Raw genomic sequence first — 57,671 nt, 5'->3', positions numbered from 1 at the left:
GTCTCACGTTGCCGTTACCGAGTGATCCGTTCTATCGTTCGCTGGTCGCCGCGTTCTGGCTCGAACTGATCGCGCCGTTCGTCGCGCATGCCGATTTCGAACTCGCCATTTTCATGGGCACCATCGCGCAACGGGAACGCCTCGTGATCGGCTTCAATGGCGCATCGGCGAAAACGCTGCACAGTGTCGTCGATCCGCAGGCGTACGCACAGCACAACATCGACATCGACGATCCCGAATGGATCGACGAACACGCACAAAACGACCATGGCATCAGCAAGCTCGTCAGTTACCTCGATCAACCGCAACTCTCGCTGCGTGTCAGCATCGACACGTTTCGCGAAGCGTTTGCAGGAGCCTGAGACCATGACGACGCGAATCAGGCGCAACGTGATCGCGGCGGCACTGCTCGCCGTAACGTCAAGCGGTGCAGCACTCGCCGACAATGCCGGCCCGGCGAACGTCACGCCCGTCGACAACAGCGGCGTCAAGATTCACACCACGGTTCTGCCCGCGCCCACGCCTGCCTCCGTGCCGAACGTGTCCGCGACCGCGTCCGCATCTGCAAGTCCTGTCGCGACGGGCGCCGTCAGATCCGCGCCGCCCGCGGCGAACGCGGTGCCGGGCCAGGTCGTCGTCGGCGGCAAGCTGCCCGATGAAGCCACCAAGGCAGCCGTGCTCGCGCGCTTGCGCGACACGTATGGCGCGGCGAACGTCGTCGATCAGATCGAAATCGGCGACGTCGCGACGCCGCCAAACTGGAGCGCGAACGTACAGAAGCTGATCGGGCCGGAGTTGAAGCAGATCAGCAAGGGGCAACTGAAGATCGACGGCACGTCGATCGAAGTGAAAGGCGAAGTGCGCAACGAGGCGCAGCGCCAGCAGCTTGCAAGCGACATGGCGAGCGCGTTGAACCCGACCTACACGATCCGCAACGCGTTGCGCGTCAGCGCCTCGGAACAGGGTCTGCTCGATCAGACGCTAGCCAATCGCACCATCGAATTCGAAACGGGCAGCGCGACATTGACGCCGCAAGGCCGCGCGATTCTCGATCAGATGTCGGCTGTGCTCACCAGGATGACGACGAAGCAGGTCGAGATCATCGGGCACACGGACGCATCCGGTAATCGCTCGACGAATGTCGCGCTGAGTCAGGCGCGTGCGGATGCCGTGAAGGGCTATCTGGTCACAAAGGGCATTTCACCGCAGCAACTGTCGACGCTCGGCGTCGGACCGGACCAGCCGATCGCCTCGAACGATACGGCCGATGGCCGCGCGCGCAATCGACGCATCGAATTCCGCGCGGGTTCGTAATGCGGCGTCTGGCCTAGTTATTCTCTTCGGGCTTCACGCCCAGCATCTCGCGGATATGCGACAGCGAGCCGTCGTCCTTGACGACGGTCGCGAGCCACTGATGCAAGGGCATATCGGCCCACTCCGCAGCCTTGTCGGCGAGATACGCGGCTGGGCTGTGCGGCTCCGTGTGACGAAAGAAGCGCGCGACCGCGCGCAATTGCGCCACCGCCTGCGCCCGGGTTTGAATGACGCCCGGCGTCGGATTCGGCAGGTTCGTGGTCGATATGGGCAACGGTAGCTCCTCCAGCGGTGCCGTCCTGAACGACGGCTCACTGCGCGCTTCGACAGCTTCGGGTTGGGCACGCGGCGCGGCCTGGCTTTGCACCGGCGTTTGCGTCGGCGGTAGCGTGTTCGCGCCTACGTCTTTTGCGAAACGCTCCGCAAGCCGATAAACCGCTTCATACGCATCCTTCGCCTGCCGGAAACTCGGCGCCGCATCGCCGGCGTGACGCTCCAGCTCGCTTTCGAGCGACAGCATCGCCGCCTCGAATGCGCGCAGACCGGCGAGCAGGACTGTATAGAAAGCGGGCTGCGTCGAGCGTTTCGACATCTCGATCTGTTCATTCGACGGCTTGCCGCGCGCGATATCGTCCGCATGGTCGGGGTCACGCCTGATCGCCTGCGCAACATGCGTGGCGACGTCCCAATCGAGCGTGCTGAACGAACTGCCGGGCGCCTGCGTGACGGGAAACGCGCGCAGCAATTCCGCCGTGCGCACCACCAGCCAGCCGATATTGCCGAGCCGGTACTCCGCATCGTCGCCATCCACGAGAGGATGCACGCTGCTCCAGTAGCGTTCGCACAAGCCCGCGAGCAGCGCATAGCCTTGCGTGAGACCGGCCACGCCTTCTTCGATCGCAAGCGCTTCCGTCAGCCATGCGGCAAGTCGCAGATCCTTCGTCCGGGTCAGAAGCAACGTCGTGCATTGCTCGATGACGAACGACCAGTCGGCCTCCTTGATCTCGGTGACCCATTCGCCCTGATCCAGCGACGCATCGTCGAAACGGCGCGCATGCTGGATCGCATCGAATTCCGACGAGAACAGTAAGTCGTCGCCGCATGGCGACGCGTCGCTGATCGGTTCAAGCAACGTGGTGAAATTGGTCGGCATGTTTCTGGTGAACCTCAGGCAACGGTATATTCGAACTCGCCCGCTTGCGTCGCGCGCGCGCCGATGCGCTTGACAGGCACGCCATCGGCGATGCGTTCGAGCACATGCTGCGCGATGTCGGGCAGCAATGTGCCGTTAAGAATGTGATCGACATTGCGTGCGCCCGAATCCACTTCGGTGCAGCGTGCGAGCACGGCTTCGACGAGCGACTCGTCCCATTCGAAGGCCGCCTTGTGATTGGTTTCGATTCGGTGCCGGATGCGTTCGAGCTTCAATTCGATGATCTCGACCAACACGTCGTCGGCAATCGGGTAGTACGGCACGACCTTCATGCGGCCAAGAAAGGCTGGCTTGAACGCCTTGTACAACTGCGGGCGCAACATTTCGGCAAGTGATCCGGCATCGGGCATGTCCTCGTCGTTCTTGTTCAGGCACGCCTGCATCACCGCAGATGAACCGACATTCGAAGTCAGGATGATCAGCGTATTGCGAAAATCGATCTCGCGCCCTTCGGCGTCGTCCATCGTGCCTTTATCGAATACCTGGAAGAACATCTCCAGCACGTCCGGGTGCGCTTTTTCAACTTCATCGAGCAACAAGACGGAATAGGGATTGCGCCGCACTGCTTCCGTCAGCACGCCGCCTTCGCCGTAACCCACGTAGCCCGGCGGAGAACCCTTCAGCCCGGAAACGCTGTGGGCCTCCTGGTACTCGCTCATATTGATCGTGATCATCTTGCGCTCGCCGCCATACAGAACGTCGGCCAGCGCGAGCGCCGTCTCCGTCTTGCCGACACCCGATGGCCCGACGAACATGAATACGCCGCGCGGCTTGTTGGGATCTTCGAGATTGGCGCTTGCCGTGCGCACGCGTTGCGCAATCGCTTCGAGTGCATGATCCTGGCCGATCACGCGCGCGCTCAACAACGGCTGCAGATTCAGCACCGTGCGCAACTCATCCTTCACCATGCGGCCAAGCGGAATGCCCGTCCATGAAGCGACGATCTCAGCGACGACATGCGCGTCTACCTGCAACGGCACCATCGGTGCGGTCTTCTGCACGTCTGCCAGTTCGGCGACGCGACGTTCCAGCGTTTCGCGCGCGCTGGCGAGTTCGTCTTCGTGACAATTGCCGTCGCGCGCCGCGTCGATCCTTTCCCGCAACGCGACGATTTCACCGACGATCATGCGCTCCTTCTCATACCGCGCCCGATCGTGCGCAAGCCGTTCGACGTCGATCGCGCGCTGCTCGCGCAATGCCGCGAGGCGCTCATCGTGCGATGCGCCGCTCGCCGTCTCGCGCTCCAATGCCGCGATTTCGGCGTCGATGCGTTCCAGACGCTTGCTGGTATCGTCGATTGCGGCGGGCGTCGCACTTTGTGCAAGCGCGACCTTCGCGCAGGCCGTGTCGAGCACGCTGATCGCCTTGTCCGGCAACTGACGTCCGCTGATATAGCGATGTGACAGACGCACGGCTTCCGTGATCGCGTTGTCGAGAATGCGGACGTTGAAGTGCTTTTCCATCAACGAAGCCATGCCGCGCAACATCGCAGCGGCAAGCGTTTCATTCGGCTCTTCGATCTTCACGACCTGAAAGCGTCGCGCAAGGGCCGCATCCTTCTCGAAGTACTTTTTGTACTCACTCCATGTCGTCGCGGCAATCGTGCGCAATTCGCCGCGCGCCAATGCCGGCTTCAGCAGATTCGCCGCATCGTTCTGTCCAGCCGCGCCGCCAGCGCCGATCATGGTATGCGCTTCATCAATAAAGAGAATGATGGGATGCGCGCTTTTCTTCACCTCGTCGATCACGCTTTTCAAGCGGTTCTCGAACTCGCCCTTGACGCTCGCGCCAGCTTGCAGCAACCCCATGTCGAGCACGTGCAGCGCGACGCCGCGTAGCGGCGGTGGCACGTCGTCGGCGGCGATGCGCAGTGCGAGCCCTTCGACCACGGCCGTTTTACCAACGCCCGCTTCGCCCGTCATGATCGGATTGTTCTGGCGGCGGCGCATCAGGATGTCGATGGCCTGACGAATCTCGGCTTCGCGGCCGATCACAGGGTCGATATGGCCATCGCGCGCGCGTTGCGTGAGGTTCGTCGTATAGGTATCGAGCGCTGGTGTCTTCGACGCGGCATTCGGGCGCGCAGAGTCTTCTGTCGAAGCCGCCGGTTCCGCAGTCGCCGACCCGATTTCGCTTTCACGCGAACCTTGCGTCAATTCAACGAAACTGTGCTTCAATTCCGTCACGCGTACTTTCGCAAACAGCGGCGACATGCGCTGCGCGAATTGCGCGAGATCCGGCGCACTCAACAAGGCAAGCAACAGATGCCCTGAACGAATGCGCGCGATCTGCGAATCCAGCGACGCAATCAGCCACGCCTGCTCGAAGAGCGCAATCAGATGCACCGAGAAAACGGGCGTGCGTGTATTGCCCGTCTTCAGGCGTCCCAGTTCGCGTTCGAGATCGGCGCGCAATGCATGGATATCGATGTCGCTCGCGCGCACGACGAGTGGCACGTCTGTCGCGGCTTCATCGAGCAATGCGCCGAACAGGTGTTCGAGATCGACCTCATAGTGGCCGCGCGCCAGGCAGCGGCTCGCCGCTTGCTCCGCTGCCTCGCGGCACGTCGGGTTGAGTTTGGCGATCAGGGTCTTCAATGGCGTGCTCATGGCGTACTGTCCGATGTGTCGTGCGTGTCGTTGTTTTGGTTTGCCGTCAGTGGATCACGTGCAGTTCGTAACGTGCGTCTGCCCTGTCTTCGACGACTTCGTTCGTGCAGAGGAACGCGTCCCAGCCCAGCCGCGACCCTTTGCCGAGAATGCTGGGCCCGACGTCCTCATGACGCAGCTTCAGCTTCACTTCGTATTCGAGCGTGATGCCCGCCAGCAGCGTCAGCATCCGTTCGAGTGCGACCGCCCGTTCCGCGCCGGGCAGGAAGGCCTCGTAGTCCGCCTTCTTCAACGGGCCGATGACGAGCCGCACGCGCATGTCGCGCTGCCAGACGCGCGTGCCCGCCAGCGCCGTCGCGCCGAGCGTCGCGTTGACACTGCCCAGCACCGTCAGCTGGTCGCGCGGCACGTCATACCATTTGCCAACGAACTGATCGACCTGCACGGGCACGTTGAAGTACTCCGCGAGATTGCGCTGCAAGTACGCCGCCGATACAGGCCGATGACGCGCAGCCAGCGCGTAGCCCGCAATCGCTTCGTCGAACAGTGCGCCCTTGCCCGCTTGCAGGCTCGCGCGCGTATCCGCATCGCCCACACCCGCCAGCGACAACAACAGCGGCAAGTACCGCTCGTCGCGGTCGAGCTCGTAGTGAAACGGCAGACGGTACTTTTTCCACGCCGCGTAGAAGAGTGCCGTCGCGCGATTCGAGAACACGTCGAAGAATTCGCGCGCGGCGCGGTCTCGCGTCATCTGCTCGCGATCGAGCAACTGCTCCGTGTAGTTGAGCGGCAACGCGCCCTGCCCGCCGAGCAGGCCGAAGAACGCGGGCGTCAGATCGACCTTGCCGATCGCATCGTTCACGAGCGCAGCCGTGCGCTGCGCCTTGTCCTTGAGCGCATTGCCATCTTCGTCGTACGACATGGCGGCCTGGATCTCGCTCGGCGGAAACGCGAGCGACAGCGTGGTGCGAAACGTCATGCGCTGCGCGACGACATCGCCCGCACGCTGGGACGTTTGCTGCCCGAACCACTTTTCCAGCAAACGCACCGCCTGAAAGAACTCGAAGCGGTGCGGCTCGTCGAGCAGTTGTTCGACTACGCCAGGATCGATTCGCCGCTGCGCGGTTTGCATCGCAAGATCTCCTCGCCCGTGCGCTTCGACACGACGACCAGTTGCACAAAGCTGTTCAGATGCACGTACAGCCCAAAGAAGCGATCGATCACGCCGACAAACGAAGCGAGACTCGCGCCGACGAAGTGCTCCTCGTCGACAGTCAAACGCACTTCGATTCCGCGCACGAAGGTCGCAAACGGATTGCCGGGCAACCACTGCACGGCCGCGCGCTGATCGATTCCTGTCAAGCCGTCGACATGACGCGCCGACACCGCCGTTCGCCGCAGATCGTAGAGCGCGAGCATTTCCTTGAGCGCCGCCAGCCCGCTGCCCGCGAGCGATACATGATTGAGCGCGAGATGCGAAATCAGACGCCAATGCGCGGAGCGCCCACGCTCGAAGCGCACGCTAGGCGTGGGTCTGCGCAACAGCGTGAGCGTGCTCGCCAGCGAGCCGCCTTCGAGAAACAGATCGCCCCCTTCGAGACCCGCCGCGAGTTGCGCGGGCAGATCGCGATTCGTGCACGTCAGGTCGACGCTGAGCGTGTCCGTTTGCGGCGCCGACGGCTCGAAGTCGATATCGACGATGGAGATTTCCGTCTCGTAGCCGGGGCTCTTTTGCGCGACCCAATCGTTGCGGCGCGCAAACCAGTAGTGGCCCGCGCGCGTCGCCTCGCCGTGATGCAGCGAATAGAACGGGCGAAATTCCGTCACCGATTCGCCATGCGCCTGCTGACGCACGAGGCGGACGGAGTCGATCGAATAGACTTCATACGCGAACGCCCGGCGAGCTTCCGCCACCACAGGGTATGAAACCGCCTGATGACTGATGCGGATCGGCTCGCCATGCTGTTTGAACAGATTGACGACGGGCGTGCAGAACAGGCGCAGATTTTGTGCGGACAACGCGTCCAGCAGGCGCGCGATATTCGAATCGCTGCGCACGTCTTTCAGCACGACGTGCAGCGTGATGCGATGGCAACGGCCACTGGCGCGCAACATGGCGGCCAGATCGAAATCGGCGAAACTGAATTTATCGGGAAACGCGAAATACTCGGTCAGCAGACGATAAGCCGGATGCGACTTCGCGGGATAGTCGATCAGTGCATCCTGTTCGTCGAAGCCGGCCTGTTCGACGGGCATGGCGCGCAGCGCTTTCCATACGCCATTGCGCTCGGGCTCGACGTACGCGGCCAGTGCATGCATGAAAAGGCAATCGGAAAGCGCGGCGACAAACGATTGTTCACCATGCAAATGGGCCCGCAATGTACTCAGCTTCAGCGCACCGAGATCGAGTTGCGGCGCGGTCGATTCAAGCGTGATCGAGAGCATGCCCGTCGCGCTCGCAGGGAGGACCGTCGCGCTCGGCGCCATCGCCACCGACGTGTACTTCGCTTCTGAAATACGAATGGGCGCGAGCACGACCTCGTACGCGGTCCGGAAACGGCATTGCACGCCGCGTATCGGGCGCGATTTGACTTCCGTGCCTCGCTCGATGGTCGCGGGCTGCGTCAGATTCCCAATGCCGCTCGACAAGCCGAATTGCGCGACCGAACAGGAAGGAAAAGGCCGCAAATAATGCGGATAAAGCACTTCGAAAAGTGCTTCTGTGAATTCCGGGTAGTCGTCTTCGAGCTTCTTGTTGATGCGCGCGCCCAATAGCGCGAACGACTCGATCATCCGTTCGACGTGCGGGTCTTCGCAATGCTCGCCCGACATCGCGAGCCGCGCGGCGATCTTCGGATAGCGCTCGGCGAAATCTCGCGAATAGCGCCGCAAAAACGACAACTCGCGCTCGTAATACGGCAGCAGTTCTTCCATGACTCCTTCCCCGAGCGAGATCGTTCCGCTTCGGCCTGCTCGCAGGCTCGCGGTATCACAGCTTCGCGCGTGCGCGCGTCACCGAGTATTGCAAGGTCGACGGATGCAGCATCGCGTCGAAACTCACCGGCTCTTCCGCCGGATGCACGACCAGCAAAGCCTGGATCGCAAAGTACAGCGCATTGGTCGACTGCTCATTCAATTCGAGCGTCACGGCGACCTGTTGCAGGCGCGGTTCGTGCCGGCCAATCGCCTGCTGGATCGACTTGCAGATGAACATGCGGTCGTAATGGCTTGCCAGACTCAAACCGGAAAAATCGTTCAGCCCATAAGTGAGCACCGAACGCTGGCACTCTGGCAGCGCGGCGAGGTCGGCTTCCGTCAGCGCGATACGCGTGTTGAGGATCGCTTCGACGTCGCGCGCGACATTCGACTTCAGTTCTTCCAGCGACAACTGCCGCATCGCGGCGGGTGCCGGAAGATGCGGCTCGTCGTCGAACAGCTTGTCGAAGAAACTGGGTTCGAATCGCTTCATAAGTTTGCTTCGAGCAACCTCAACGAAACTGCGGCAATGGGTCCGCATGCACAGCGGCACGCGGACCCGCTGTCATCAGACTGCGTACGTCTTGTCGTTCTTCGTCAGGCTCCATGCGCCTTGCGCATTGCCGCCCTGATTGCCGCCGATCTTCTGCTGCGTGTACTTCCATTGCACGGCGGCGTACTTCAGCGAGAACGCCTCAGTGGGCAGACCTTCGCCGACCACGCTCGGCGTAATGCTCGAAATGATCACGTACTTCAGCTTCACTTCGAGATACTTGATGCGGTTGCCCTCGCCGTCCGAGCGCATGAAGTCGATCGTCACTTCGTCAAACGTCGTGCCGCCCGAAGCATGCTGATAGAGCAGCGGACTCACGACGTCGATGTCTTTCGTGAACGCCATGTCGGCGTGCTCGCAGCGCTCCGACGTGTGACCGCCCGCCGTCGATGCCGTCGCCGAACGCGGTTGCGTGATCGCATGCGTCCAGGAATCGATTTCGATCCAGCCCTGATGGTCCTTGTCGGCAGATTCGCCCTTGATTGCAGGATTGCCGAACTTTAAGTAGATATCCTTCATAATTGTGCGACTCCCCAAAGAGGTGGTTTTTACAGTCACCCGGGCGGCCTACCCGGGCGTACTGACTCCGTTTATCAATTTGCCGGTTTCGGCAGGTCCGCCACGAGGCGCAAGGAAATAGAGAGCTCATCCAGCTGGAAGTGCGGACGCAGGAATGCGACCGAACGATACGAGCCGGGTTTGCCCGGAATTTCCGAGACTTGAATCGACGCCTCGCGCAGCGGGAACTGCGCCTTCTGTTCCTGGGTCGCGTTATCGTCGAGCAGCACGTATTGCGAGATCCAGCGGTTCAGAAACACTTCGACGTTCTGCGCCGATGCAAAGCTCCCGATCTTGTCGCGCATCATCGCCTTCAGGTAGTGCGCGACGCGCGAAACCGAGAAGATGTACTGCAATTGCGCGGACAGCACGGAATTCGCATTCGCGCTGTCGGTGTTGTACTTTTTCGGTTTCTGCACGGACTGCGCGGCGAAGAACGCGGCGTAGTCGGAGTTCTTGCAATGAACGAGCGGAATGAAGCCGAGATCGCTCAGTTCTTTTTCGCGGCGGTCGGTGATCGCGATTTCCGTCGGGCACTTCAGCGCGATTTCGCCGTCGTCGGTCTTGAAGGTATGCGTGGGCAGATCTTCGACGAGACCGCCGCCTTCCACGCCGCGAATGGCCGCGCACCAGCCGAAGTCGTCGAATGCGGCCGTCAGGCGCGCAGCAAACGCCCACGCGGCGTTGCACCACAGGTACTTGCTGTGATCGGTGCCGTCCACGTCTTCGACAAAATTGAAGCCTTCCGCCGTCGCGCCGTCTTTAGGATTGAACGGCAGACGGCCCAGAAAGCGCGGCAACGTCAGACCGACATAGCGCGAGTCTTCGGCGTCGCGGAACGACTTCCACTTCGCGTATTCGACGGTATCGAACACCTTGCCGAGATCGCGCGGCTTGCCGAGATCGGCGAAAGATTCGAGACCCAGCAGTTCCGGCGACGACGACGTGATGAACGGCGCGTGCGCGGCCGCCGCAACGTGCGACATCTGCTCGATGAAGTACATGTCTTCCGGCTGACGCGTGATTTCGAAGTCGCCGATCAGCGTGCCGAAGGGCGAACCGCCGAAGGTACCGAACTCTTCTTCATAGACCTTCTTGAAGAGCGCGCTCTGGTCGAATTCGATGGCCGTCTTGAAGTCGCGCACGAGGTCGCGCTTCGGCGCGTGCAGCGCCTTGATCCTGATCGTCGAGCCTGTGTTGCTTTCCTTGCACAGATAGTCGAGTCCGCGCCATGTGCTTTCCATGCGCTGAAATTCGGGCGCGTGCATCACGGCGCTCAACTGGTCGGAAATGAGACGGTCGAGTTCGGCGACGCGCGCATCGATTGTCGCGGACAGGTTGTCCGACACGATCACCGTGCCGTCCAGCACCTGATTCACGAGTTCGCCGATCAGATCCTTCGCGCGCGCGTGTTCCGATTCGGACTTCGCTACTTTGCTCTTCTCGACGATTTCGTCGAGAAGCGACACGCCGGCGCTTGCCTGCGCATTGGAATAGTGAGCTGCAGCCGCTTGCTGATTCATGTTACCCCCGGTGCCTGGTGACGCTACTTGTTCTCGTCAGTACGCGATTCGCCGTCCGCGCCATCGCCTTCGGCGCGTGGCGTCGTACCCGCGAGCGCCTGCAATTGCTGCGTGTTCTTCAGCACTTCGCCAAGCAGATCTTCGAGCTTGTCGTTGCCGGCCAGCTTGTTGCGCAGATCCGCGAGTTTCGAACGCGCTTCGAGCAGGCGGCGTAGCGGCTCGATTTGCGCGACCACTTCGTCGGGATTGAAGTCGGCCATGGACCGGAACCGCACATCGACACCGAACGTCCCGCCCGCATCGCTCAGGCGGTTTTCCACCTGGAAGGCCGCGCGCGGCTCGATGGCTTTCATCACGTCGTCGAAATTGTCGCGGTCGATACTGACGAACTTGCGATCCCGCAGCTTCGGCTGTTCGACTTCCGACTGTCCGGCGAGATCGGCCACCACACCGACCACGAACGGCAATTCCTTCACTTCGATCGCATCGCCGCGCTCGACCTCATAGGTCAGTTGAACGCGCGGCGGCCGCACTTTCTGCAAGCGCTTTTGAATACTTTCTTTCTTTGCCATCGACGGCTCCCGGGTGCGTGTGGTTCAGACCAGCCTGATATCAGCGCAGCGCGCTAAAAGGATCGGACGCGCCGCCGCTTTGCGCCGCTTTCGCGGGCGCAGCGGGTGCGGCAGGCGTGGCGGCAGGTGCCTGCGCGGGCGCGTTGGCAGCGGGTGCCGCGGCGCTGCTGTCCGCGGAATCGCTTGCCTTTGGCGCCTGTTTTGCCACATGACGCACGACACGCTTCTTCTTCGCAGGCTGCTTGTCGGTCGCCTCCGGCGGGAACAGCGTGGCTTCGCCGAGCGTGTCGCGCAATTGCTTCGCAAGCGCTTGTGCATCGGACTTCGCGTCGCCCGCAAGCGCCGCGTCCTGACGCAATTCACCAAGCGACTGCGTCGCGACGCGCAAGCCCGCGACGGCCAGCACGCTCTTCGCCTGACGGTCGGTCTGGTCGCGCTGCAATGCTTCCTGCGCGGCGACGATGGCCTGCCCGTAATGCCCCTGCGTGAACTGGATCTGCGCAATGCGCGACCACGGCTCTTCACGCGTCGGATCGGTTTTTGACAATTGCTGATAAAGCGCGATGGCGCGATCCTGATCGCCATTCTTCGCTACGGTATCTGCGTCGCTGAGCGCCTTGTTAAATGCTTCAGGCGTGGACGGAGTGGAATTTCCCTGTGTGGCGCATCCGGCAATCATGCCGCATACCAGCACTGCCCCAGAAAGACTGGTAAAGAGCCGATTTTTCATCGTTGTTTCACCGCCGTTGCGAATTTTATAATCAGGAAGAAAACGATTTTGCTTTGCACTAAGTGCGCGCGTATAGTACAGGCCAATTTTTATTAATTCAACTTTCATCTACAGAAGAAGAATCCGGAAAACGTGTCAATTGGATGTCTTCGACATATCCGGTAAATTAGGGCCGTCGGCAATTCATTCCGCATCGTTTGGCGGCAATAATTTCCTGGATCGCCATGCTTTGCATTTTCATTCCGCTTCTTGCAATCTGACATGCGCAGGGTGAAAACGAAGCACTCATCCGCCGTTTTAATTGACAATTCACAGGGGTAACCGGCTCGAAAGCCGGTCTATAAAGAATGAATACGCGCGCTATCCGGGTTGCATCGCTAATTGCATTGAGTCTGGCTGGAAGCTCGCTGCTGGCGGGTTGCGCGGCGGGGGTCAGCGTGCTTGGCGCAGCTGCCTCCTCGGCCCTGCAGGCTGCGGGAATCGGCAAGCCGGACGTGCCCGACTCGCAAAAGCCGCCACGCAATATCGGCTTGACCTTATATGCCGCGCCCAATCTGAACGCAGCGAATGACAAGCGTCCGCTCGCACTCGTCGTGCGCCTCTATGCGCTGAAAGACCCCACTTCTTTTCAACAGGCGCCTTTCGATACGTTTACTGATCCAGCCAAAGAGAAAAGTACTTTGGGTGGCGATCTGCTTGGCGTGCGCGAGGTGACGCTCATTCCCGGCCAGCGCTATAACGTCACTGAGAAGGTATCGCGCGAAGCGCAGGCATTCGGTATCGTTGCCCTATTCCGCGATCCCGCCATGCAACGCTGGAAGTTCGCGTTCGATCCGGGAAAGTCGGAGAAATCCGGCATAATGATCGGGCTGCATAACTGCGCAATGACGGTGACAAACGGCACTGTGATTCCGCCTGATCAGGGATTGCCCCTGCAGTCATTGAATTTGCTGTCGTCGGTCAGTTGTGGCTAAAGATGACGTTTAAAAGTCATTTAACAATTAACAATGTCGCGTGATAAAAGCCCGAATCGCCACTTAATCGGTCATTGTCATTCGCGCTTACAGATGTGATTTGCATAAACACAGGTTCGCGATGAGTTATTCCGCAAAGGTGCTCTGGGGGGAAGGTCTTTTTCTGAGGCCGCAGCATTTCCAGCGACAGGACGCGTACCACGAGGCACGCCTGTTCGAATCGATTCAGGCCATCCAGCCGTACAACTGGGGGGTGCGTTCGGTGCGCTTCGACCGCGATGCGCTCGGCAGCAACGTGCTGCGCGCGAGCGAACTGTCGCTCGTGTTTCCGGATGGCGCGCTCTACGCCGCGCCACAGGCCGACGAATTGCCGCCGCCCGTCGCGCTCGACACGCTGCCCGACGGCATCAACGAGTTCACGTTTTATCTCGCGCTGCATCCCGTGCGCGAAACGGGGCAGAACCATGCGAGCGATGAAGACGGCTTCGTGTCGCGCTATGTCAGCAGGCAGAGTGTCGTGCCCGACCATTTTACCGACGCCGCCGAAGCCGACATCACGTTCCTGAAAACCAGTGTGAAGCTGATCGCGCACAGCGAGCCGCGTGATCAGTTGTTGTCCGTGCCGCTCGTGCGCGTGCGCCGCACGGCGACTTCCGGTTTCGAACTCGATGAATCGTTCGTACCGCCCTGCCTTGCAATCGATGCATCGCCGCTTCTGCATCAAAAGCTGCGTCAGCTGATCGATGCGTTGCAGGCGAAGGTGAATGCGCTGTACGGTTTTCATCGCGAGCCGACCAAGAACATCATCGAGTTCCGCTCGGGCGACATTGCGTCGTTCTGGCTGCTGCATACGGCGAGTGCCGCGTTTGCCGCGCTTGCGCATCTTTATCAGCATTCCGCGCTGCATCCGGAGCGGCTGTTTCAGGAACTGCTACGGCTTGCGGGTCAACTGATGACGTTTTCCAAAGGCTACGCGCTCGCGGATCTGCCCGCCTATCGTCATGACGATCCTGGTCCGGGGTTCGCGCGCCTTGACGGCATGTTGCGCGAACTGCTGGAAACGGTGATCTCGACACGCTACTTCGCCATCGCGCTCGAAGAAGTTCGTCCGTCGTTCCATGCGGGGCGCCTCGACTCGGGCAAGATCGACGACAAGACGCAGTTCTTTCTCGCCGTGTCGGCGGATTTGCCCGCCGTCGAACTCGTCGACGCCGTGCCTGCGCGCTTCAAGGTCGGCGCCCCCGACGACGTCGACAAGCTGGTGCTTTCCGCGATGCCCGGCGTGCGGCTCGCCTACACGCCGCAAGTGCCGCCCGCGATTCCCGTGCGGCCGGGCGCATGTTACTTCTCGCTGGAAGCGCGCGGCGCGCTTTATGAGCGCATGTTGCAGGCCCGTTCGACGATGATCTATGCGCCGTCGGGACTCAACGATCTCAAACTCGAACTGATCGCGGTCACACCATGAGCTACGCCCCTTCCCTGTTCGACACCGACACGCAGCCGTCCGCAATGCCGCCGTCGGCCTTGCAGCCGAGCTATCAGGTTCGCTCGCTGCTCGATCTGCTGTACGACGGTTTTTTCATGCTGTTTCTGTTGAAGAACGGCCGCGAGCCGGGCAATGCTGCCGAGTTCATGAATCGCATCCAGCAGTTTCTGGGTGATTTCGAGCGCGGCGCGAAGAAGCTCGACGTTGCCGCGGAAGATGCTTATACGGCGAAGTTCGCGTTTTGCGCCGCCGTCGATGAGATGGTGCTGTCGTCGCCGTTTGCGATCCGCACCGAGTGGGAGCGACGTCCGTTGCAGCTTGCGTTGTTCGGCGAGCAGCTTGCCGGGGAGAAGTTTTTTCAGCATCTGGAGGAGTGTCGTGCGCAGGGGGCGGCGCGTTTGCAATCGCTCGAGGTCTTTCATATGTGTTTGCTACTGGGCTTTCAGGGCAAGTATTTGCTCGAAGGGCCGGAAAAGCTTGCGTATCTGACTGCGCGTCTTGGCGATGAGATCGCGCATATGAAGGGCAAACGCGCGCCGTTTGCGCCGCACTGGGCGTTGCCGGATCAGATCGCGCATCGGCTTAAGCGGGAAGTCCCGCTTTGGACCATTGGCGCGGTGTTTGCGTTTGTCGGGCTGGTGGCGTTTCTTGGGCTCAATGCGTATTTGAAGGATGCGACGTTGCGCTCGCTTGCGCCTTACTCGCAAATTGTCAGGCTTGGGCCGCAGTCGGCGAATTTGACTATTTCTCTGCCTTGATCTAGCGGGGCCGTGTGGCGATTTTCCGCGATACGCGGATTGTCTTGGTATTGAGTTTGGCTTTCTGGCAGTGCCGGTTTGGGGTTCTGGTATTTGTGCTGGCAGCCGCGGTTTGCTTTTGCTGGCATCCGCGATTCGTTAGCGTGCTTCAGGCGTCGCCGGTGTGCGTTTGCCTTTGCGCTGGCATCCGCGATGCGATAGCTCGCTTCACGCGTCGCCCCTGTGCGGGGCGGCACCTACTTTTCTTTGCCGCCGCAAAGAAAAGTAGGCAAAAGAAAGCGGCTCACACCGCCAGCACTAATTCTTGCCTGAGGGCCCCCAAAGGTTCTTACACTTCACACGGCAATCACATCATTCCTGCTCGTTGCCAGCGCTCTTGCTGGGCGCCTCACCGGGTTCACGCCCTCGCGTCACGGCACGCCTCGCCAGGCAGTCCACGGCCGCCCAGGTGGCAAACTGTGTGTAGGCCGTAGTGCCTCGCACGCCTCACTCCGGACCGATAGCACATGCGTTCCACCCTGTAAGAGCGCTACCCTATACGACGCGACAACCTACACACAGTTTGCCACCTGGGCGGCATATACCATTCGCCGCCGCTTGACCGGGTACGGGTATTTGAAGCGGGTGAGGCGTTCATTCGAAGCGTTGGCGACGGGCACTGGCCAAGGGCACCGCTGTATGAAGCGTGGGGACGTTGGGGGCCCGTGGGTAAACGTCAAGAATTGGCGGTGTGAGCCGCTTTCTTTTGCCTACTTTTCTTTGCGGCGGCAAAGAAAAGTAGGTGCCGCCCCGCACAGGGGCGACGCCTGAAGCACGCTAACGCGACGCGGATGCCAGCGCAGCAAAAGCAAAGGCAAAGGCAAAAGCAAAAGCAAAAGCAAAAGCAATCACACTCCCCCACCCACAGTCTTAACACTCTTCCACTGCCCCTGCTGCACCTCGAAGAGCGTATATGGCGGCTTAATCAGATCCCCATAAGGATCAAAAGTAATCTTCCCAGTAACACCCGTCAACGAAACCTTAGCCAAACTCTCAACGATCTTCGCGCGATCGAGCGAATTAGCATCATGAATCGCCTTCAACATAGCGAGCGCAGCATCATATGCAAAGGGCGCATACAGCTCGACATCCTGATTGAATCGCGCCTTATACCGCTTGCCGAAGTCCTGCGCCGCAGGCAACTTATCCAGCGCGGGTCCCGGTTCAAGATCCTGGGTGCGCTCACCCGAAGTACCCGCAATCTGCAGAAACGCATTACTCTTCAACGCGCCCGCACCAAACAGCTGTGCCTGCATCCCCAGCGAACGCATCTGCTTCACCAGCATCGCACCCTGCTCGTCCAACCCACCAAAGAAAATCACATCGACATTCTTGCTCTTCAGCGAAGTGAGAATCGCGCGAAAATCAACGGCCTTGTCGTTAGTGAATTCGCGTGACACGATGTTGCCGTTCGCTTCCTTCACGCCTTTCTCGAATGCATCGGCAAGACCTTGCCCGAACGCCGTGCGGTCGTCGATGATGCCAATGCGCTTCGCCTTCATCTGCTCGACGACGAAATGCCCCGCCACCACGCCGCCGATGCCGTCATGCCCCATCGTGCGGAACACGTTCTTGTAGCCCTGCTTGGTCAATTGCGGATTGGTCGAACCCGGCGTGATCATCGCGACATTCGCGTTGTGATACACAGTCGAAGCCGGAATGCTGCACCCCGAGTTGTAGTGGCCAATCACACCCACCACGCCTTCATCGACCAGCTTTTGCGCAACCTGAATCGCGACGCGCGGATCAGCCTGGTCATCCTGCACGTCGAGCACGAACTTGACCGGCTTGCCAGCAACGGTCGGATGCTTCGCGTTTTCTTCATCGAGCGCAAGTTGCGCGCCGTATTGCAGATCCTTGCCGACCCGCGCGACGGGTCCCGTCAACGGCCCGACAAAACCTATCTTGACGATTTCCGGGTCCGCAGCGAATGCGAATGAAGCATGCGCCGCCAGAGCGCAAACCCCTAACCTCATCAGCCATGTACGTCGATTCATGATGCGCTCCTGTCATTAGAAAATGTCGCGCTCTTTGCCTGTCGACTGACCCGATGCGCGACGCCTCGAAGTCGTCCTTGAAACATGCGTATGCGTCGCCTCAGAACCGTGTCGGCGCGTAGCGCGACAGATCGAGCGGCGGTGCGCGCCGCGCAACCAGATCCGCCACGATGCGCCCGCTCACGCCCGCCAACGTCAGCCCGAGATGCTGATGCCCGAATGCGTAAATCACCCGCTCACTGTCGCTCGAACGGCCCAGCACAGGCACGCCGTCGGGCAGCGTGGGCCGAAAGCCGAGCCACGTACTGTCGGGTTGCGTCAGCCCCGGCAATGCGCGCTTCGAAGAAAACGTCAGCAGGTCCAGCAACGAACGATTGCGCACGTCGCTGAAGCCGCCCAGTTCGACCGTCCCCGCAACACGCACGCCGTCGTCCATCGGCGTCATGTAGAAGCCGCGCTCGGCCCAACCGACCGGCCGCGAAATCAGGTGCGTGGCGCCCCGATAGCGCACGTGATAGCCGCGCTCAGTATCGAGCGGCACGCGGTCGCCGCATTGCGCCGCGAACTTCGCGGAGCGCGCGCCCGTCGCGACGACGACATGATCGAAGCGGCGTGGCGTGCCGTCGTCGGTCGTCAACGTGACGCCGTCTGCCGCCGGAGCAATGGCGCTCACGCTCTTGCGTTCGAGTTCCAGGCCACGCGCCGCAAGCAGTTCATGCAGCGACAGCAGAAAGCCTTGCGGATCGGAGAAATGCCAGCTGTCGCGGAAGAGCACGCCCCGCTCGAAGATCGGTGCAAGCGCGGGCTCCAGCTCGCGCACCTCGGCGGCGGACAGCACGTCGAACGACACGCCGAGTTGCTTGCGCAGATTCAGCGAAGCGCGCGATGCATCGAACGACGCACCGCTCGAATACAGATAGAGGCACTCGCGCGGTCTCACGTATTTCGCAAGCTCCCGCTCTTCCAGCAACGGCGCATAGCCGTCCTGCGCCTGCGCGAGCAATGCCGCGAGCGCGCCGGCACTCGCCTCATACCGCTTGCGCGTCGAGCTGATCATGAAGCGCGCGAGCCACGGCAACACGTGCGGCAGATAACTCCAGCGCAAACGGAACGGACTCTCGCTCGACAGCAGGAAACGCGGCAGATCGCGGAACACGGAAGGATTGTTCACAGGAATGCAGCCATACGGCGCGAACGTGCCCGCGTTGCCGAACGACGCGCCCTGCGCGACGCCGGACGGATCGAACAGCGTGACGCGGTGCCCGTCGCGCATCAGCCAGCCGGCGCTCGCAAGCCCGATGAAACCCGCGCCGACAATGCCGATCTCTGCCATCAACGCTCTCCCGACAATGCGCATACATCGGCCGCGGCAAGAATACCCGTGCGCGTGCCGTCATCCGCGTTGCGCCGCTTCGCCGCCGGCAGCCATGCCGCCGAGGCGAACGCGAGACTCGCGATGCTCGCCATCAATCGCGGCCGAAGTTCGGCGTCCACGCCCATCGAGACCAGCAAGCCGACGATCGCCGCCACAACCGCATACGAGAGCCATGGGAAGACCCACATGGGCAGTGAGGGCTGCTCGCCGTTGCGGTGCAGGCTTCGGCAGACGAACAACATCACGGCGCCCGACGCGTTGACGAGGAACAGGAACACGCCCTGCGGCGACACGATGGCGGCAATGACCGCCACATAGCCGACCACGCTGCTCAACTGCCGCTGACGCAATGCCAAGCGGGAACGGGGCGTCGCGCTCTCCTGCGTGTCGCGCGAGGCGCGGGCGTTTGTCCTGCTCTCTGCCATGCAAAAGCTCCTTTCGGCTCGATCCTGCAATTCGGAAACCACACAAAATATGATTCAAAGAATCACACAACAATTTTTTGTGTGCAATTAAAAACCTCATTGTGTGGTCCAGGACTTTCCCTGGCCCTTCCGGGCGTAGTCCTTGCCGGGCTTGAAAACCGTGGCATACCCGCGTATCTGGTATAAAATCCGGCGAACTGGCACAAACAGGCAGACAAAGCCTGTTTTGTATGGAGACAGGGCGAGACGATGGCTTCCAGCATAGGCAAGGCAGCACGCAGCAACGGCGCCGCAACCGGGGCAGACCAGACAAACGGTGATGCCGTCCAGACAAAACGCGCGACCTATATCGAGGTATCGGCGTCGATCGAGGACGAGATTCGCGGCGGGGTCTATCCGCCCGGCAGCCGTCTGCCGCCGCAGCGTCAACTCGCCACCGAGCTCGGCATCAATGTGTCGACGGTGTCGCGCGCGTACAAGGAATTGCAACTGCGCGGCCTCGTGATCGGCAGCAAGCGGCGCGGCTCGCTCGTGACGGGCGGCGCCATGCCGCGTGTCGAAACCGCGAGCGCGCCGAATGCCGCGCCGGGCGGCGCGATCGATCTGACCGTCAACCGGCCCGCGACGGGTGAGTTCCTCGCGTCTCTCGCAACGACGCTCTCCGATCTGCCGCGCGATCCGCGCTATGCGTCGCTACAGGAATACCAGCCGCCGCAGGGTCCCGACTGGGCGCGCGCAGCGGGCGCGAAGTGGATGGCGGGGCCGGGCTTCATGCCGTCGCAGGAACATCTCGTCGTCACCAGCGGCGCGCAGCATGGCCTCTATGCCGTGCTCAACAGCCTGATCGGCACGGACGGGGTGATCGTCGCCGACCGGCTCACGTATTACGGCCTGAAGGCGCTTGCGCCCGTGTTCCAGTTCGAGATAGTCAGCGTGCCGAGCGACCGCGACGGGCTGATCACGGATGAAGTCGAACGCATTTGCAGCCGCGTGCCCGTCAAGGCGATTTTCACGGTGCCGAATCTGCAGAACCCGACCGTGACGACGATGAGCCTGGAACGGCGTGTGGCGCTCGTCGATATCGCGCGGCGTTATGGCGTGGCGATCATCGAAGACGACGTGTATGGCCCGCTCGTTTCGCAGCGTCTGCCTACGCTTGCCAGTCTGTGCCCGGAGCTGACGTTTCACATCGCCGCGACCTCGAAGATACTCGCACCCGGGCTGCGCCTGGGCTATCTGCTGAGTCCGCCCGAGCGCGCCGCGCTCGCCGCCGAAGCCGTGCGTACCACAGCCTGGATGCCTGCGCCGATGTCGATGCTGATCGCGACGATCTGGATCGAGGACGGCACCGCGCGACGCATCATGGACGCGCAACTCGCGGAAATCCGCGTGCGGCACGATCTTGCGCGGCAGATTCTGCCGCAAGAGTGGCTGGAGTCCGACCCCGCGTGCATGTTCGTGTGGCTCAAGCTGCCGCCGCCGTGGCGCGCCGACGATTTCGCCGCGAATGCGAGAGCGCGCGGCGTGGTCGTGATGCCGTCGTCGGCCTTTGCGGTCGACCGCGCCGAGGTCGAGCACGGCGTGCGGATCAATCTCGCGTGCGCGTCTTCGCGCGAGCAACTGGTGAGCGCGCTGCAAACGCTGGCGCAAGCGTTGCGCGATCGCCCGCGTGCGTTGTTCGGCACGATCTGATTGCGCGCCCGCCTTGCGCTACAGTTTCGCGGCCTGTTCCGGATCGCCCGATCCCGACACAATCGCGATCAGGCCGAGCACATTGCCGATCAGGCGTCCCTGACGGTCGAGATGCGGCTCGGGTCTCAATGACTTGAGCGCGTTCATCACAAGCGCCCTGGCGATGTAACGCACCGCTTCGCTGCGCGACATCTCGCCCTTGCGCCGCAAATAGTTCGGGTTCACGACTTGCGAATAGCCGAAGCGCTTCCCCGACACGCGGCCCGATGCGATGCCCAGATGCACGCCGCGCATCTGCGCGCATCGCACGATGGGGCCGCGGCTCGCCAGCCGGCACGAAAAGTCCTTGTCTTCGAGCCAGCCATACAGCACGAGCCGCTCGTCGAAACGCAGGCCGCTCATTGCGTTCATGCGGCATGCCATGTTGCAGCCGTAGAGTGAAATGCAAGGCGTCAGCGCATGCGGCGCACTTTCCGCACTTTCCGCATCGGCTACGATGCGACTGGCATTGCCCCACGTGAGCGGACACCCTTTCGAGCCGTCCTGCACTGTATTCCCCGACACGCCGAGCACGGTGGGATTGGACTCGAACATCCGCACGCACTGTTCGATCCAGTCGCGGCATGGCGCGTAATCGTCGTCGAAGAATACGACGACGTCGATATCGGCCGGAAGCGCATCGAGCGCGCGATTTCTTTGCGCGGGCAAACCGGCGGGCCCGAAGATGCGCATCACGGGAAACGGCGTCGGGTACTTTTCACCGATGTCAGCTTCGTTCGTAGCGGAAAGAATGACGACACAAGGCCTCAAGGTTTGACGCGCGAGAAATGCGAGCGCGTTGGGTATTGCGTCGGGACGTCCTTTCGTCGCGATGACGATTGCGACACGTGCCGCGTCAAGCTCATTCATCGCGTCGACAGTGCGAAGCTCCATCACGCTCTCCATCATCTCTCCCGTTGTCGCGACATGCATGGACGGCTCGATTAAAGCTAGCACGTATGATCTGCGGCAACGGCGCATGGCGAGATGGCGCGAGAGGATTGTCCGAAATCCATGATGTGTTGTCCAAGGGCGGGATCAAACAGCAATGTGCGTGATTTTTACGTTGATAAGCATACCGAATTATTAAACGCCACCCTTAACGGCATCAATCTGGTCCTTTCTACCTGGGGAACGATATAAAAAGTACTCCCTACACATTCGCAGCATGTGCATCTTTACAGCGTGCATTCAATGGGAAGAACCTACCTGACAGTCGAAAGAGACGCAGCGCGACCGCGCATTTCTTTCCGCATCGCGCAGTGTTCGAGGCGACGGGTCAGACGAAAGGGAGCAATGCGTTTGAATGGCGCCTACAGACTGCCGTTCTCGACGACCCGGCCTTCAGCGCGCCAGCGCAACATGCCGCCCGCCAGATTCGCGACATCCTCGAAACCCGCCTGGCGAAGCATCACGGTCGCTTGCGCAGACCGGCCGCCCGCGCGGCAGACGGTCACAACTGGACGTTCCTTGTCGAGCTCCGCCGCGCGTTTCGCCAGGCTGCCGAGCGAAATCAGCTTCGCCTCGGGAATCCGCCCAAGCGGGCCGTCGAATTCGTCGGGCTCACGCACGTCGACGATCTGCACCGATTGCAGATGCTCTTCGAGCCATTGCGGATGTATTTCCCAAATCCCCGCGAACGTGTAAGTCAGCGGCGCCCATTCGGATTGCGGCGTGAGCGACGGATCGCTGGCCGCGACGCCGCATTTCAGGTTGGCAGGCACGGCGACATCGATTTGCCGCGGATGCGCAAGGCCGAGATTGGTCATGTAGACCGCGAAATCGTCTTCACAAAGCTCCCCGCCCAACCGGGGATTGAACCGCCGCTCTTCGGCCACGCTCGTCACCGTGAGGCCTCGATAATCGTGTGCCGGATACAGCAGGCAGTTTTCGGGCAGCGAGAAAAGCTGCTCGTGCACCGCGCGAAACAGCGCATGCGGATTGCCGTTCTGAAAGTCCGTGCGGCCAGTACCGCGAATCAGCAGACAATCGCCCGTGAAGGCCATCGTTTCGTCGTCGAGCACGAGACTGATGCAGCCATTCGTATGACCAGGCGTCGCGCGCACACGCAATTGCCGTGCGCCGAACGCAATCGAATCGCCATGGCTCAGATAGCGATCCGCGCCCTCCGCGCCGCTCGCCGCCGATATCGCAATCTGGCTGCCCGTGCGATTTTTCAACAGCCACGCGCCCGTCACGTGATCCGCATGAAGATGCGTGTCGATCGTATAAAGCAGGCGCAGACCGAGTTCGTCGACGAGCGCGGCATCGCGGCGCGTCTGCTCGAACACGGGGTCGATCAGCACGGCTTCGCGCGTGTCACCGTCAGCGAGCAGATAGGTGTAGGTAGACGATTGCTGGTCGAACAGCTGTCGGAAGATCAGCGCGCTCACGGTCTCTCAACGTGTGTCGGAAAATGTCTCTGATGCGAATGGAAACTACGCCGGCGCGCGGCACAAGCGCGCCGGACCGTCGCTCAAGGTCTCACTTGGGTTGCTGCACGTAACGCAAATACGGCTTCAGCGTCTTGAAGCCCTGCGGATACTTCTCTTTGGCAGCGTCATCGGAAACGGACGTCGGAATGATCACGTCCTCGCCCGGTTTCCAGTTCACGGGCGTGGCGACCGTGTGCTTCGCGTTCAGTTGCAGCGAGTCCAGCAAACGCAGCACTTCGTCGAAATTCCGGCCCGAGCTCATCGGATAGACGAGCATCGCCTTCACCTTCTTGTCCGGCCCGATCAGGAACACCGAACGCACCGTCGCGTTGTCGACGGCCGTGCGTGGGCCGCCGCTCGCTTCCGGGTGAATCATGTCGTAGAGCTTCGCGACCTTCAGATCGGCGTCGCCGATCATCGGATAATTGATCGCGTTGCCCTGCGTCTCCTCGATGTCCTTCACCCATCTCTGGTGATCGCTGACGGGGTCGATGCTCAGTCCGATGATCTTCGTGTTGCGCTTGTCGAACTCCGGCTTGAGTCCCGCCATATAGCCCAGTTCCGTCGTGCAGACGGGCGTGAAGTCCTTGGGGTGCGAGAACAGGATTGCCCAGCTATCGCCGATCCATTCGTGAAAACGAATCGTGCCTTCCGTGGTTTCCGCCGTGAAATCGGGCGCTACTTCTCCTAGTCGAATCGCCATCTTCTTCCTCCGTGGTAACAGGTTCCGACCGATGCGTCGGATGCCGCCACCGTCGATGTAACGACGGCCGGCGGGTTATCGGGAATCAGCATAGAGAGCTTCTGACGTTAGCCGCCGGCCATGATGCCGCACGACCTGGCGGGAGCGCAAGCGGTTCGCGACCGCTCCCGATCGACACCGACGCAAGACGAGCGTGAATGCGCAGCAGGTAACTTTTATAGCGTAGAACAAATTACACGTTTCGTGTGCAGTTTGTCAGCGCGCAGGCTTTTTCATGCCCGTCTGTTCGTTACGGCACGGATAGAGAGCGCGCGAGAGGTCGCGCGCCACGGCGGCGAGCGGGCACGGTCCGCTCGCCGCGCATCAGACCATTACTGTTCGACCTGCCGGTTCCAGCGCTGATCCCACTGCGCACGGTGCGCGTTGATCGAATCCCAATCGACGACCGTCACCTTCTTCACCAGATCATCCAGATTGCCGAGGCTCTTCTGCATCGCGGGCGTCATCGTTGCGTGCTCGTTGGTCGGAATCTGCTTGCCCGCTGCCGCTGCCTTCGATTGAGCCGGCGCCGACAACAGGAACTGCGCGAGCTTTTGCGCAAGCTGCGGATCGGTGTTGTTCTTCACGACGCACAGATCGACCAGCAGCAAGACCGCGCCTTCTTTCGGATTCGCGTAGCCGACAGGAATGCCCTTGTCCTGCAGATCGCCGACGGCCGTCGGCGTCAGCGGGAAGATACCGGCTTCACCCGTTTGCACCATCTCCGAGAGCTTCGCCGAATTGGGAATGTACTCGACGACATTCGGCCCAACCGTGCTCGACCATTTGCTGAAACCCGGCTCGACGTTCTGATCGTTGCCGCCCATCAAACGGTTGATCGCGAGAAAGCCGTGCAGGCCGAACGTGCTGCTCGACGCGGACTGGAACACCACTTTGCCCTTGTACTTCGGATTGGCGAAATCCATCCACGAGGTGGGCGGCGCCCAGCCCTTCTCCGCGAACAGCTTCGTGTTGTAGCCGATGCCCGTCATGCCGAGCTGCACGCCCGCGCCGACGTCATCCTTCATGCGCGCGAACGGATACAGCTCTTTCAGCACCGGCGCATCGTCGAGCTTCTGGCACACGCCCATGCTGACGGCGCGCGCCATCACGCCGTCATCGAGAAACGCGACGTGAATCTGCGGGCTGTTGCGATTGGCCAGCAGCTTCGCCAGCACATCGGACGAAGTACCGGGCACCACGACGACCTTCACGTTGTTCGCCTTCTCGAAGTCGGGCAGCACCTGGCTCGTGTACGCCTTCTCCATCGGGCCGCCGTTCATGCCGATGTAAATCGTTTTGGTTTGCGACCAGGCGGGCGCAGCCGCGCCGATCGCACACACGGCGGCCAGCGCCGCGACCGTGCTTGACAGCTTCATTGTGGGTCTCCTGACAGGATTAAAGAACAGCGGGGATCGCGCTTCGGTTGAAGCGGCCGATCGCAAACGCATCGAGCGGCGTCGAAGTCTCGCCGTCGATCACGAGGTCGGCCAGCACCTCGCCGACACCGGGCGCAAGCAGAAAGCCGCCGCCCGAAAAACCGAATGCATGCAGCAGGCGCGGCACCTTCTGGCTCGCGCCGATCACGGGGTTGCTGTCGGGCGTCTCGCCTTCGACGCCGCTCCACGTGCGGATCAGCAATGCGTCGCGCAAGGCGGGCAGCAGCGCGCACGCGTCGCGCATCACGGCGCGCGTGGTCTGCGTGGACGGTTGCGCGTATTCGCCGTCGCCATGGCCGCGCCCGCCGCCGATCACGCAGTTGCCGCGTTCGACCTGGCGCGCGTACACGCCGCCGCCCACGACGCCCAGGTTGTGCGCGATGAAGCGCGGCAGCGGCTCGGTCACCCACATGTTCGGGTAGATCGGTTTCATCGGCACGGCTTCGTTGAAAAAGCCCGCAACGGTGTTCGCCCACGCGCCCGCGCTGTTGATCAACCAGTCGGCGGTGATGCGTTCGTCGCCGGCGCGAAGCTGGAAGCGCGTGCCGTCATGCGCGATGTCGGTGAGCGCGGTTTGCTCGCGCACCACGGCGCCCGCGCGTTGCGCCGCGCGCGCAAAGGCGGGCGACACGAGGCGCGGATTCGCGTGGCCGTCGCTCATGCATAGCGAGCCGCCCAACGCCGCGCCGCCAAGCCACGGATAGCGCTTGCGAAACGCCGCGCCCGCCAGCAGCCCGGTTTCGAGCCCATGTTCGCGCGCCATCGCGGCCCATGTTTCGAGCACGGCAAAATCGCTGTCGCGTCGCGCCAGACGCAGATGACCCGACACCACGAGCTCCCCGTCGATGCCGATCAGTTCCGGCAAGCGGTCCCAGACGCGCCGTGCGCGCATCGCAAGCGGCATCTGTTCGGCGGGGCGCCCCTGGCAGCGCACGCCGCCGTAGTTGACGCCGCTCGCCTGGGCGCCGCAATAGCGCCGCTCGAACAGTCCGACGCGCACGCCGCGCCGCGCGAGCGCCAGTGCCGCCGACGCGCCGACCAGCCCGCCGCCCGCGATCACGACCTGATAGTGAACAGCGTCACTCATCGCGTGCCTCCTCGGGAATCGCGGCGACGTCGTCGTCGAACAGCATCGGCGAGATGGGAATGGGCTTGATGGGCGCCTGGCTGCGCAGACGCCCGACGCCTTCGACCGGACGCCCCGTTTCCTCACTCAGCAGCGCAATGGCCGCTTCGCCGCACATGCGTCCCTGGCAGCGGCCCATGCCGACACGCGTCAAGGCCTTGAGCCGGTTGATCTCGCCCGCCTCGCCGCCGCGAATGCAGCGCCGTAACGTACCCGCATCGACTTCTTCGCAACGGCAGACGGTCATGTCGTCGGGCCATTGCTTCGCGGGTTGCGAGGGTGGCGCGAAGGCCGCTTCGATACCAGCGCGAAACACGGCAATGCGTTGCAGGCGGCGCTCCAGCGTCGCGGCATCGAGGCCATCCGTCTGCGCCGGATGCGCGATGCGCAGATCGTCGAGCAGCGCGAGCGCCGCACGCCGGCCCGCGAGTTCAGCCGCATCCGCGCCCGCGATGCCCGCGCCGTCGCCTGCGAGATAGATGCCGGCCACCGAGCTGCGCCCTGCCGCGTCGCGCTCGGGCAGCCAGCAGCCGTTCAATGAATCGAAGCGAAAGCGGCATCCGGCGAGATCGGCGAGCTGCGTTTCCGGGCGCAAGCCGAAGCCGAGACCGACGGCATCGCAGGCAATCGTCTCGATGCGCCCGTTATCACGCGATGCCTTGAAGCGAATGCCCGCCACGCCGTCCTCGCCGTCGATACCGGCCAGCGTCACGTCGCGCTCCACTCTGACGCCGCGAGCCTTGAGCCACGCCACGTAATAGACGCCCTTGGCGAACGTCGACGGCTGACTGATGAGCTTCGGTACAGCAGCGACCTGCTTCGACCACGCGCTAGTGTCGAGCACGGCTTCGATCCGCGCGCCCGCCTTCGCGTATTGATACGCGACGAGATACAGCAACGGCCCCGTGCCCGCCAGCACGACGCGCCGCCCGATCGCGCTGCCCTGCGCCTTCAGCGCGACCTGCGCGCCGCCCAGCGTATAGACGCCGGGCAGTGTCCATCCGGGCACGGGCAACACGCGATCCGTCGCGCCGCTCGCGATGATCAACTGCGTGAACGCCACGCTGGCCTCGCGGCCATTGCACATCGTGTCCAGCCTGCGGCCTTCGCACGACCATACGAGCGTCTCCGGCCGATAGTCGATATGCGGGACAAGCGCGCGCATCGCTTCGTGCACGGCATCGGCCTTCTTCCACTCGAAGCCGTAGAGCGTCGCCTTGCTGCGGCGGAAACCCGCATCGGCCGGCGGCTGACGATAGATCTGTCCGCCCCAGCGCGCGTTTTCATCCAGCACGATGGGCCGGATGCCCGCCGCCACCAGCGTCTGCGCCGCGCGAATCCCCGCAGGCCCCGCGCCGACGATCACCACCTGTTGGCCACGCGTCATGGCGCGCCCTTCGTCACGATCCGCATGCCTTCTTTCACCGGCGTCGAACATGCGCGAATCCGCGCGCCGTCTTCGCAACGCACCCAGCAGTCCTGGCACGCGCCGATCATGCAAAAGCCCGCGCGCGGCTCGCCGCTGAATTCGCTGTGACGCACGTGGCGCTGCTGCATGAGAATGGCCGTCAGCACGGTATCGCCCGTCAGCGCGCCGGCTTCGACGCCATCGAGAAAGAATGACACCGGCGCGCGTTCGGCTTCGGCCACGCGCAGCAACTGGCTGTGGGAACGGGACATGTGAGCGGGAGAGCAAGAAGCCATCAGTGCTGGCCAATCAGAATGCGGTTAAGACCGTAGACACGGTCGAGCAGCAGCATCGCGCCCGCCGTGATGAAGATGACGAGCGCGGAGACGGACGCCATCATCGGATCGATCGATTCGGTGGCGTACATGTACATCCGCACCGGCAGCGTCACCGTCTGCGGCGACGTGACGAAGATCGACATCGTCAGTTCGTCGAAGCTGTTGATGAACGCAAGCAGCCAGCCGCCCGTGATGCCGGGCACGATCATCGGCAGCGTGATGCGGCGGAACGTGGTCCACGCGTCGGCGCCGAGCGACGACGCCGCGTGCTCGATGCTGCGGTCCAGCCCGCTCACCGACGCAAGCACGAGGCGCATCACGAACGGCGTGATCACGACCATGTGCGCAAGAATCAACCAGGCGAAAGAACCCGTTGCGCCGATCAGCGCGAAGAAGCGCAGCATCGCGATGCCGAGCACGAGGCCGGGAATCACGAGCGGCGACAGCAGCAACGCATTGAGAAAATTGCGCCCCGGAAAGCGCGCGCGGCCAATCGCCAGGCCCGCAGGCAAGGCCACGACGAGCGACAGCGTCGCCGAAGCGAAGGCCAGTTTCAGGCTGTTGAAGAACGCCGTGATGAAGTCCGGATAGTCCAGAATCGCGCGAAACCAGCGCAGCGAGAAGCCATGCGTGGGCAGCGTCAAGGTTTCGTCGGGCGTGAAGGCAACCAGCACGACGATCGCCAGTGGCGCGAGCACGAACAGAATCACGATGGTGTGGAACGCGAGTGCAAAGGGGCCGTTCTTGCGCATGATGTTTCGCCTGTCGGGTTCGCGTCAGCCCATGCTGCGCGTGTAGCGCCGCTCGAGCACGCGGTAGTAGGTGAGCATCACTACCAGGTTCGCGACCAGCAGCAGCACCGCGATCGTCGCGCCGAGCGGCCAGTTCATCGAGCTCAGGAACTGGTCGTAGACAGCCGTCGCCGCCACCTTCAGACGGCGTCCGCCAAGCAGGCCGGGAATCGCAAAGGCGCTCGCCGAGAGGCCGAACACCATCAGGCTGCCGGACAGAATGCCGGGCACGAGTTGCGGCAACACGATGCGGCGCAACGTCGTCGCAGGCGACGCCATCAGCGACAACGCCGCGTTCTCCGTCTGCGGATCGAGCCGCTGCAACGCGGTCCACACGGGAATCACCATGAACGGCAGCATCACGTGCACGAGCGCAATGACGATGGCGAAGGTCGTGTATTCGAGCTTGTACGGTCCGAGGCCGAACAGCGCGAACGCCTGATTGACGAGACCGTTCGTATTGAGCAGCATGCTCCAGCCGAATGCGCGCACCACTACCGACACCAGCAGCGGCGCGAGAATCACCAGCAGGAACAGTGAGCGCCAGGGGTCGCGCATGCGCGACAGCACATAGGCTTCGGGTGTGCCGATCGCGACGCACAGCACGGTAGTCAGCAAGGCGATGCCGAAGGTGCGCAGGAAGATCGTGTGGAAATACGATGAGCCGAGCACTTCGACGTAGTTGTGCAAGTCGAATGCGGCGATCGGGCCGCTGGCGGGATCGAAGCGGTAGAAGGTCAGCGCGAGCGTCATGGCGAGCGGTACGAGCACGAGCGTCGCGAACAGAATCAACGCGGGCGCGCTCATCAGCCAGAGCGGCACGAAGGCGCGCCATGGCGCGCGCGCTGCGCTGGCGTTCGCGCTTTGCGTGGCGGGCAGCGTGCTATCCATGCGCGCGCTCCTGGCCGATCAGGCGCAGCGAATCGCTATGCCAGTCGATGCCGACTTGCGCGCCCTCCGAAAACGGTTCGTTGCCTTCGTTCTGACAGCACACCAGCATCTCGCCGACGCGGCTGTCGAGCCGGTAAAGCCATTGGCTGCCGAGAAAGAAACGGCTCGTCACGTTGCCCGCGAGACGCCCTTTGTCGGGCGCGCAGAGGCGCAGTTTTTCCGGGCGAATGCACAGCGTGACGGCGTCGCCGACGCCGATCGCCTGGCCTTGCGCGGCCAGTTGCGCCACGCTGCCCGTTTCCGCGAGATCGTGGCCCAGGTCGATGCCGATCGCGTCGCCGTCGCGCGATACGATCTTGCCCGCCAGCATGTTCGCCTTGCCGATGAACTGCGACACGAACAGATTCTCGGGCCGCTCGTACGCGCGATACGGCGTGTCGATCTGCGTGATGCGCCCCGCTTCCATCACGACCACGCGATCGCTGATCGACAGCGCTTCGGATTGATCGTGCGTGACCATGATGGTCGTCGTGCCGATCTTGCGTTGAATGGCGCGCAGTTCGAACTGCATGTCCTCGCGCAGCTTCGCATCGAGGTTCGACATCGGTTCGTCGAGCAGCAGCACGGGCGGCGCGATCACGATCGCGCGCGCAATCGCGACACGCTGCCTTTGACCGCCCGACAATTCCCGCGGAAAGCGATGCGCGAGCGCATCGAGCCGCACCAGCGCGAGGGCTTCGCGCACACGGTCGGCGCGCTCGGTTTTATCGACGCCGCGCATTTCCAGCCCGAAGCTGACGTTCTGCGCAACGCTCATATGGGGAAACAGCGCGTAGCTTTGAAAGACGATGCCGAGGCCGCGCCGGTTCGGCTTCATGTGCGTGATGTCGCGGCCGTCGAGCATGATGCGGCCGCGCGTCGTTTCGATGAAGCCCGCGATCATCTGCAGCGTGGTCGTCTTGCCGCAGCCCGACGGGCCGAGCAGCGAAACGAATTCGCCCTTTTCCACCGCGAGGTTGACGCCCGTCACGGCGTGCAGATCGCCGAACGTCTTCGAAACGTCAGTCAATGTGAGGAACGACATGGTCTGGCCTTTCGGTGCACGGCACCGGCTGAATCGACGGGTGTCTGTTGAGCCGACTCTAGCTAGCCAAATTCCAGAGCGTCAATGTCAAATTCCAATCAACGATATAAAGATTCCATTTCTTCCGTTGAGTGGAATATTTGTCCCATGCTCATGCGTTATGTTCCGCTGCGTGCCGTCAGTGAAAATACTGAAGCGCGCGTGTACTGTCGCTTTCAAGGCGTTTGGAGACAACAGTTTGTTTTTCAGGAAGAACATCAGCTAGTATTCCGTTCAATGGAATCCGAATCGAGATCGCCAATGAATTCTTCGAAAGAAGCCGAAGCTCCCGGCACCGGCATGTTGCAGCGCGCATTCGCGGTGATCCGGGCGCTCGGAGAAATTCAACCCGAAGGCGGCCGCGTCACGCGCATCGCGAAAGCCGTCGGGCTGACGCAGGCCACCGTGCATCGCATCCTGCATGCGCTGATTGCCGAAGGGGTCGTCGAGCAGGATCAGAGTACGAAGCTTTATCGGCTGAGCGTCGACTTTTTTGCGCTGGCCTCGCAGGCCGGCAATCCGAGCGGCATGCGCGAACTGTGCCGCCCTGCCTTGCTGCGACTGTGCGCGAGTCTCGGCGACACGATCTTCCTGCTCGTCAAAAGCAGCTTCGATGCCGTGTGTCTCGACATGTGCGAAGGCCCGTTTCCGATCCGCTCGTTCACAGGCGATATCGGCGGCCGCGTCGCACTGGGCGTCGGCCAAGGCAGCCTTGCGATTCTCGCGTTCCTGCCTGAAGCCGAGCGCGAAGAGATTATCCGCTTCAACGTGCCGCGGCTGCGCAGTTATGGCGTGCTCGACGAGGTCTATCTGCGCACAGAAATCGAACGCGTCCGGCAACTCGGCTACGCGGGGCGCAATAGCGGCGTGCTGGAAGGCATGGCGGGCGTGGCCGTGCCGATCATCGACCGGACGGGCTGCGCGGTGGCGGCGCTGAGCGTCGGCACACTGTCGGCGCGTCTGGGCGAAGACCGTTTGCCGATGGTCGTCGAGCTTCTCAAGCGCCAGGCCGATCTGATCGGCCCGCAGGTGAATCCGTTCGATGTCGCGATGCGCCGTCCGATGCACGGTCTGACACGCGCGCTGACGACAGAACCGATCGCGTGACGCGCGACTTACATACCGCCCGATAAAGGCGCGGATGCTTTCGCAAGCGGATGCGCGGCACCCGCTTGCGCCATCAGCGCAACGGCGGCTGAATCGGGCATACCGTTGGCGTCGATGGCACCCGCTTTCGCGAGCGCATCGAGATCGCTATCGACGCCTGCCTGCCCGACCGTGAATGGCGTCGTCAGGAACGCGGGTGCAGCGAGCGTGACGGCATAGTGTTGCTGCAGATTCGCGACCACCGCCGATTGCGCATTCAGGACATTGCTCTGGTTCGCAAGCGCCTGCTGAAATTGCGCGTTGCTGGCGAAATTCGCAATCAGACTGGACACGCTAGTGCCGAGTTGCGCGGCGAGGTAGACGAGCATCAGTTCGGTTTCGGGCGTCGTGTTGAAGGTGCCGCCAGCGAAGGCGAGCGAATGCAGCGTCGTGCCGCCGGAAGTCACGGTCATCACGCACGGCGGCGTCGCATTGAATGCGAGGCTGTAGCGTCCGCCGCCATCCGTTAACGTGGCCCCCGAGCCTTGCGCGCAGGCCACGTTGAGGTTCGCGCTCGCGAGTGCCTTGCCGGTGGCCGCCGTGCCAGCGAGCGCAAGGTTCTGCACCACGACTGCGCCCGTGCAGCCGTCGAAGCCGATGCACACGCTGCCGCCACACCCGGCAATCGCGGCGAGCGACGCAGCACAGAGGGCAGACACCGTTGGGCGAACGAAGCGGGCGATGCACAGGTTCATGGCCGTCTGCCGTCGATGAAAGGGCGCAGATTTTCATTCTAGCGCGCCCTTTCGGGCCAGACGCACGGCATCCGCTTGCGCACGCGCGCACGTGACGAACGCCTAGATCACGTTGATCGCGACTTCGATGTTGCCGCGCGTGGCCTTCGAGTACGGACACAGTTCGTCTGCGGCATGCACGACTGCTTCGGCGAGTTCGCGCGGCACGCCCGGCATGCTCACGTCGATCCGCGCGCCGAGGAAGTACGCGTTGCCCGTCATGCCGAGATCGATCTCGATGTCGAGCGCGAGGTCGGACGGCAGCGCGACTTTCTTCGCCTTGGCCGCCAACCCGATCGCGGTGATCAGACATGCCGACCACGCGCCCGCGAACAGTTGCTCCGCCGTCGGATGCGGATCGGCGGCTTCGAACACATGCTGCGGATGTGCGTCGTTGCCCGGCGCGGACAGTCTCAGGTCGAGCCGCTCTTCGTGGCCGCGCGAAGCGTCAGCGTGCTGGCTTGCCGTCGTGTGCGTCTTGCCCGTGAACAGGACTTTTTCAATTCTGGTCATTGTGATTCCTAAGTCGAAAGTGGAGATCGGTTTATATAAATCATGCGATTCAATCGCATGCGATGCATATTGATGGAAGCGCCCCGCCATGTCAATCGCATACGATTTAATCGCTCACACGCTTTCGATAGTGATCAGCGAAGCGACGCAACGTGATCGAATGAAACACGCGGCCAGGAAACACCAAAACCGGCCCATCGCACGCAAGAATCGAATGATGGAAGTATGCTTGGCTGACGGGCAGCCAACACTTGCGCAACGCCCACGCGCCACCCCGTCATGCGCCGGAGGAAGTCCGCGATGAGCAACGAGTCAACGCCGTCAGACGCAGCGCCCGCCCGTGAGCCCGCCACGGACGCGAACCTCTTTGACGGCGATCTCCTCGAAGACCCGAGCGTGCGCGATCATCCGCGGCACCAGCAGATGTTTCCCGTGCTCTCGGAAGCGGAAATCGATCGGATACGCCGCTTCGGCGCGCCGTCGCGCTACACCACGGGCGCCCTGCTCTATCGTGCGGGCAGTCTGTGTCCCGGCGTGTTCGTGCTGCTGTCGGGCAAGGTGCGGATAGTCGGGCGCGACGGTCTCGGCCACGAGCGGATTATTCATACCTACACGCAACGCGGCGAGTTCACGTCGGATGTCACGCAGCTCTCCAGCAAGCCGGCCGTGGTCGACGCGCACGTGGTCGAAGACGTCGAAGCGATCCTGCTACGGCCCGACGAACTGAGCGCGATGATGATCAGCGAAGCCGATCTGGGCGAGAAGATCATGCGCGCGCTGATTCTGCGGCGCGTTCTGGTGATCGAGCGCGGACACGGCGTGGTGCTGGTCGGCCCGTCCAACCACGGGCGGCTGATCGCGCTGCAAAACTTCCTGCGCCGCAATGTGTTCCCCAGCCTGACGCTCGACGCGGACAAGGACGCCGAAGCCATCGCGTTGCTCGCACGGCTGACCCCGCAACCCGACGACTTTCCGCTCGTCCTGTGCCCGAACGGCACGGTGCTGCGCAATCCCGACGAAGGACAGCTCGCTTCGTGTCTCGGGCTGATTCCCGAATTCGATCCGGCGCATGTGTACGACGTCGCCATTGTCGGCGCGGGTCCGGCGGGACTGGCGGCGGCCGTGTACGCGGCTTCGGAAGGGCTGTCGGTGGCCGCGCTCGATTGCCGCGCGCCCGGGGGCCAGGCCGGCACCAGTTCGCGCATCGAAAACTATCTGGGTTTTCCGACGGGCATCACCGGCCACGCGCTAGCGGGCCGCGCATTTGTGCAGGCGCAGAAGTTCGGCGCGCACATCGGCATTCCGTGCGAGGTGCGGGCCCTGTATTGCGACAAGCAGCCGCCCGTCGTCGAACTCACCGACGCCCGGCGCATCACTGCGCGTACCGTCGTGATCGCGAGCGGCGCGGAGTATCGGCGCCCGGACGTCGACGGGCTGGAGCGTTTCGAAGGCTCCGGCGTCTACTACTGGGCAACGCCGATCGAGGCGCGTCTGTGCCGCAAGGAGCCCGTGCTGCTGATCGGCGGCGGCAATTCGGCGGGACAGGCAGTCGTGTTTCTGGCGTCGCATGCCGAGCATGTGCACATGTTCATACGCGGCGCGAGCCTCGAGCACAGCATGTCGCACTATCTGATCGAACGGATTCTCGCGCTGCCGAACGTGACGCTCCACACGCGCGTCGAACTGACGGCGCTGCAAGGCGATGCGCGGCTCGAACGCGTGCACTATCGCGGCGCGGGCGGCATCGAAGGCAGCATGACGACGCATCATCTGTTCGTCTTCATCGGCGCCGAGCCGAACACCGGCTGGCTCAAGACATGCGGCGTGGCGCTCGACGACAGGGAGTTCGTCTTGACGGGGCCCGACATTCCCGGCGCCGGGCTGCAATCGATGTCATTGCAGACCAGCGTGCCGGGCGTCTTCGCGATCGGCGACGTGCGCTCGGGGTCGACCAAGCGGGTCGCGTCGGCAGTCGGCGAAGGCGCGGGCGTGGTCGCGCAGATCCATCGTCTGCTGGCCGAGGCGCGGGCCGCGTGTTAGCGGGCGCGCCGCGCGGCCGGGCTATTTCAACAATCCGAACACCGCGACGCCATTCGTCGTGCCGACATACACGCGTCCATGCGCGACCATCGGCGTGATGTACTTGTTGCCCGCGCCGAACGTATCGCGCGAGCCGGACTGATTGCTGTTGTACAGCTCCTGCGCGAGATTCGCGGCATTGAACGCATGCAGCGCCGCCACCGCGCCGTTTTCCGCCGCCCACACGATCGCGTTCTGCGCGCCGTTCGCCGAGATGCTCGGCGTCGTGCCCGGATACGGGAACTTGAAGCCGCTTTGCGATGCGGGCGTGGCGGCGAGACGCGCGCCGCTGACCGGGAACGCCTTCAGGTTATCGCCGACCGCGCCGTAGTACACGACGTTGCCGTAAAACGCCGCCGTCGTGAACACGCCGCCTATCAGTTGGCCGTCGATCTCCTGCCAGATCGCATTGCTGGAGCCGTTGAATTTGCCCAGGTTGTCGCGATCGACGACATAAATCTTCGAGTCCTTGCCCGAGCCGAGCGCAAGACGCCGGGTGACGCCGCTCGCATCGACGAGATCGGGTAACACCATCGCGCCGCCGGAACCGAGGTCGGCGTCGCGCGCGGATTGCGACACGGTATCGAAAGTGGCGAAATAGTCCGCCACACTGAGGTTCGGCGCGGCTTGGAGTTTGATGAACGCATTGCCGAAATTGCCATTCGATGGAAAACCTTGCGCGTTCAACGTGGTGTCGAACGTGCCGTTGGCATCGAGCAGATAGAGCGACGTGCCGTCCGACGCCATGCCGCCGCCACCCATCCATACCGCGCCGCCGCTGCCGTTCGGCGTCAGGTTCAGCGCGCCCGTCTGCGCGAGCGTATCGGCGTTGTAGGCCATCACCCAGCCGCCGTAGACCCCCTGGTCGCAGTGCGAGGTCCACGCCAGATAGACGTTGCCGTTGACCAGCGTCAGCGCCTGCCGCTCCGCGTATTGCTGTGGATCGAATACGGTCACGCCGTTGCTGCTGTTCGCGCCGCTGCCCGGATAGCGGCCCGTTATGTCCGTGGGTCCGCCGAGCGCTTCGGCGCCTGTGGCGAGATCGATGGCGTGCAGGCGCTGATGAATCGTGCCGGCGCCGTCCTTGCTCATCGCCACCGCATACATCACGCCGTTCGTCCCGCGGCCGCGATCGATGACGGGCGTCGCCGTAATGCCGATCTCAGGGGAAATCTGCGCGCAGTTGCGCGGATCGCTGGTCGTTTCGCCCGCGCCGAGCAGCGAGCGCTGCCAGAGCTGGGCGTTGCTGTCGGCGTCGAATGCGTACACGCTCGCGTGCTCGGTCGCGACGTACACGACGTTGTGCGCCGCGCCGTTCACCTGCACGTTGCCGACGTACAGCGGTTGCGCGTCCACTTTGCCGTCGACGGACAAAAAACCCACCTTGCCGAAGCTCGCCGCGTTGACGTTCGCGGGCGTGAGCGTGGTTTCCGCGAGGTATTGCCCTGTGCGGGCCACATCGTTGTGGTAGGTGAGCACGTCGGTGACTGCCGCCGCCGTGCCGCCCGAACTGCCCGAGCCCCCCGAACCGCCCGGACTGCCCGAGCCGCCGCTCCCGCCGTTCGTGCTCGCGTTGTTCGACGAGCCGCCCCCGCTGCACGATATGCAAATCGCCGTGACGAGGCCCAAAATCGCGATATGCCGGGAACTGCGCAGATTGGAGAACGAACGCTGCCAGCGGTTCATGGACGTCTCCCAGGCGGTCGGGCGACCGCATAGATTGTCGGCCTTGCAGGTGTCGAAAGTCGCATGTCGGCGAAATTCCGGCATTGCAACTGAGCAATTTGCGTTCCGCGACGCGCCAGATTCATGCGACGGATAACGCCGCGTCGCGCGTTAAATACGCACGTACCTCACGAGACATTCGATATGTTTTCAGAACCGGCACGGCGCCCGTGGCTCGCCGCGGCATGGATCGCCTTGGCATTGGCGGCGGCAAACCGCGCGCACGCCGCCGCAGACACCGCATCGTCGCGACAGAACGGGCCCGTCGCGCATGTCGCCGATCAGGCCATGCGTGTCGTTACGCCCGAAGGCGACGGCACGTTGCCACTCTACGCCGATCGCAACATCGACGCCGCACAACCCGGCGTCACGCGCGTATTCATCATCGTTCACGGCACGTTGCGCAACGCGGACCAGTACTTCGCCACCGGGCAGCAAGTGCTCGCCGCTGCCGGGCCGGATGCAACACGAACCATGATTGTCGCGCCGCAGTTTCTGACGACGCGCGATCTGCGCGCGTTCCCGATGCCTGAAAGCACGCTCGCGTGGTCCGAAGCCGGATGGAAGGAAGGCGCGCCCGCGCGCCGCCCCGCGCCGGTGAGTTCCTTCGCCGCGCTCGATGCGCTGCTCGAACATTTCGACGACAGGCAGCGCTATCCCGCGTTATCTTCGGTGACGGTGATCGGGCATTCGGCGGGTGCGCAGGTCGTGCAGCGTTATGCCGTGGCGGGACGCGCCGGTGAAGCGCTGGCGCGCGACGGCATCCACGTGCGGTACGTCGTCGCGAATCCGTCGAGCTATCTGTACTTCGACGATGAACGTCCCGTCTCGCGCGGTGTTTTCCAGCACGTCGATACACAGGCCTGTCCGCGCGCGGTCGAATGGAAGTACGGCATGGCCGACCCGCCGGCTTATGTCGCCTCGCAGGACGCGGCGCAAATCGAGGCGCGCTACGCGAAGCGCGATGTCGTGTATCTGCTCGGAATGGAAGACGTGAACCCGCGCACGCATTTTATCGACCGCTCCTGCGCGGCGATGGCGCAAGGTCCGTTCAGGCTCGCGCGTGGGCTTGCGTACTTCGACTATCTGCAACGGCGGTATCCCGTCGGCCTGAATCAGCGCGTGGTCGAAGTGCCCGGCGCGGGACACGACGCGCGACGCATGCTGACATCCGAGTGCGGCATGGCCGTGCTGTTCGACGGGCGAGTGCCGTCGTCATGTCCCGGCGAGCGTGAAATGCCGTCGCGGTGAGGCAGCTTGCGATTGCGAGCGCCACGCGTCGAGTTCAACGTGCGAGGACGCGGATTCGAACCCCCGCCGCGCTCAGTCGACCGTTGCCATCGCATCCATCGTGGTCAGGCAATGCAGGTCGAGCGCGCGCGTGTGCTCCGTCATGTAGTCGACGAACACGCGGATGCGCGCCGGAAGATGCTTGCGGCTCAGATAGCAGATGTAATGACGGCTGTCGTCGGGGGCATACTGGGTGAGGCAGGTGACGAGACGCCCTTCGCCGAGCAGATCGCACACCTGATAACCAGGCAGTTGCGCGATGCCTAGTCCGTCCAGCACCGCCTGGAGAATCAGATCCGGGTCGTTGAAGGTATGCGGCGCATGCAACTGGCGGCGCACCGGCAGGCCGTCGACCTTGAATTCCCACTCCCTCACGCGCCCCGTCGCCGTACGCAGGTTGATGCAGCGATGATCGGCCAGTTCGTCGACATGGCGCGGCAAGCCGTGCGCGGCCGCATACGCGGGCGACGCGCAGACGATCATCTGCATGGGTATCAATTGACGCGCGACGATCTCGCTGTCTTCCATGCGTCCGTCGCGAAACGACACGTCGATGCGATCGGCCGTGAAGTCGGCGGGACGGTCGTTGAGCAGCAGTTCCAGCGAGATATCCGGGTACTGCGCATGAAAGCCGCGCAGCAACGGCGCGACGATCCTGCGCCCGAAGCCCGGTGTCGAGTAGATGCGCAGCCGCCCTCGCGGCGGCCCGCTGCGCAGCTCGCGCATCTCTTCGAGCGCCTGGACGATACGCTCGACACCCGCCTGGCAGTTCTCGAAGAAGAGTTCGCCTTCGCGCGTCAGCGACGTGCAGCGGGTGGTGCGCAGAAAGAGGCGCGTATCCAGCTGGGCCTCCAGCTTCTGCACGTTCCTGCTGACGGACGAGCGGCCAATGCCGAGGCGATCGCCCGCCTTGGCGAAACTGCCTTCGTTGGCAACGGCAAGAAAGGAAACAACACCGGCGAAACTCGTTGCAAACGTGCTGGCAATCGGATCGTCGGCGCCCGTCACGGAGCGGCGCGGTGCGTAGTCTGACATGGAAGCGCGAAGAGTGAAGTCCATATCCGACTAGACGTTTCAGCGCTTGCGTTTGTGACGTGGCCCGCGAATTTTCTTTTGCGGCCTTGCGCAAGGCCGCTCGCGCGTCCTATTTCTCCGGCACCAGAATGGGCGCGCCCTTGTCCTTCAGCAGCAGCACAAGAAACTTCGCGGGCTTCGTCTGGCTCGCGTTGTGGCCCACCGTGTGAACATCGTTCGGGCCTTCATAGAAGGACTGGCCCGGCGTCAGCGTGACTTCCTTGCCGCCTCTGACCTGCATCACGATCGACCCTTCGAGCACGTAGATGAACCCGTGCGCATGATGCCGATGCACCGGGTCCACGGCGCCGGGCGGATATTCGACCAGGATCATCAACGCTTCCTTGCCGGGATAGTCGTCGAGCGGCCTGGTCATGACGGGTGTCACGATGGCCGCGGGCGGCTCGGCGCGGGCCTGGTTCGTCAACGTGCCCGCCATGACGAGCAGGGCCGCGACAATTCTCTTCGAGCAAAACATCATGCGCTCCTCACATGGCGGCCCGCACAGGCCGAGGTTGAACGGGAACGGCGCCCCGGCTCAGGCGAGGTTCGCCTTGTCCAGGCCGAATGCCTTGTCGGACGATCCCGGCACGAACTTGAACGCCACGTTCGCACGGTTCCAGGCGTTGATGGCCATGACTTCGAATGTCAGGTCCGACAGTTCCTTTTCCGAAAACTGGCCGCGCACACGCTCGTAGATATCGTCGGGCACGCCGTGCTCGGGCAATGTGGTCAGCACTTCCGTCCACGCGAGCGCGGCGCGTTCGCGCGGCGAGAACAGCGTCGACTCGCGCCAGATAGCCACATGATGGAGACGCAGCGCGCGCTCGCCGTGAATCGTCGCTTCCTTCACGTGCATGTCGAGGCAAAAACCGCAACCGTTGATCTGCGAAGCGCGGATATTGACGAGATCGCGGATCGGTTCTTCAATGGCGCAATCCTTCAGAAGATTGCTGAGCTCGATGAACTTCTTCGCTAGCTCGGGCGATTGATGGAAGTAGTTGATACGCTGAGTCATGACTTCTCCTGGCGACGATGACGGAAGCATCCGTGCGGGACGGATGCCGTTCGCGGTAGTGAACCGCACGAAGCCATGGTAGGTTCGTGACGCGCGCCGCGGTAGACCTGCGGACGGGCTCACCGTGTTGCCCATCCGGCACCAATCCCGCGGTCAGCCGCTGTCAGCCGCTGTCAGCCGATCACGGGCGCCGCGATCGTCGTCGCACTCAGGGTTCGCCGTAGGCGGCGGCGATGCGCGCCAGCTTGTCGGGATTGCGTTGAACGTGAATGCTGACGATACGCTCGCCGTCCGTTTCGAACGACATCGCCGATTCGAGCTTGCCTTCGATATACCGCAACAGCGCGCCCTGCCCGTTGAGCGTCACGAGCTTGACGTGAACCCCGCCCGGAAAACGCCGCAATGCCGCATAGAACAGCTGCGCAATACGCCGGCCGCCCATCATCGGCTTCGGGAAGCTCTTCACCTTGCCGCCGCCGTCGCCGATCAGCGTGGCGTCCTCGGCGAGGAACGCGTTGATGGCGTGGAAGTCCGCGCTCGCGAGCGCCTGCGCAAAGCCCTGCAACAACTGGCGATGCTTCTCGCGCGGCACCGCATAACGCGGACGCTCGTCGCGCAGTTGCGCCTTCGCGCGGCTCACCAGCTGACGGCATGCGGATTCCGTCTTGCCGATCGCATCGGCGACCTCGTCATAGTCCGCGTCGAAGACTTCGCGCAGCAGGAAGGCGGCGCGCGCTTCGGGCGTGAGCCGTTCGAGCAGCATCAGGAACGCGACGGACACGTCGTCGGCGCGCTCGGTCATCTCCTCGGGCGTCGCGGGCGAGTCGCTGATCTCAGGCTCGGGCAGCCAGATGCCCGTGTAGTGCTCGCGCTGGATTTTCGCTGCACGCAGACGGTCGATGGACATGCGCGTCGTGACGGAAACGAGCCACGCTTCGGCGTTGTCGATGCTCGCGTGGTCGGCTGCGTGCCAGCGCAACCAGACGTCCTGCACGATGTCTTCGGCTTCGGCGACGGAGCTGAGCATCCGGTAGGCGATTTTCTGCAGGCGCGGGCGAAGCTGGTCGAAGGCGTAGGCGTCGGCGTCCATAAGGTGCGTGGCCTCGCCCTTCTCATCGAATGAAAGAGGGCGAGACATGACAGAGCGGAGATGACAAAGCCGAAGTTTGCCATGGATACGCTACCAGGATGGTAGACGGGACACGCTTGATATGAAGAATCGGGCAACGGCTCGAGCCGCTGCGTCTTCGAGAAAGCCCGTGATAGCGCCTGCGCCGCAGATACGTTTTGTTTAATTGCCGCTGCTTTGGAAGATGCAGGGCACGCACTGATGGGCCAGTCCGAACGATTCGAGAACGGGCGCCAATTCGCAGCTTGCCGTGCGCGTTGGCTTGCGGCATCTGTTCTGACGCCCGTTCGCTACGTCACACGGATCAGAACGCGTGACGCAGGCCAACCGTCACGGCAACCTGCGAATCCGTCGACGACGGCGACAGCGTGTTGATCATCGCGTGCGACAGCACCGAATCCGCCGGTGCGCCATGCACGTTCTGATAAACGCCTTCAAGGTAGAAGTCGGTGCGCTTGCTGAGTGCGTAGTCGGTTTGCAGCATCGCCGTGTTCCATCCCGGCGACGAACCGTTGTACGCGCCATGCGTATACGTGTAGGCGCCCGACACGCTCAAGGCCGGCGTCAGCGCATATTTCGCGTTCACTTCGTAGTTATCCAGTCGCAACGAACCGGCCAGCGTTCCCGCCGATGAATCGTTGGCGCCGAGATAGGTGCCCGTGCCGAACGAGAACACACCCGCGGCGTTGTCGATCTGCGAATGGCTCCACACGAGACCAACCGTCGCCGGGCCAAACGTGTAGTTGCCGCCAACCGACCAGATGCGCTGCCGTTCCGCGATGAAGTTCGCGCTCGTATCCGACGACGTGGTCGCGCCGCTGCCGTTGCCCGCATTGTTGAACTGCAGGTAACCGGCGGCGAGATTGACGGGGCCCATCGCATACGACACGCCGAAGCCATACGAGCGGTTGTTCGCGAAGTCGCCTGCCTTGTTGCTGAAGCTATACATCGTTTCGACCGTAACGCCGCTCCACGTCGGGCTGGTGTACTTGACCGAGTTGTTGATGACGACGGAGTTCGCAGCGAGGTTGTCGTTCTCGAACGGATGCGCGGCCATGCTGCCGCCCCACGTGTTGAACTCGGCTGTCAGCGGCCCGACAAGGTCGTTCATCGCGTCGAACTGGCGGCCGAAGGTCAAGGTACCGTACGGATCGCTTTGCAGGCCGACCCACGCCTGCGAACCGAAGGCACTGCCCGAAAATGCCTGCGCGCCGTTGTTCAGCAGGAAACCCTGTTCGAGCTTGAATACGGCATGCAAGCCGCCGCCCAGATCTTCCGAGCCCTTGAGCCCGAACACCGTATTCTGCGTCGAGCTGCTCACCATCTGCCAGTTGCTGTGGCCCTGCTGGTTATTGGTGTACACCAGACCGGTGTCGATAAGACCATAGAGCGTCACGCTGCTTTGCGCATGCGCGGAAGCGGTAAAAACTCCGAGTGTTGCGAGGGCGAGTAAAGATTTCTTCATGTTGGTTCGGCTCCGTGATGTAGCGGTGAAGCGTTTTGTGGCGCGCGATCATAAAAGAACCGACGATGGTTTGGCAACCTCGCGCGCGCCAGACTCGACAGCGTCTTCATCATAGGAGTGTCAAAAATATCCGGCGCTCAAGCGCACAGTCGCGCGGCGCTAAAGCAACGCGTCCTATGCCGGAGTGCTTTCAGACAGATACACATGCTTTCGTGAGCACTGACATGTGTTCACAAACAATAAGCGTATTGCAAGCTAACCACGCATTGCACGTGATTGGCATGGACTGGCTAGCCGTTCTTCGGCGCGGTGGAAACGTTTCGCTTGCGACGACCGTCGGCGGCGCGTTCGAGCAACAGCCGGTCCATTGCCGACAGCAGATCCGTCGGGTCGAGCGGCTTGCGCAAAAAGCCGTCGTAATAGACGAACGCGGGCGGGCTCGGCTCGCCCGACACCAGAATGAACACGATCTCCGCCAGGTTCCGCTCGTTGCGCACGTGATGGCACAGCACGCTGCCCGACATTACCGGCATCCGCCAGTCCGCGACGACGATATCCACATCGCGCTCGCGCAGCATGTCCAGCGCGGCGCGCCCATCTTCGGCGACACAGGTCGCATAGCCATGCGCTTCGCACACGTATTGCCATGCGTCCAGCGTTTCAACGTCGTCGTCTACAAGCAGCACTGTCGGCATATCTGGCCTCGCTCATGACCATTCGATGCACTGCGCTCGCGTCCGCTTCGGGACGTTCGAGCGCGCCTGGATACATTGCTGTCGAAGCAAACCAAAAGCCAGCGCCGCGTTCCGTCTCGAACCCGATGATGCGCCGGCCCTGCGATGCTACTCAAACTCGACTCACACCGGGAACGGGTTGCGTTCCGCGAAACCTTCCTGATGCCAGTACGGGTACGCCGGCCTGACCTTGCTCGCTTCATCGAGCTTCGCGACCTGCGCTTGCGTGAGATTCCAGCCCACCGCGCCGAGGTTTTGCCGCAATTGCTCCTCGTTGCGTGCGCCGATCAGCACCGTCGAAACCGTGGGCCGTTGCAGCAGCCAGTTCAACGCGATCTGCGGAATCGTCTTGCCCGTTTCTTCGGCGATCGCGTCCAGTGCATCCACCACGCGATACAGATACTCGTCAGGCACGGGCGGGCCCATGTCGGCTGTCTTGTGCAAGCGGCTCTGTTCCGGCAGCGGCTGGCCTCGACGGATCTTGCCCGTCAGACGGCCCCAGCCCAGCGGACTCCATACGACGGCACCCACGCCCTGGTCGATGCCGAGCGGCATCAGTTCCCATTCGTAGTCGCGTCCGATCAGCGAGTAATAAGTCTGGTTCGCCACGTATCGCGGATAGCCATAGCGGTCCGCGACATCGAGCGACTTTTGCAGATGCCAGCCCGAGAAGTTCGACATGCCCGTGTAGCGGATCTTGCCTGCGCGCACGAGATCGTTCAACGTGGAGAGCGTTTCTTCCACGGGCGTCTTCGCGTCGAAGCCATGCAACTGGAACAGATCGATATAGTCGGTTTGCAGACGCTTGAGCGCCGCATCGACCGCCTGGATCAAATGGAAACGCGACGAGCCCACGGCATTCGGATCGTTTTCATCGAAGCGAAACGTGGCCTTCGTCGAGATGATGGTCTTGTCGCGACGCCCTTTCAGGGCCTCGCCGAGAATCGCCTCCGACGCGCCGTTCGAATAGATGTCGGCGGTGTCGAACATCGTCACGCCGGCGTCGAGACAGACGTCGATGAGCTTGCGTGCTTCGGCGACATCCGTCGCGCCCCACGCCTGAAAGAATTCGCCTTTGCCGCCAAAAGTGCCCGTGCCGAAGCTGAGCACGGGCACCTTGAATCCCGACGCGCCCAGGTGACGATATTCCATGTTGGCCTCGTTGATGAATCGGTTGAACGATGCGGATCGCTCGCAAGCTTCGATGCGGGCGCAATGATGAGGTTGATAGACTACTCCATTGGCCCATGGCGTGCAGGCGCGTCGGCCGACGTCATTCAATTGAAAGACGACGCATGCGGGTATCCAGAATGAATAGCCGTATGCGAGAGAGATCAGCAAGCGCAGCGCCTGATCCGCATGGCAAAACAAACGGGGCGCGCATCGCACTGCGCGCCCCCGCTATTCCAACCTGCCTCAACCGTTGACGGTCTCGACCTCGCCACGCACCGGCTTGCTCTTGCGGCGCAGTTCTTCCGTCGTTTCGCCGCCGCCATCGGGCAGCCAGCCCGGCGGCTGGATCACGTGGTTGATCGCGATCCACACGCTTTTCGCCGTCACGACGTCGCGGATCAGCGTGGCCCAGTGCTCGAACTCGACGACGAACGGGTTACGCGACGTGGTCGGCGTGACGAGACCGTAGCGGCAGGGTTCGTCGGCGCGTTCTTCGACATAGGTGCCGAACAGACGGTCGAAGATGATCAGCACGCCGCCGTAGTTCGCATCGAGGTACTCGACATTCGATGCATGATGCACACGGTGCGCGGACGGCGTATTGAACACATATTCGAGCCAGCCGAGCTTCGGCACCCACGTCGTATGCAGCCAGAACTGGTACATCAGGTTCATATAGAGCGTCAGCAGCACGACTTCAGGGCGCACGCCGAGGAACACGAGCGGCGTGAAGAAGATCGCCGAGCCCGTCAGCTTGCCTGTCACGCCGAGCCGATAGGCAGTGGACAGCGTCAGCTGGTTCGGCGAGTGATGCACGGCATGCGTGGCCCAGAAGAAGCGCATACGGTGCGACGCGCGGTGATACCAGTAGTAGCAGAACTCCTGACCGATGAAGAGCGCGAACACCATCAGCGCGCTATTGATCGACACCGTGAAGAGACGATGGTCCCACGCGAGCGCGAAAACCGGCGTCGCGAGCGACAGCGGCAACAGCGCGAGCAGCTTGCGGCCAACCAGGTCAAACAGAGAAATCCAGACTTCGTACCACGCGAACGGCGTCGCGGTGCTGCGGTTCTTTCTGCTGAGAACGACGGCCTCGATCAACGACACGAAGACGATGACGGCCGAGACATAAAGAGGGAGTTTTCCGAAGTGTTCCATGACGATGCCATAACGGTTGTGGCGGGAGGTATCGTCTGCGGTGGTGTTGGATCAGTCAGTGCATCGCATCCGATATGCGCACTGTAGTGATGGCCGCCGTTACAGGCTATGCGGAAGTTATTTCACCCTATGTCACGGCGCCCGGCGCCTTGCGGGACAGGCCTTTCGGGCGTTTTCGCGAGTCCCGGAAAATGGCCGTGGAAGGGGAAAAATTGCAGCGGCCGGGGGGTTGTGAACGGTCGTGCCGTTTATGCGCAAACCGCTGCGACGGCAACGGCAAACGGAACCGGCAACGACAGCGGCTCGCCCAAGCCTCAGCCCGCCATTGTCGCGCGAACCGTGTATTCGCCTTCCGGCACGGCGACCGCGAGCCGTTCCAGCGACGTGTAGAAATCGGCGGGCAGCGGCTCGACGGGATAGCCGCGCTTCTCCCACGCATCCAGACCGCCCTTCAACGCGTGCGCGTGCCGAATGCCCTTGCGATGCAACTGCGCGATGATGCGCCGCGCCGTCGCCTCGCTCGGACAGACGCAATACACGACGATGGGATGCGCGAGCAACACGGCGTCCAGCTTGTCCGGCGAATCGAGATCGAGCGGATAGGCGCCCGCGATCCGGTAAGCCTCTTTGTCGCGCACGCTGCGCGGTCTCGCATCGAAGATCAGCGGCGGTGCGTCCGAACGCATCATCGTGTCGAGCTGGTCGGGGCTGATACGCCGCTTCGCGAGCAAGCGCCGGAATTGCACGCGCCGCACCCAGCGGTACAGCAGCACCGTCACACAGATGGCCGCGAACGCGTCGAAAATCGTGCCGCCGTTGTGCCGCACCAGCAGCATCGCCTGCACGATCTGGTCATGCAGCGCAGCGCCGCCGATCATATACGCGCCCGTCCACAGCGACGCGCCGACGGCATCCCAAAGCAGGAACACGCTGGGCGAGATCGCCGTCGTGCCCAGCAGCGGCGCGGAAATCAGGCCGACGCCGGGCAAAAACTTGGCGAGCGTGAGAATCGGCGCGCCGTGGCGCTCGAAGACGCCGCGCGCCGTGCGCAGCGTCGTATCGAGCGACAGCGAAAAGCGCACGAGACCGTTCAGCAGCCGCCGGCCGCGCACGCGCCCGACGAAGAACCACAGCGAATCGGCGAGCAGCGTCGCACCGACGGCCGCGCAGAACACGGCCGCGTACGACACCTGCCCCATCGCCGCCATCGTCCCGGCGAGCATCAGCATCGGCGCGGCCGGCACGGGCACGCCCAGTTGCGTGACCAGCACGCTGAGAAACACGGCCCACGGGCCAAGCGAAGCGGGGATAGCGGTGGGGAAATGCCACACGACAGCGGTCCTTTCAAGCATGGAGCGGGCTGCGTTCGCGCTGAACGGCGCCCGTCGAAACGGTATGGCGCGCCGCCATGCCGAAGCCGGAAACGCACCCGGCCGGCCAGCGACGCCCGGCGATTCTAGACGGGATTGCGCGAGGACGTGTTCCTGCCGTACAACGCGCCGCCTGTCCTTCCATGCGAAAAGTAGCGGATTTCACGGTCAGTTCGGTGAAAGCCGATTTTCCCGCCCCGTGTCAGTCCGGGTCGGGCACCGTCATGCCGAGCAACACGGAGCTGACCGACTTGCCGTGCGCATCGAGCGCAAGCGAACGCGTGACGCCGCCGCCGAGCGCATCGCGCAGCACGAAATTGAACGCCGCGAGGCGCGGCAGTTCGTGGCGCGTCACCTCGCCATGCACGAAACCGGCGAGCCACGCCTTCACATGCGCCGCGCTCAGATGCGCGCGCAAATGCTCGTAGTGACGCGGGTCGTGACAGATCACCGACACGTTCAGCGTATTGCCCTTGTCGCCCGTGCGCGAGTGCGCGAGTTCGCGTAATTGCATGTCAGGCCTCCACGAAAGCAAATGCGGGATGCACGTCGCCGCGCGGCAACAGCACGGATTGCACTGCGAGCACCTCGCGTGTCGATTTCGCGACGCCGCCGCCGCCCGCCGGTCCGTTCGTATAAAGCGTTTCGACTTCGTTGCCGATGCGCAGCGCTTCTTCCGCCGTCGCCGTGCGTCCGGCGACCCGCACGCGCACTTCGTACGGCTCGCTGCGTTCGGCGGCGGCCGTCTCGCCGTAAAGCGAATCGATGCCGATCAGATCGAAGCGCAGTTCGCTCGCGGCCACGCCCGTCAGCGCCAGCCGTTCGCGCACGATGTCGAGCGCGAGCCGGGCACGCGCGACGGCGCCCGGCCCGCCGTACGAAATCTGCCCTTCGCCGATGTAGCCGTCCGCGTAAGCCACCGACACCTTCAGCGTCTCCGTGCGCGCCGTGCCCTTGCCGCCCGTCACGCGCACCCGGTCCACCGCCTCTTGCGCAACTTCGACTTGCGTGAAATCAGCGGTCACGTCCGGTTGCAGATAGCGGGCGGGGTCGTGAATCTCGTAGATCAGTTGTTCCTTGCAGGTCGCCGCGCTGACGCGGCCGCCTGCGTGCGGCACTTTCGTGATCGTGACCGCCCCGTCCGCCGTGACTTCGCCGATCGGGAAACCGAGCCGCGCGAGCATCGGCACGTCCTTGTAGCCCGGATCGGCAAAATAGCCGCCCGTGATCTGCCCCGCGCATTCGAGCAGATGCCCGACGACGGTCGCCTGGCCGAGCGTCGCCCAGTCGTCCATGCGCCAGCCGAACGCGTGGATCAGCGGCGCGGTGAACAAGGACGGATCGGCGACGCGCCCGGTCAGCACGATATCGGCGCCCGCGTCGAGCGCGGCGACGATAGGCGCCGCGCCCAGATACGCATTCGCCGATACGACGCGCTCGCGATACGCCGCGACGTCGTCGCCCGATTCCTCGAAACGGAACTGGCCTTGCAGCACGACGTCGAGCACGTCGTCGCCGCTCACGGCCGCGATCTTCAGGCCGCCCAGACCGAGCGACTGCGCGATCTGCGCCGTCTTGCGCGCGGCCGCGTGCGGATTGGCCGCGCCCATGTTCGAAATGATCCGCACGCCGTTGCGGGCGGCAACGGGCAGCACGGCGCGCATGCGCGCTTCGAGCAGCGGATCGTAGCCGAGTTGCGGATCTTTGCGTTTCGCCTGCTGCGCGATCGCGATGGTCCGCTCAGCCAGGCACTCGAACACGAGAAAGTCGAGCTGGCCGTGCTCCGCCAGTTCGACGGCGGGCTCGATACGGTCGCCCGAATACCCTGCGCCCGCTCCGAGCCTGACACGTCGTTCGCGCTGATTTGCTGTCATTGCCGCACCACCCTCCGCTAACACTCACAACGAAAAAATACCCAGCACGACGCACGCAAGCGTCATCACGATCGACGCGCCGAACAGCAGCGGGAACGTGAATTTCTGATGCTCGGCGAGTTCGATCCCGCACAGGCCGACCACGAGAAACGTCGCGGGCGTCAACGGGCTGACGGGAAAGCCCGTCGTCATCTGGCCGAGCAGCGCCGCCTGGCCGACCTGCACGGACGGCACGCCGAGCTGCCCCGCCACTTCGGCAATCACGGGCAGCACGCCGAAATAGAATGAATCGGGATCGAACAGCATGCTGAGCGGCATCGAAAACAGGCCGAGCACGACGGGAATGTGACCCGCCATGCCGGGCGGCACGAAGCCGACGGCCGACTGCGCCATCGCCTTCAGCATGCCGCTGCCCTGCATGATCCCCGTGAACACGCCGGCCGCGAGCAGAATGCCCGCCATCATCAGCGCGGCGCGGGCGTGGGCGTCGATGCGCTTGCGCTGCATGTCGACGTTCGGATAGTTGACCATCAGCGCGATGCACAGGCCGACCATGAACATGATCGCGGGCGGGATCTTCTCGCCCATCACGACCATCGTGCCGAGCACGATCACCGTCAACACGATGTTGAACCAGAAGTTCTGCGGGCGGCGCAGCGCCTGTTCCTCGGGTGTGAGCTTGCGTTGCGGCATCGGAATCGCGCCGGCCGCGCCCGACACGCCGAGCCGTTTCTCTTCGCGCCGCCCCAGCCAGTACGCCGTGCCGAAGACGAACACGAGGCCGATTGCCTGCACGGGGATCAACGGATTGAACAGCGCCGAGACGGGCAGATGCAGCGACGCGGACGCGCGGATCATCGGCCCCGTCCACGGCAGGAAGTTGATGCCCGCCGCCAGCGACACGGCCGCCGCCAGCACGCGTTTATCCATTTGCAGGCGCTCGTAGAGCGGCAGCATCGCCGGGATCGTGACCAGAAAGCAGACGGCGCCCGAGCCGTCCAGATGGATCAGCAGCGCCAGCAGCGTCGTGCCCATCACGATGCGCGTCGGGCGCGTGCCGACCGCCCGCAGAATCCGGTCGATGATGGGATCGAGCGTGCCCGCGTCGGTGATCGTGCCGAAGTACAGGATCGCGAACACGAACATGCCGACCACGGGCGCCAGGCTCTTCAACCCGTCGACGACGAACTTGCTGGTCTGCAGCCCGAAGCCGCCAATCAGCGACGCCGCAATCGGCACGACGATCAGCGCGACCAGCGGCGACATGCGCTTCGAGAGAATGGCGCCGAGCAATACGGCGATAGTGACGAGCCCCAGTAAAGGCAGCATGTGCGTGTCTCCAAGTCTTGTCTTTTAATGGCTTCGAGCGTAAGTTCGGCGCAGCAATAACACAATTGAAATGATTTGATCGCAGCAATCACAAACTGTTATGGATCTGAATCTCCGCGACATCCGCGCGTTCGTCACGGTCGCTAACGCGGGCAATTTCACGCGCGCCGCCGCGCGGCTGCACCTGTCGCAGCCGGCGCTCACCGTGCAGATCCGGCGGCTCGAAGAGACCGTCGGCGCGCGTCTGTTCGACCGCAATAGCCGCACCGTCGCGCTCACGCAGACGGGCCGCGAACTGCTGCCGCTCCTGCAGCGCTCGCTCGACGACATGGAGCGCGTGCTGCGCGATGCCCGCGCGCTCGGCGACGGATCGAGCGGTACCGTGCGCCTCGCGTGTCTGCCGACGTTCGCGGCGAGCGCGCTGCCCGATCTGATCCAGGCGTTCAGAAAGCGCGTGCCGCAGGCGCAGTTCCAGATTCGCGACGTCGTCGCGAGCACGGTGAACGCGCTCGTGCGCAATGAGGAGGCCGATATCGGGCTGACGGGCGGCGATACCTTCGACGCGGCGCTCGAAGTGCTGGTCGAAGGCGCCGACCGGCTCGTGGTGGTGTGCCCGAAAGACCACGCGCTGGCCCGCAAGCGTCGCGTGTCGGTCAGCGATGTCGCCGCGTCGCCGCTCGTGCTGACGGCGCAAGGCACGAGCGTTCGCAGCGTCGTCGATGCGGCGCTCGAACAGGCCGGCTGCGCGCCGGAGATCGCCTGCGAGCCGACCTACATGATGACGGCCGTCGCGATGGTGCGCGGCGGGCTCGGCGTGACGATCCTGCCCGCGACGGCCCGCGAGGTGCTGGCCGAACGGGACCTGATCGCAAAACCCATCGACGATCCTGCTTTCGTGCGGCCCATCGCGTTGATCAAGAAGCGTGGCCGCACCTTGCCGCGTGTCGCCGAAGACTTCGTGACACTGATCGCCAAACGCATGAAGTGATAGGCGGAAAATTCCGAACACTTCGACATGCGCGTGTCACGTGAGGTCGTGAGTCGATTGGACGCACTATGTCATCGCAACCTTACCGGGAAATCGCTATTGCCCGTTTTATGCATCTCCGCCTAATCTTGAGTTCGGCAAGCGGTCATACTGCATCGCAAGCGGCGTCGACGAACGCCGCGCCTGGCACACCATTCCGAGGCGTGACGCATCACATGTCAGCGTACAAGTTCAAGCTCCTGATCGTCGACGACGACGTCGCGACGGTGCGCATCATGAGCGATATGCTTTCCGATTACGGCGAACGGCGTTTTGCGCTGTCGGGCGAAATGGGCTTGTTGCTTGCGCGGCAATCCACGCCCGACCTGATTCTGCTCGACGCGAGCATGCCCGGCATGACGGGCTTCGACTTCTGCGAAATCCTGAAGGCCGACAGCGAGCTCGCGAAAATCCCGGTGATCTTCGTCACGAGCCACGACGCGCCCGCGCTCGAAATCGACGCGTTCCGGCTCGGCGCAGCCGATTACGTGACGAAGCCGCTGAACGCAACCCAATTGCGTGCGCGCGTCGAGACGCAACTGCGCAGACGGCTCAAGATCCTGAACCAGTCGGAAAGCTTTCGCGCCGGCCTGTTCCTGCCACCCACACTCGGCGCGTTGCCGGACAACATTCTGGTGGTCGATAGCGATACGGGACGGTTGAGCCGTCTGCAGGACCTGCTGCACGATCTGGGCCGCTGCACGTCGGCGACGACGGGCGCGCAAGGTCTCGAACTTGCGCTGCACAGCCTGCCGACCGTGATCCTGGTGGACGCCGCGTTGCCGGACACGAACGGCGTGCAGCTATGCGCGGCTTTGAAGAAAGAGCCGCGTCTCGAAGGCGTGCCCGTGCTGTTGATGACGGACGGCACGGCCAGTGACAACGCCGACTATGAACACGCGCTGCTGAACGGCCTCGCCGACAGCGTGCTGAATCACGCACAACCCACCGTGCTCAAGGCGCGCGTGAAGCATGCGATGGCGTCGGTGCATGCCGACCAGAGACGGATCGGCGCGATGCGCGAGTACTGGCTCGCGGTGGAGAAGGCCGCACGGCGCGTCGAAGGCAAGGACGGCGAAGGGACGGTGCCCGATTGAACAAGGCGTCGCAAGCGCTGGTGCGCTTGCGACGCCTGACGCGCTTCTTGCCGCGCCGCGAACGCTCCCTCAGAACCCCGCTGCGAGACCATCGCGACGGCTGTCGCTCGCGGCGACATAGCCGCGATCCGGCTCGTTGCGGTCGAGCTTCCAGATGAACTGGCCGGAGCCGAAATCCATATACGGATCGTCGATCGACTTGATCGTGTGGCCGAGGCCTTCCAGTTCGCGCGCCGTGCGAGGATCGAGCGTGTGCTCGAGGTCGACCGAGAAGTCGCGGTTGACCTTCCAGCGCGGCGCGTCGCAGGCGGCCTGAGGCTGCTGGCCGTAGTCGAGCATCCGCACCACAGTTTGCAAATGGCCTTGCGGCTGCATGTCGCCGCCCATCACGCCGAAGCTCATCACCGCTTCCTGCTGGCCGTTCACCTGCTGCGTGAGGAACGCCGGGATGATGGTGTGGAACGGCCGCTTGCCGCCTTCGACCACATTCGGCGACTTCGGGTCCATCGAAAAGCCGCAACCGCGGTTTTGCAGCGAAATGCCCATGCCGGGCACGACGCAGCCCGAACCGAAACCCATGTAGTTCGACTGGATGAAGCTGACCATCATGCCGCGCTCGTCCGCCGCCGACATGTAGATCGTGCCGCCCGTCTTCGGCATGCCGAAGTCGAACTGCGTCGCGCGCTTCGGGTCGATCAGCCTGGCGCGCGATTTCAGGTACGCGTCGTCGAGCATCTGCTCGGGTGTCACTTCCATCGAACGCGGATCGGCCACATAGCGGTAGACGTCCGCGAAGGCCAGCTTCATCGCTTCGATCTGCAAGTGCTGCGATTCGATTCCGTCGAGCGTCAGCGACGCCACGTCGAACTGTTCGAGTATGCCCAGCGCGATCAGCGCGGCGATGCCCTGCCCGTTCGGCGGAATCTCGTGCACGGTGTAGCCGCGATAATCCTTGCCGATCGGCTCGACCCACTCGGGCCGATAGTTGCGCAGGTCGTCGAATGTCATCGCGCCGCCGGCGTCGCGCGCAAACGCCGCGATACGCTCGGCGATCTCGCCTTCGTAATAAGCACGCGGGCCTTTTTCGGCGAGCAGGCGCAAGCTCTTCGCATGGCCCGGCATCCGGATCAGTTCGCTGACCTCGGGCGCGCGGCCATGCGGCATGAAGGCATCGGCGAAACCGGGCTGGTTCTTCAGTTCGGGCACGGCGGCCGCCCACTTGCGCGCGACGATGCTCGCCACCGCATGCCCGCGTTCGGCGATTTCGATGGCGGGCTCCATCAGGTCCGCGAACGGCAGCGAGCCGAACTTCTTGTGGAGCGCTTCCCAGCCGGCGACCGCGCCCGGCACCGTCACCGTGTCCCAGCCGCGCACGGGCTGCGTGGCGATACCGTTGTTTTCGCCGTATTTGCGCTTGAAGTAATCGACATTCCACGCTGCGGGCGCGACGCCCGACGCGTTCAGCCCATGCAGCTTCTTGCCGTCCCACACGAGCGCGAATGCATCGCTGCCCAGCCCGTTCGACACCGGTTCGACGACGGTGATCGCCGCAGCCGCCGCGATCGCGGCATCGACGGCATTGCCGCCTTTCCATAGCATGCGCAAGCCGGCCTGCGCGGCAAGCGGCTGCGAGGTCGAGACGATGTTGCGCGCGAACACGGGCATGCGCAGCGTGGGATACGGGTTCTGCCAGTTGAAGCTTGTCATGATGTCACTCTTAGGGTTTTGCTGGTTCGGCGGCGGCGGCGTCTTGTTTGTATAACGCTGCAGCATAAAGAATCAGGACTCGCGCGGATCGAGCGCGTCGCGCAGACCGTCGCCGAGCAGGTTGAAGCCGAGCACGGCCAGGAAGATCGCGATGCCGGGGAAGATCGACATCCACGGCGCCTGGCTCACGAAGTCCTTCGCGGTGTTGAGCATCGATCCCCACGATGGCGAGGGCGGCAATTGCCCGAGCCCGAGAAACGACAGGCTCGCTTCAGCGATGATCGCGCTCGCCACCGTGAGGCTCGCCTGCACGATGATGGGCGGCAGCACGTTCGGCAAAATGTAACGCAGAATGATGCGCGGGTGATCGAGACCGATCGCGCGCGCGCCTTCCACGTACTCTTCGGCCTTCACGCTGATCGCCTGGCCGCGCGTGAGGCGGATGAAGCGCGGCATCGCCGAAATACCGATCGCGGCCATCGCGTTCGTCAGGCTCGGGCCGAGAAACGCGCTCAACGCAATCGCGAGAATCAGGAACGGAATGGACAGCAACGCGTCGGCAATGCGCGAGATCACGCCGTCGACGAGCTTGCCGAAGTACCCCGCAAGCAGCCCGAGCGGCACGCCCAGCACGACCGCGATGCCGACCGACACGACGCCCGCCAGCAGCGACGCGCGCGCGCCGTACAGCAGTCGGCTCAACACGTCGCGGCCGAGTTCGTCGGTGCCGAACCAGTGCGCCGCCGACGGCGCCTGGCGCACGGTCATGAAGCTCGCCTGCACCGGGTCGTACTGCGTGAGCCACGGCGCGAACACGGCCATCACGACAATCAGCGCGACCAGCACCGCGCCGAACACGGCCGCCCGGTTGCGCATGAAGCGCACCACACCGCGGCGCTTGCGGCGCGGCAGCGTGGCCGCTGCGGAACGGGCATCGATTGAAGTAGCCATCAACTGCGCCTCAGTCGGGGATTGAGCAGGATATACAGCACGTCGGCGCACAGATTCACGACGATGAACGCCAGCGCCGTGACCAGCACGACGCCTTGCACGACGGGGTAGTCGCGATTGAACACGGCGTCGACGACCAGTTTGCCGAAGCCGGGAATGGTGAACACCTGCTCGGTCAGCACCGCGCCCGCGAGCAGTTCGCCGAACAGCAAGGCGAGCACGGTGACGATGGGAATCAGCGCGTTGCGAAATGCGTGCTTGACGACCACGGCGCCGCGCAACAGGCCCTTCGCGCGCGCGGTGCGGATGTAGTCGGTGCGCAGCACGCCGAGCATCGCGCTGCGCGTGTGGCGCATCAGTTGCGCGCCGAGCGCCGCACCCAGCACGAACGCGGGCATCAGCATGGTCTTGATGCTGAGCCAGAAGTCCTCGCCCGGCGACACATAACCCGACGACGGCAGCAGATGCCAGCGCACCGAGACGATGAAGATCAGCATGATGCCGAGCCAGAAGTTCGGTATCGACATGCCCGACAGCGCGAAGATGTTCGCCGCGTAATCGAGCGGCCCGCCGCGGCTCGCCGCCGAAATCACGCCGGCCGGTATGCCGATGCCGATCGCGAGGATCATCGCCATCACCGCGAGCTGGAGCGTGACGGGCAGCTTCTGCGCGATCAGCGAGCGCACGGGCACGTCCGTGCGCAGCGAGGCGCCCAGATCGCCGTGCGCGACGTCGCGCACCCACAGCGCGTACTGCGTCGGCACGGGCTGATCGAGGTGATACTTGACGCGCAGCGTCGCGATGACCTGCGCGTCCTGATCTTCGCCCGCCATCGCCAGCACCGGGTCGCCCGGCAGCAGCTTTTGCAGGCCGAAGATCAGCACCGACACCAGAATCAGCGTCGGCACGGCCACCAGCATGCGATTCGCGATGATCCGCAGCATGACGCTCAGCCCTTGACCGACACGCCGCGCAGACGCACCAGACCGTCGGCGGAAGGCGTGAAGCCCTGCACTTTCTTCGACAGCACGAACGGCCACGGTTGCGCGTACAGATAGACGATGGGGTCGTCGTCGGCGAGGATCTTGCCGGCGGCGTCGTAGTCCGTCTTGCGCTCGGCCGGGGTGAGCCGCGTGCGCGCGGCGTCCAGCAGCGAGTCGACCTGCTGGTTGCAGTAGTGCGCGTAGTTCAGGTTGCCCGCGCAGGTGTTGAACTGATGCAGGTTGCCGTCCGGGTCGACGCGGCCAGACCAGCCCGTGTACATCGCCTCGAAATCGCCGCTATGCCCGGCGTTCAGTTCCGTTGCGTAGTCGCTCGGACGCAGCTTCAGCGTAATGCCCGACTCGCTCAGCATGGCTTGCAGCATCTGCGTGATCTGGCTCGCGACCGTGTTGTTCGGATACGCGAACTCGACGGTCGGATGCTCCTGCCCTGCTGCTTTCAGCAATGCCTTCGCCTTGGCGACGTCGCGCTTCGTGGTCGGCAGCGACGTGTTGTAGTACGGGCTCGACTTCGGAATGCCCTGGTTGGCTGGCGAGAAAATGCCCGCGCCGATCACCTGGTCGATGGCGTCGCGATCGATAGAGAGTTCGAACGCCTGGCGCACGCGCTTGTCCTTCAGCGGATTGTTGCCGCGCGGCCCGTTGTTGATGTTGAAGGTCACGTAGTAGAAGCCGAGGCCCGTCACCGGCTTGAACTGCATGTTCGCGTCGCTCTTCACCGACGCGACGTCGGAAGGCGCCAGACGTTCGAGCATGTCGAGCGAGCCGGAGCGCAGGTTCGCGAGACGCACGGTGCTGTCGGGAATCGGCTGGAACACCACGCGCTGGATCGGGTACTTGTCCGCGTCCCAATAGCCCGCGAACTTCTCCAGCACGACGCGATCGTTCTGCACGCGCTGCACGAATTTGTACGGACCCGAGCACACAGGGTGCGCGCCGACGCCGGCG

General features: G+C 63.2%; 52 protein-coding genes (2 of these 52 cut by a window edge). 11 read left to right on the top strand and 41 right to left on the bottom strand.

The window, feature by feature from the left end; genetic code table 11:
- Together tagF and C2L66_RS31525 are read left to right on the top strand one after the other, a co-directional pair.
- Positions 1-362, top strand: the 3' end of a protein-coding gene (gene tagF, locus C2L66_RS31530) for a type VI secretion system-associated protein TagF (RefSeq protein ID WP_054931750.1). Its footprint begins 628 nt before the window's first position; the window shows 362 of its 990 coding nt (coding positions 629-990); its start codon lies off the left edge, out of view; it ends in the stop codon at positions 360-362.
- A gap of 4 nt (positions 363-366) precedes the next feature.
- Positions 367-1,314 (top strand): OmpA family protein, encoded by a 948-nt coding sequence (locus C2L66_RS31525; protein WP_060610217.1) that lies wholly within the window; start codon positions 367-369, stop codon positions 1,312-1,314.
- Positions 1,315-1,327: 13 nt separating this feature from the next.
- Here C2L66_RS31525 and tssA read toward each other — a convergent pair whose 3' ends face one another.
- From tssA to C2L66_RS31480, 9 genes are all read right to left on the bottom strand, one after another.
- Positions 1,328-2,467 carry a type VI secretion system protein TssA gene (gene tssA / locus C2L66_RS31520; protein ID WP_060610214.1) on the bottom strand — a complete coding sequence of 380 codons (1,140 nt, stop codon included), beginning with the start codon at positions 2,465-2,467 and terminating at the stop codon, positions 1,328-1,330.
- A gap of 14 nt (positions 2,468-2,481) precedes the next feature.
- On the bottom strand, positions 2,482-5,136 hold the full coding sequence (gene tssH, locus C2L66_RS31515; protein ID WP_060610212.1) for a type VI secretion system ATPase TssH: 2,655 nt from the start codon (positions 5,134-5,136) through the stop codon (positions 2,482-2,484).
- 46 nt (positions 5,137-5,182) lie between these two features.
- The gene (tssG, locus tag C2L66_RS31510) at positions 5,183-6,268 is read right to left on the bottom strand and encodes a type VI secretion system baseplate subunit TssG (protein WP_054931746.1); all 1,086 of its coding nucleotides are present in this window, start codon (positions 6,266-6,268) and stop codon (positions 5,183-5,185) included.
- On the bottom strand, positions 6,232-8,070 hold the full coding sequence (gene tssF / locus C2L66_RS31505; protein ID WP_060610209.1) for a type VI secretion system baseplate subunit TssF: 1,839 nt from the start codon (positions 8,068-8,070) through the stop codon (positions 6,232-6,234). The genes tssG and tssF overlap by 37 nt, the downstream gene beginning before the upstream one ends.
- A gap of 55 nt (positions 8,071-8,125) precedes the next feature.
- Positions 8,126-8,605, bottom strand: coding sequence for a type VI secretion system baseplate subunit TssE (gene tssE / locus C2L66_RS31500; RefSeq protein ID WP_060610206.1), 480 nt, complete (start codon positions 8,603-8,605; stop codon positions 8,126-8,128).
- A 75-nt stretch (positions 8,606-8,680) separates the two neighbouring features.
- Positions 8,681-9,184 (bottom strand): Hcp family type VI secretion system effector, encoded by a 504-nt coding sequence (locus C2L66_RS31495; protein ID WP_035995719.1) that lies wholly within the window; start codon positions 9,182-9,184, stop codon positions 8,681-8,683.
- Between the two features lie 74 nt (positions 9,185-9,258).
- Complete coding sequence (gene tssC / locus C2L66_RS31490) at positions 9,259-10,746, bottom strand: type VI secretion system contractile sheath large subunit (RefSeq protein WP_054931743.1); 1,488 nt, start codon at positions 10,744-10,746, stop codon at positions 9,259-9,261.
- A gap of 23 nt (positions 10,747-10,769) precedes the next feature.
- Positions 10,770-11,318 (bottom strand): type VI secretion system contractile sheath small subunit, encoded by a 549-nt coding sequence (gene tssB / locus C2L66_RS31485; RefSeq protein ID WP_054931742.1) that lies wholly within the window; start codon positions 11,316-11,318, stop codon positions 10,770-10,772.
- 40 nt (positions 11,319-11,358) lie between these two features.
- Positions 11,359-12,048: a tetratricopeptide repeat protein gene (locus tag C2L66_RS31480; RefSeq protein ID WP_082433876.1), complete on the bottom strand. Its 690-nt coding sequence runs from the start codon at positions 12,046-12,048 to the stop codon at positions 11,359-11,361.
- Positions 12,049-12,395: 347 nt separating this feature from the next.
- Here C2L66_RS31480 and tssJ point away from each other — a divergent pair, with 347 nt between their 5' ends.
- The 3 genes from tssJ (at position 12,396) to icmH (ending at position 15,266) form a co-directional block, all read left to right on the top strand.
- Positions 12,396-13,022 carry a type VI secretion system lipoprotein TssJ gene (gene tssJ / locus C2L66_RS31475; RefSeq protein WP_054931740.1) on the top strand — a complete coding sequence of 209 codons (627 nt, stop codon included), beginning with the start codon at positions 12,396-12,398 and terminating at the stop codon, positions 13,020-13,022.
- 121 nt (positions 13,023-13,143) lie between these two features.
- Positions 13,144-14,487 carry a type VI secretion system baseplate subunit TssK gene (tssK, locus tag C2L66_RS31470; protein WP_060610203.1) on the top strand — a complete coding sequence of 448 codons (1,344 nt, stop codon included), beginning with the start codon at positions 13,144-13,146 and terminating at the stop codon, positions 14,485-14,487.
- Positions 14,484-15,266: a type IVB secretion system protein IcmH/DotU gene (gene icmH / locus C2L66_RS31465; protein ID WP_054931738.1), complete on the top strand. Its 783-nt coding sequence runs from the start codon at positions 14,484-14,486 to the stop codon at positions 15,264-15,266. Before tssK ends, icmH begins: the two co-directional genes overlap by 4 nt.
- 887 nt (positions 15,267-16,153) lie before the next feature.
- Here icmH and C2L66_RS31460 read toward each other — a convergent pair.
- From C2L66_RS31460 to C2L66_RS31450, 3 genes are all read right to left on the bottom strand, one after another.
- Positions 16,154-17,302, bottom strand: coding sequence for a branched-chain amino acid ABC transporter substrate-binding protein (locus C2L66_RS31460; protein ID WP_060610200.1), 1,149 nt, complete (start codon positions 17,300-17,302; stop codon positions 16,154-16,156).
- 100 nt (positions 17,303-17,402) lie between these two features.
- Positions 17,403-18,635, bottom strand: coding sequence for an NAD(P)/FAD-dependent oxidoreductase (locus C2L66_RS31455; RefSeq protein WP_060610197.1), 1,233 nt, complete (start codon positions 18,633-18,635; stop codon positions 17,403-17,405).
- Positions 18,635-19,102, bottom strand: coding sequence for a hypothetical protein (locus tag C2L66_RS31450; RefSeq protein WP_060610194.1), 468 nt, complete (start codon positions 19,100-19,102; stop codon positions 18,635-18,637). The genes C2L66_RS31455 and C2L66_RS31450 overlap by 1 nt, the downstream gene beginning before the upstream one ends.
- Positions 19,103-19,351: 249 nt before the next feature.
- On the opposite strand from C2L66_RS31450, the gene C2L66_RS31445 reads away from it, so the two are divergent.
- Positions 19,352-20,794 carry an aminotransferase-like domain-containing protein gene (locus tag C2L66_RS31445; protein WP_060610191.1) on the top strand — a complete coding sequence of 481 codons (1,443 nt, stop codon included), beginning with the start codon at positions 19,352-19,354 and terminating at the stop codon, positions 20,792-20,794.
- Positions 20,795-20,812: 18 nt separating this feature from the next.
- On the opposite strand, the gene C2L66_RS31440 is transcribed toward C2L66_RS31445, so the two are convergent.
- From C2L66_RS31440 to C2L66_RS31395, 10 genes are all read right to left on the bottom strand, one after another.
- The gene (locus C2L66_RS31440) at positions 20,813-21,727 is read right to left on the bottom strand and encodes a glycosyltransferase family 2 protein (protein WP_233445088.1); all 915 of its coding nucleotides are present in this window, start codon (positions 21,725-21,727) and stop codon (positions 20,813-20,815) included.
- A gap of 419 nt (positions 21,728-22,146) precedes the next feature.
- On the bottom strand, positions 22,147-23,217 hold the full coding sequence (locus C2L66_RS31435; protein WP_060610762.1) for an MBL fold metallo-hydrolase: 1,071 nt from the start codon (positions 23,215-23,217) through the stop codon (positions 22,147-22,149).
- A 100-nt stretch (positions 23,218-23,317) separates the two neighbouring features.
- On the bottom strand, positions 23,318-23,971 hold the full coding sequence (locus C2L66_RS31430; RefSeq protein WP_054931732.1) for a peroxiredoxin: 654 nt from the start codon (positions 23,969-23,971) through the stop codon (positions 23,318-23,320).
- A gap of 371 nt (positions 23,972-24,342) precedes the next feature.
- Complete coding sequence (locus C2L66_RS31425; RefSeq protein WP_054931731.1) at positions 24,343-25,389, bottom strand: extracellular solute-binding protein; 1,047 nt, start codon at positions 25,387-25,389, stop codon at positions 24,343-24,345.
- A gap of 19 nt (positions 25,390-25,408) precedes the next feature.
- Positions 25,409-26,536: an NAD(P)/FAD-dependent oxidoreductase gene (locus C2L66_RS31420; RefSeq protein ID WP_060610189.1), complete on the bottom strand. Its 1,128-nt coding sequence runs from the start codon at positions 26,534-26,536 to the stop codon at positions 25,409-25,411.
- On the bottom strand, positions 26,529-27,962 hold the full coding sequence (locus tag C2L66_RS31415) for an FAD/NAD(P)-dependent oxidoreductase (RefSeq protein ID WP_060610186.1): 1,434 nt from the start codon (positions 27,960-27,962) through the stop codon (positions 26,529-26,531). The genes C2L66_RS31420 and C2L66_RS31415 overlap by 8 nt, the downstream gene beginning before the upstream one ends.
- Entirely contained in the window at positions 27,959-28,279 is a 321-nt protein-coding gene (locus tag C2L66_RS31410) for a (2Fe-2S)-binding protein (protein ID WP_060610182.1), read from the bottom strand. The genes C2L66_RS31415 and C2L66_RS31410 overlap by 4 nt, the downstream gene beginning before the upstream one ends.
- Complete coding sequence (locus C2L66_RS31405) at positions 28,279-29,073, bottom strand: ABC transporter permease (protein ID WP_035995755.1); 795 nt, start codon at positions 29,071-29,073, stop codon at positions 28,279-28,281. The genes C2L66_RS31410 and C2L66_RS31405 overlap by 1 nt, the downstream gene beginning before the upstream one ends.
- Positions 29,074-29,097: 24 nt before the next feature.
- Positions 29,098-30,003, bottom strand: a complete 906-nt coding sequence (locus C2L66_RS31400; protein WP_060610180.1) for an ABC transporter permease — start codon at positions 30,001-30,003, stop codon at positions 29,098-29,100.
- A complete protein-coding gene (locus tag C2L66_RS31395; protein ID WP_054931726.1) occupies positions 29,996-31,087 on the bottom strand; it encodes an ABC transporter ATP-binding protein in 1,092 nt (363 codons plus the stop codon). The genes C2L66_RS31400 and C2L66_RS31395 overlap by 8 nt, the downstream gene beginning before the upstream one ends.
- 300 nt (positions 31,088-31,387) lie before the next feature.
- On the opposite strand from C2L66_RS31395, the gene C2L66_RS31390 reads away from it, so the two are divergent.
- Positions 31,388-32,233 carry an IclR family transcriptional regulator gene (locus tag C2L66_RS31390; protein WP_060610177.1) on the top strand — a complete coding sequence of 282 codons (846 nt, stop codon included), beginning with the start codon at positions 31,388-31,390 and terminating at the stop codon, positions 32,231-32,233.
- An 8-nt stretch (positions 32,234-32,241) separates the two neighbouring features.
- On the opposite strand, the gene C2L66_RS31385 is transcribed toward C2L66_RS31390, so the two are convergent.
- On the bottom strand, positions 32,242-32,967 hold the full coding sequence (locus C2L66_RS31385; RefSeq protein ID WP_060610174.1) for a hypothetical protein: 726 nt from the start codon (positions 32,965-32,967) through the stop codon (positions 32,242-32,244).
- Positions 32,968-33,069: 102 nt separating this feature from the next.
- Positions 33,070-33,519, bottom strand: a complete 450-nt coding sequence (locus C2L66_RS31380) for an Ohr family peroxiredoxin (RefSeq protein ID WP_060610171.1) — start codon at positions 33,517-33,519, stop codon at positions 33,070-33,072.
- 300 nt (positions 33,520-33,819) lie between these two features.
- Here C2L66_RS31380 and C2L66_RS31375 point away from each other — a divergent pair, with 300 nt between their 5' ends.
- Positions 33,820-35,559, top strand: coding sequence for an FAD-dependent oxidoreductase (locus C2L66_RS31375; protein ID WP_054931720.1), 1,740 nt, complete (start codon positions 33,820-33,822; stop codon positions 35,557-35,559).
- A 21-nt stretch (positions 35,560-35,580) separates the two neighbouring features.
- Here the strand turns inward: C2L66_RS31375 and C2L66_RS31370 are convergent, their stop codons facing one another.
- Positions 35,581-37,284 (bottom strand): PQQ-binding-like beta-propeller repeat protein, encoded by a 1,704-nt coding sequence (locus C2L66_RS31370; protein ID WP_060610759.1) that lies wholly within the window; start codon positions 37,282-37,284, stop codon positions 35,581-35,583.
- Positions 37,285-37,467: 183 nt separating this feature from the next.
- Between C2L66_RS31370 and C2L66_RS31365 the strand changes: the two genes are divergently transcribed.
- Positions 37,468-38,574, top strand: coding sequence for an alpha/beta hydrolase (locus C2L66_RS31365; protein WP_060610169.1), 1,107 nt, complete (start codon positions 37,468-37,470; stop codon positions 38,572-38,574).
- A gap of 72 nt (positions 38,575-38,646) precedes the next feature.
- On the opposite strand, the gene C2L66_RS31360 is transcribed toward C2L66_RS31365, so the two are convergent.
- From C2L66_RS31360 to C2L66_RS31305, 12 genes are all read right to left on the bottom strand, one after another.
- A complete protein-coding gene (locus tag C2L66_RS31360) occupies positions 38,647-39,648 on the bottom strand; it encodes a LysR family transcriptional regulator (protein ID WP_054931718.1) in 1,002 nt (333 codons plus the stop codon).
- A 109-nt stretch (positions 39,649-39,757) separates the two neighbouring features.
- Complete coding sequence (locus C2L66_RS31355; protein ID WP_054931722.1) at positions 39,758-40,165, bottom strand: cupin domain-containing protein; 408 nt, start codon at positions 40,163-40,165, stop codon at positions 39,758-39,760.
- 60 nt (positions 40,166-40,225) lie between these two features.
- Positions 40,226-40,705, bottom strand: a complete 480-nt coding sequence (locus tag C2L66_RS31350; protein WP_060610166.1) for a carboxymuconolactone decarboxylase family protein — start codon at positions 40,703-40,705, stop codon at positions 40,226-40,228.
- Between the two features lie 208 nt (positions 40,706-40,913).
- Positions 40,914-41,795, bottom strand: coding sequence for an RNA polymerase sigma-70 factor (locus tag C2L66_RS31345; protein ID WP_060610163.1), 882 nt, complete (start codon positions 41,793-41,795; stop codon positions 40,914-40,916).
- A gap of 343 nt (positions 41,796-42,138) precedes the next feature.
- On the bottom strand, positions 42,139-43,299 hold the full coding sequence (locus C2L66_RS31340) for a porin (protein ID WP_054931715.1): 1,161 nt from the start codon (positions 43,297-43,299) through the stop codon (positions 42,139-42,141).
- A 290-nt stretch (positions 43,300-43,589) separates the two neighbouring features.
- Positions 43,590-43,994, bottom strand: a complete 405-nt coding sequence (locus tag C2L66_RS31335) for a response regulator (protein WP_054931714.1) — start codon at positions 43,992-43,994, stop codon at positions 43,590-43,592.
- Between the two features lie 162 nt (positions 43,995-44,156).
- Positions 44,157-45,185, bottom strand: a complete 1,029-nt coding sequence (locus C2L66_RS31330) for an aldo/keto reductase (RefSeq protein ID WP_060610160.1) — start codon at positions 45,183-45,185, stop codon at positions 44,157-44,159.
- A gap of 264 nt (positions 45,186-45,449) precedes the next feature.
- On the bottom strand, positions 45,450-46,367 hold the full coding sequence (locus C2L66_RS31325; protein WP_035995789.1) for a sterol desaturase family protein: 918 nt from the start codon (positions 46,365-46,367) through the stop codon (positions 45,450-45,452).
- Between the two features lie 314 nt (positions 46,368-46,681).
- Complete coding sequence (locus tag C2L66_RS31320) at positions 46,682-47,698, bottom strand: VTT domain-containing protein (RefSeq protein WP_060610756.1); 1,017 nt, start codon at positions 47,696-47,698, stop codon at positions 46,682-46,684.
- Between the two features lie 241 nt (positions 47,699-47,939).
- Positions 47,940-48,251 carry an AtuA-related protein gene (locus C2L66_RS31315; protein WP_035995791.1) on the bottom strand — a complete coding sequence of 104 codons (312 nt, stop codon included), beginning with the start codon at positions 48,249-48,251 and terminating at the stop codon, positions 47,940-47,942.
- 1 nt (position 48,252) lies between these two features.
- A complete protein-coding gene (locus C2L66_RS31310) occupies positions 48,253-49,611 on the bottom strand; it encodes an acyclic terpene utilization AtuA family protein (protein ID WP_060610157.1) in 1,359 nt (452 codons plus the stop codon).
- A 24-nt stretch (positions 49,612-49,635) separates the two neighbouring features.
- Positions 49,636-50,940: a CitMHS family transporter gene (locus C2L66_RS31305; protein WP_060610154.1), complete on the bottom strand. Its 1,305-nt coding sequence runs from the start codon at positions 50,938-50,940 to the stop codon at positions 49,636-49,638.
- Between the two features lie 100 nt (positions 50,941-51,040).
- Here C2L66_RS31305 and C2L66_RS31300 point away from each other — a divergent pair, with 100 nt between their 5' ends.
- Positions 51,041-51,928, top strand: coding sequence for a LysR family transcriptional regulator (locus tag C2L66_RS31300; RefSeq protein WP_060610151.1), 888 nt, complete (start codon positions 51,041-51,043; stop codon positions 51,926-51,928).
- Positions 51,929-52,143: 215 nt separating this feature from the next.
- Positions 52,144-53,064: a response regulator gene (locus tag C2L66_RS31295; protein ID WP_060610753.1), complete on the top strand. Its 921-nt coding sequence runs from the start codon at positions 52,144-52,146 to the stop codon at positions 53,062-53,064.
- A 69-nt stretch (positions 53,065-53,133) separates the two neighbouring features.
- On the opposite strand, the gene C2L66_RS31290 is transcribed toward C2L66_RS31295, so the two are convergent.
- From C2L66_RS31290 to C2L66_RS31275, 4 genes are all read right to left on the bottom strand, one after another.
- Positions 53,134-54,771 (bottom strand): gamma-glutamyltransferase family protein, encoded by a 1,638-nt coding sequence (locus C2L66_RS31290; RefSeq protein WP_060610750.1) that lies wholly within the window; start codon positions 54,769-54,771, stop codon positions 53,134-53,136.
- 72 nt (positions 54,772-54,843) lie between these two features.
- Positions 54,844-55,722 (bottom strand): ABC transporter permease, encoded by an 879-nt coding sequence (locus tag C2L66_RS31285; protein WP_060610149.1) that lies wholly within the window; start codon positions 55,720-55,722, stop codon positions 54,844-54,846.
- Complete coding sequence (locus C2L66_RS31280) at positions 55,722-56,666, bottom strand: ABC transporter permease (RefSeq protein ID WP_060610144.1); 945 nt, start codon at positions 56,664-56,666, stop codon at positions 55,722-55,724. Before C2L66_RS31280 ends, C2L66_RS31285 begins: the two co-directional genes overlap by 1 nt.
- Positions 56,667-56,671: 5 nt before the next feature.
- Positions 56,672-57,671 carry the 3' portion of an ABC transporter substrate-binding protein gene (locus tag C2L66_RS31275; protein WP_054931702.1) on the bottom strand. Its footprint extends 497 nt past the window's final position, so 1,000 of the gene's 1,497 nt are visible here — the last part of the coding sequence; its start codon lies off the right edge, out of view; its stop codon occupies positions 56,672-56,674.

Origin of the sequence: Paraburkholderia caribensis (genome assembly GCF_002902945.1) — a bacterium.
Taxonomy (GTDB): domain Bacteria; phylum Pseudomonadota; class Gammaproteobacteria; order Burkholderiales; family Burkholderiaceae; genus Paraburkholderia; species Paraburkholderia caribensis.
This window is presented reverse-complemented; position numbering and strand designations above follow the sequence as displayed.

Coding starts and splice junctions, on each gene's coding strand:
- C2L66_RS31525 (WP_060610217.1), top strand. CDS start 367: ATGACGACGCGAATCAGGCGCAACGTGATCGCGGCGGCACTGCTCGCC.
- tssA (WP_060610214.1), bottom strand. CDS start 2,467: ATGCCGACCAATTTCACCACGTTGCTTGAACCGATCAGCGACGCGTCG.
- tssH (WP_060610212.1), bottom strand. CDS start 5,136: ATGAGCACGCCATTGAAGACCCTGATCGCCAAACTCAACCCGACGTGC.
- tssG (WP_054931746.1), bottom strand. CDS start 6,268: ATGCAAACCGCGCAGCGGCGAATCGATCCTGGCGTAGTCGAACAACTG.
- tssF (WP_060610209.1), bottom strand. CDS start 8,070: ATGGAAGAACTGCTGCCGTATTACGAGCGCGAGTTGTCGTTTTTGCGG.
- tssE (WP_060610206.1), bottom strand. CDS start 8,605: ATGAAGCGATTCGAACCCAGTTTCTTCGACAAGCTGTTCGACGACGAG.
- C2L66_RS31495 (WP_035995719.1), bottom strand. CDS start 9,184: ATGAAGGATATCTACTTAAAGTTCGGCAATCCTGCAATCAAGGGCGAA.
- tssC (WP_054931743.1), bottom strand. CDS start 10,746: ATGAATCAGCAAGCGGCTGCAGCTCACTATTCCAATGCGCAGGCAAGC.
- tssB (WP_054931742.1), bottom strand. CDS start 11,318: ATGGCAAAGAAAGAAAGTATTCAAAAGCGCTTGCAGAAAGTGCGGCCG.
- C2L66_RS31480 (WP_082433876.1), bottom strand. CDS start 12,048: ATGAAAAATCGGCTCTTTACCAGTCTTTCTGGGGCAGTGCTGGTATGC.
- tssJ (WP_054931740.1), top strand. CDS start 12,396: ATGAATACGCGCGCTATCCGGGTTGCATCGCTAATTGCATTGAGTCTG.
- tssK (WP_060610203.1), top strand. CDS start 13,144: ATGAGTTATTCCGCAAAGGTGCTCTGGGGGGAAGGTCTTTTTCTGAGG.
- icmH (WP_054931738.1), top strand. CDS start 14,484: ATGAGCTACGCCCCTTCCCTGTTCGACACCGACACGCAGCCGTCCGCA.
- C2L66_RS31460 (WP_060610200.1), bottom strand. CDS start 17,302: ATGAATCGACGTACATGGCTGATGAGGTTAGGGGTTTGCGCTCTGGCG.
- C2L66_RS31455 (WP_060610197.1), bottom strand. CDS start 18,635: ATGGCAGAGATCGGCATTGTCGGCGCGGGTTTCATCGGGCTTGCGAGC.
- C2L66_RS31450 (WP_060610194.1), bottom strand. CDS start 19,102: ATGGCAGAGAGCAGGACAAACGCCCGCGCCTCGCGCGACACGCAGGAG.
- C2L66_RS31445 (WP_060610191.1), top strand. CDS start 19,352: ATGGCTTCCAGCATAGGCAAGGCAGCACGCAGCAACGGCGCCGCAACC.
- C2L66_RS31440 (WP_233445088.1), bottom strand. CDS start 21,727: ATGGAGCTTCGCACTGTCGACGCGATGAATGAGCTTGACGCGGCACGT.
- C2L66_RS31430 (WP_054931732.1), bottom strand. CDS start 23,971: ATGGCGATTCGACTAGGAGAAGTAGCGCCCGATTTCACGGCGGAAACC.
- C2L66_RS31425 (WP_054931731.1), bottom strand. CDS start 25,389: ATGAAGCTGTCAAGCACGGTCGCGGCGCTGGCCGCCGTGTGTGCGATC.
- C2L66_RS31420 (WP_060610189.1), bottom strand. CDS start 26,536: ATGAGTGACGCTGTTCACTATCAGGTCGTGATCGCGGGCGGCGGGCTG.
- C2L66_RS31415 (WP_060610186.1), bottom strand. CDS start 27,962: ATGACGCGTGGCCAACAGGTGGTGATCGTCGGCGCGGGGCCTGCGGGG.
- C2L66_RS31410 (WP_060610182.1), bottom strand. CDS start 28,279: ATGGCTTCTTGCTCTCCCGCTCACATGTCCCGTTCCCACAGCCAGTTG.
- C2L66_RS31405 (WP_035995755.1), bottom strand. CDS start 29,073: ATGCGCAAGAACGGCCCCTTTGCACTCGCGTTCCACACCATCGTGATT.
- C2L66_RS31400 (WP_060610180.1), bottom strand. CDS start 30,003: ATGGATAGCACGCTGCCCGCCACGCAAAGCGCGAACGCCAGCGCAGCG.
- C2L66_RS31395 (WP_054931726.1), bottom strand. CDS start 31,087: ATGTCGTTCCTCACATTGACTGACGTTTCGAAGACGTTCGGCGATCTG.
- C2L66_RS31390 (WP_060610177.1), top strand. CDS start 31,388: ATGAATTCTTCGAAAGAAGCCGAAGCTCCCGGCACCGGCATGTTGCAG.
- C2L66_RS31385 (WP_060610174.1), bottom strand. CDS start 32,967: ATGAACCTGTGCATCGCCCGCTTCGTTCGCCCAACGGTGTCTGCCCTC.
- C2L66_RS31380 (WP_060610171.1), bottom strand. CDS start 33,519: ATGACCAGAATTGAAAAAGTCCTGTTCACGGGCAAGACGCACACGACG.
- C2L66_RS31375 (WP_054931720.1), top strand. CDS start 33,820: ATGAGCAACGAGTCAACGCCGTCAGACGCAGCGCCCGCCCGTGAGCCC.
- C2L66_RS31370 (WP_060610759.1), bottom strand. CDS start 37,284: ATGAACCGCTGGCAGCGTTCGTTCTCCAATCTGCGCAGTTCCCGGCAT.
- C2L66_RS31365 (WP_060610169.1), top strand. CDS start 37,468: ATGTTTTCAGAACCGGCACGGCGCCCGTGGCTCGCCGCGGCATGGATC.
- C2L66_RS31360 (WP_054931718.1), bottom strand. CDS start 39,648: ATGTCAGACTACGCACCGCGCCGCTCCGTGACGGGCGCCGACGATCCG.
- C2L66_RS31355 (WP_054931722.1), bottom strand. CDS start 40,165: ATGTTTTGCTCGAAGAGAATTGTCGCGGCCCTGCTCGTCATGGCGGGC.
- C2L66_RS31350 (WP_060610166.1), bottom strand. CDS start 40,705: ATGACTCAGCGTATCAACTACTTCCATCAATCGCCCGAGCTAGCGAAG.
- C2L66_RS31345 (WP_060610163.1), bottom strand. CDS start 41,795: ATGGACGCCGACGCCTACGCCTTCGACCAGCTTCGCCCGCGCCTGCAG.
- C2L66_RS31340 (WP_054931715.1), bottom strand. CDS start 43,299: ATGAAGAAATCTTTACTCGCCCTCGCAACACTCGGAGTTTTTACCGCT.
- C2L66_RS31335 (WP_054931714.1), bottom strand. CDS start 43,994: ATGCCGACAGTGCTGCTTGTAGACGACGACGTTGAAACGCTGGACGCA.
- C2L66_RS31330 (WP_060610160.1), bottom strand. CDS start 45,185: ATGGAATATCGTCACCTGGGCGCGTCGGGATTCAAGGTGCCCGTGCTC.
- C2L66_RS31325 (WP_035995789.1), bottom strand. CDS start 46,367: ATGGAACACTTCGGAAAACTCCCTCTTTATGTCTCGGCCGTCATCGTC.
- C2L66_RS31315 (WP_035995791.1), bottom strand. CDS start 48,251: ATGCAATTACGCGAACTCGCGCACTCGCGCACGGGCGACAAGGGCAAT.
- C2L66_RS31310 (WP_060610157.1), bottom strand. CDS start 49,611: ATGACAGCAAATCAGCGCGAACGACGTGTCAGGCTCGGAGCGGGCGCA.
- C2L66_RS31305 (WP_060610154.1), bottom strand. CDS start 50,940: ATGCTGCCTTTACTGGGGCTCGTCACTATCGCCGTATTGCTCGGCGCC.
- C2L66_RS31300 (WP_060610151.1), top strand. CDS start 51,041: ATGGATCTGAATCTCCGCGACATCCGCGCGTTCGTCACGGTCGCTAAC.
- C2L66_RS31295 (WP_060610753.1), top strand. CDS start 52,144: ATGTCAGCGTACAAGTTCAAGCTCCTGATCGTCGACGACGACGTCGCG.
- C2L66_RS31290 (WP_060610750.1), bottom strand. CDS start 54,771: ATGACAAGCTTCAACTGGCAGAACCCGTATCCCACGCTGCGCATGCCC.
- C2L66_RS31285 (WP_060610149.1), bottom strand. CDS start 55,722: ATGGCTACTTCAATCGATGCCCGTTCCGCAGCGGCCACGCTGCCGCGC.
- C2L66_RS31280 (WP_060610144.1), bottom strand. CDS start 56,666: ATGCTGCGGATCATCGCGAATCGCATGCTGGTGGCCGTGCCGACGCTG.